General features: G+C 41.9%; 36 protein-coding genes and 2 pseudogenes. 9 read left to right on the forward strand and 29 right to left on the reverse strand.

Annotation, left to right across the window (positions count from 1 at the left end):
- Positions 1-181: pseudogene (locus tag BM736_RS23360) on the forward strand (alpha-amylase family glycosyl hydrolase); the annotation flags it as partial.
- 496 nt (positions 182-677) lie between these two features.
- On the opposite strand, the gene BM736_RS23365 reads toward BM736_RS23360, so the two are convergent.
- Positions 678-1916, reverse strand: a complete 1239-nt coding sequence (locus tag BM736_RS23365) for a malic enzyme-like NAD(P)-binding protein (RefSeq protein WP_076416692.1) — start codon at positions 1914-1916, stop codon at positions 678-680.
- A gap of 218 nt (positions 1917-2134) precedes the next feature.
- The gene (locus BM736_RS23370) at positions 2135-2974 is read right to left on the reverse strand and encodes an outer membrane protein OmpK (protein WP_076416693.1); all 840 of its coding nucleotides are present in this window, start codon (positions 2972-2974) and stop codon (positions 2135-2137) included.
- Positions 2975-3349: 375 nt separating this feature from the next.
- On the opposite strand from BM736_RS23370, the gene BM736_RS23375 reads away from it, so the two are divergent.
- Positions 3350-4471: an alanine--glyoxylate aminotransferase family protein gene (locus BM736_RS23375; protein ID WP_076416694.1), complete on the forward strand. Its 1122-nt coding sequence runs from the start codon at positions 3350-3352 to the stop codon at positions 4469-4471.
- A 1182-nt stretch (positions 4472-5653) separates the two neighbouring features.
- On the opposite strand, the gene BM736_RS23380 is transcribed toward BM736_RS23375, so the two are convergent.
- Entirely contained in the window at positions 5654-7090 is a 1437-nt protein-coding gene (locus tag BM736_RS23380) for an NCS2 family permease (RefSeq protein WP_076416695.1), read from the reverse strand.
- Positions 7091-7776: 686 nt separating this feature from the next.
- On the opposite strand from BM736_RS23380, the gene BM736_RS23385 reads away from it, so the two are divergent.
- Positions 7777-9396 carry a SulP family inorganic anion transporter gene (locus tag BM736_RS23385; RefSeq protein WP_076416696.1) on the forward strand — a complete coding sequence of 540 codons (1620 nt, stop codon included), beginning with the start codon at positions 7777-7779 and terminating at the stop codon, positions 9394-9396.
- 226 nt (positions 9397-9622) lie between these two features.
- Here the strand turns inward: BM736_RS23385 and BM736_RS23390 are convergent, their stop codons facing one another.
- Both BM736_RS23390 and BM736_RS23395 read right to left on the reverse strand, forming a co-directional pair.
- Positions 9623-10078, reverse strand: a complete 456-nt coding sequence (locus tag BM736_RS23390) for a heme-binding protein (RefSeq protein ID WP_076416697.1) — start codon at positions 10076-10078, stop codon at positions 9623-9625.
- A gap of 129 nt (positions 10079-10207) precedes the next feature.
- Positions 10208-10990 carry an IclR family transcriptional regulator gene (locus BM736_RS23395; protein WP_076416698.1) on the reverse strand — a complete coding sequence of 261 codons (783 nt, stop codon included), beginning with the start codon at positions 10988-10990 and terminating at the stop codon, positions 10208-10210.
- A 351-nt stretch (positions 10991-11341) separates the two neighbouring features.
- On the opposite strand from BM736_RS23395, the gene bhcB reads away from it, so the two are divergent.
- The 4 genes from bhcB to BM736_RS23415 all read left to right on the forward strand — a co-directional run bounded on the left by bhcB (position 11342) and on the right by BM736_RS23415 (position 15697).
- The gene (gene bhcB, locus BM736_RS23400) at positions 11342-12316 is read left to right on the forward strand and encodes a beta-hydroxyaspartate dehydratase BhcB (RefSeq protein ID WP_076416699.1); all 975 of its coding nucleotides are present in this window, start codon (positions 11342-11344) and stop codon (positions 12314-12316) included.
- 63 nt (positions 12317-12379) lie between these two features.
- Positions 12380-13534 carry a 3-hydroxy-D-aspartate aldolase BhcC gene (gene bhcC, locus BM736_RS23405; protein ID WP_076416700.1) on the forward strand — a complete coding sequence of 385 codons (1155 nt, stop codon included), beginning with the start codon at positions 12380-12382 and terminating at the stop codon, positions 13532-13534.
- Positions 13535-13909: 375 nt separating this feature from the next.
- A complete protein-coding gene (gene bhcD, locus BM736_RS23410; protein WP_076416701.1) occupies positions 13910-14938 on the forward strand; it encodes an iminosuccinate reductase BhcD in 1029 nt (342 codons plus the stop codon).
- Positions 14939-15247: 309 nt separating this feature from the next.
- Positions 15248-15697, forward strand: coding sequence for a YtoQ family protein (locus BM736_RS23415; RefSeq protein ID WP_076416702.1), 450 nt, complete (start codon positions 15248-15250; stop codon positions 15695-15697).
- A 103-nt stretch (positions 15698-15800) separates the two neighbouring features.
- On the opposite strand, the gene BM736_RS23420 is transcribed toward BM736_RS23415, so the two are convergent.
- Complete coding sequence (locus BM736_RS23420; protein ID WP_076416703.1) at positions 15801-16634, reverse strand: bifunctional allantoicase/(S)-ureidoglycine aminohydrolase; 834 nt, start codon at positions 16632-16634, stop codon at positions 15801-15803.
- A gap of 176 nt (positions 16635-16810) precedes the next feature.
- On the opposite strand from BM736_RS23420, the gene BM736_RS23425 reads away from it, so the two are divergent.
- On the forward strand, positions 16811-17677 hold the full coding sequence (locus tag BM736_RS23425; protein WP_076416704.1) for a LysR substrate-binding domain-containing protein: 867 nt from the start codon (positions 16811-16813) through the stop codon (positions 17675-17677).
- Between the two features lie 275 nt (positions 17678-17952).
- Here the strand turns inward: BM736_RS23425 and BM736_RS23430 are convergent, their stop codons facing one another.
- From BM736_RS23430 to BM736_RS23535, 23 genes are all read right to left on the reverse strand, one after another.
- Positions 17953-18825: an MYG1 family protein gene (locus BM736_RS23430; RefSeq protein ID WP_076416705.1), complete on the reverse strand. Its 873-nt coding sequence runs from the start codon at positions 18823-18825 to the stop codon at positions 17953-17955.
- Positions 18826-19160: 335 nt separating this feature from the next.
- Positions 19161-19787, reverse strand: a complete 627-nt coding sequence (locus BM736_RS23435) for a TetR/AcrR family transcriptional regulator (RefSeq protein ID WP_076416706.1) — start codon at positions 19785-19787, stop codon at positions 19161-19163.
- 197 nt (positions 19788-19984) lie between these two features.
- Entirely contained in the window at positions 19985-22186 is a 2202-nt protein-coding gene (locus BM736_RS23440; RefSeq protein ID WP_076416707.1) for a malate synthase G, read from the reverse strand.
- Between the two features lie 282 nt (positions 22187-22468).
- The gene (locus tag BM736_RS23445; protein WP_076416708.1) at positions 22469-23665 is read right to left on the reverse strand and encodes a urate hydroxylase PuuD; all 1197 of its coding nucleotides are present in this window, start codon (positions 23663-23665) and stop codon (positions 22469-22471) included.
- Positions 23666-23717: 52 nt separating this feature from the next.
- Positions 23718-25004 carry a guanine deaminase gene (gene guaD, locus BM736_RS23450; protein ID WP_083700521.1) on the reverse strand — a complete coding sequence of 429 codons (1287 nt, stop codon included), beginning with the start codon at positions 25002-25004 and terminating at the stop codon, positions 23718-23720.
- Between the two features lie 184 nt (positions 25005-25188).
- Positions 25189-25698 (reverse strand): ureidoglycolate lyase, encoded by a 510-nt coding sequence (locus BM736_RS23455; RefSeq protein WP_076416710.1) that lies wholly within the window; start codon positions 25696-25698, stop codon positions 25189-25191.
- A 21-nt stretch (positions 25699-25719) separates the two neighbouring features.
- Positions 25720-26061: a hydroxyisourate hydrolase gene (uraH, locus tag BM736_RS23460; RefSeq protein WP_076416711.1), complete on the reverse strand. Its 342-nt coding sequence runs from the start codon at positions 26059-26061 to the stop codon at positions 25720-25722.
- A 102-nt stretch (positions 26062-26163) separates the two neighbouring features.
- Positions 26164-26664: a 2-oxo-4-hydroxy-4-carboxy-5-ureidoimidazoline decarboxylase gene (gene uraD, locus BM736_RS23465; RefSeq protein ID WP_076416712.1), complete on the reverse strand. Its 501-nt coding sequence runs from the start codon at positions 26662-26664 to the stop codon at positions 26164-26166.
- 57 nt (positions 26665-26721) lie between these two features.
- Positions 26722-28101 carry an allantoinase AllB gene (gene allB / locus BM736_RS23470; protein ID WP_076416713.1) on the reverse strand — a complete coding sequence of 460 codons (1380 nt, stop codon included), beginning with the start codon at positions 28099-28101 and terminating at the stop codon, positions 26722-26724.
- 36 nt (positions 28102-28137) lie between these two features.
- Entirely contained in the window at positions 28138-29007 is an 870-nt protein-coding gene (xdhC, locus tag BM736_RS23475) for a xanthine dehydrogenase accessory protein XdhC (RefSeq protein WP_083700524.1), read from the reverse strand.
- 62 nt (positions 29008-29069) lie between these two features.
- A complete protein-coding gene (gene xdhB / locus BM736_RS23480) occupies positions 29070-31436 on the reverse strand; it encodes a xanthine dehydrogenase molybdopterin binding subunit (RefSeq protein ID WP_076416715.1) in 2367 nt (788 codons plus the stop codon).
- The gene (xdhA, locus tag BM736_RS23485; protein WP_076416716.1) at positions 31429-32886 is read right to left on the reverse strand and encodes a xanthine dehydrogenase small subunit; all 1458 of its coding nucleotides are present in this window, start codon (positions 32884-32886) and stop codon (positions 31429-31431) included. Before xdhA ends, xdhB begins: the two co-directional genes overlap by 8 nt.
- 594 nt (positions 32887-33480) lie before the next feature.
- Positions 33481-34290 carry a RecX family transcriptional regulator gene (locus tag BM736_RS23490; RefSeq protein ID WP_076416717.1) on the reverse strand — a complete coding sequence of 270 codons (810 nt, stop codon included), beginning with the start codon at positions 34288-34290 and terminating at the stop codon, positions 33481-33483.
- A 490-nt stretch (positions 34291-34780) separates the two neighbouring features.
- Positions 34781-35758, reverse strand: coding sequence for a transposase (locus tag BM736_RS23495; RefSeq protein WP_076416718.1), 978 nt, complete (start codon positions 35756-35758; stop codon positions 34781-34783).
- Between the two features lie 190 nt (positions 35759-35948).
- Entirely contained in the window at positions 35949-36566 is a 618-nt protein-coding gene (locus BM736_RS23500; protein WP_076416719.1) for a hypothetical protein, read from the reverse strand.
- Positions 36567-37820, reverse strand: a complete 1254-nt coding sequence (locus BM736_RS23505) for a molybdopterin-dependent oxidoreductase (protein WP_076416720.1) — start codon at positions 37818-37820, stop codon at positions 36567-36569.
- Positions 37821-37875: 55 nt separating this feature from the next.
- Positions 37876-39342: a cytochrome-c oxidase, cbb3-type subunit III gene (ccoP, locus tag BM736_RS23510; RefSeq protein WP_076416721.1), complete on the reverse strand. Its 1467-nt coding sequence runs from the start codon at positions 39340-39342 to the stop codon at positions 37876-37878.
- Complete coding sequence (locus tag BM736_RS23515) at positions 39342-39959, reverse strand: cbb3-type cytochrome c oxidase subunit II (protein ID WP_076416722.1); 618 nt, start codon at positions 39957-39959, stop codon at positions 39342-39344. Before BM736_RS23515 ends, ccoP begins: the two co-directional genes overlap by 1 nt.
- A complete protein-coding gene (locus tag BM736_RS23520) occupies positions 39959-41356 on the reverse strand; it encodes a cbb3-type cytochrome c oxidase subunit I (RefSeq protein WP_076416723.1) in 1398 nt (465 codons plus the stop codon). The genes BM736_RS23515 and BM736_RS23520 overlap by 1 nt, the downstream gene beginning before the upstream one ends.
- A 704-nt stretch (positions 41357-42060) precedes the next feature.
- Positions 42061-43974 (reverse strand): HD domain-containing phosphohydrolase, encoded by a 1914-nt coding sequence (locus BM736_RS23525; RefSeq protein ID WP_076416724.1) that lies wholly within the window; start codon positions 43972-43974, stop codon positions 42061-42063.
- Positions 43975-44397: 423 nt separating this feature from the next.
- Entirely contained in the window at positions 44398-45369 is a 972-nt protein-coding gene (locus BM736_RS23530; protein WP_076416725.1) for a serine hydrolase, read from the reverse strand.
- 6 nt (positions 45370-45375) lie between these two features.
- Entirely contained in the window at positions 45376-45510 is a 135-nt protein-coding gene (locus tag BM736_RS25495) for a hypothetical protein (RefSeq protein WP_256718001.1), read from the reverse strand.
- Between the two features lie 141 nt (positions 45511-45651).
- Positions 45652-46071, reverse strand: a complete 420-nt coding sequence (locus BM736_RS23535) for a DMP19 family protein (RefSeq protein ID WP_076416726.1) — start codon at positions 46069-46071, stop codon at positions 45652-45654.
- A gap of 125 nt (positions 46072-46196) precedes the next feature.
- On the opposite strand from BM736_RS23535, the pseudogene BM736_RS23540 reads away from it, so the two are divergent.
- Positions 46197-46384: pseudogene (locus BM736_RS23540) on the forward strand (IS110 family transposase); the annotation flags it as partial.

Consider the following 46384-nt stretch of genomic DNA (forward strand, 5'->3'; position numbering starts at 1 on the left):
ATTACTTGATGAACTTGGAATCTCATCCAATGCTTGGGTAACCTCAGCAAAAGAGTTTCGCCGCCAATACAGTGGTATTAGTGGTCGTTGGGATGCTATGTGTGATTTTAAAAAACAGCATCATTGTGGTCAATGGTGCAAAGGTAAGGCCAGTAGCGATGCACTTCACCCCTCGCCTTAGTCGTATATAAACTATCTACAATGGTTTGAGATAATTAGTGGCTTCGAATAAACCAAGATACTTTTTCTAATCAATGTCAGTTTGAGTTGACTCGATGCTCTAGCAAGCTTCTGTCCAAAAACATGTTAGGCGCTACATTGAACTTGCTGGCAGAGCATCTGCTGTGGGACGTGCAAGCTTCTAAATCAAGGCCAGAAATGTTCCCGACATTTCTTGGCATTTCCACCAATCCTTGGCAGTCAGAGATTTAGTAGAGCCATCAGGGATGATTTTACGGCGACTTGCAAAGGAACATAACAGATGAGCAGCATTTTATTGAAGTTGGATTATTTACTTTTAGCTGTATGAGCTACCCAAAGCGGCTTATGTCCAAAAAGAGAGTTACTTACAGTAAACTAACCAAGTATCAAACCAGCAAATATCTACTTGAAACTTGCTAGCAAGCAAGTTTCAAATAGCTGGTGGAATATTGAGATTTAATACTTAGATCTTGCACTTAGCCATAGTGCTCTGGCATCGGCAGTGCCGCAACACCTGAATCGACTGCCGCTTGTGCTACTGCTTTAGCGACTCTGTTGCACAATCTTGGATCCATTGGACGTGGGATTATATAGTCGCGGCTAAAGCTTAATGCACTTTCGCCACTGGCTTGTAATACCGATTCTGGTACCGGCTCTTTCGCTAATGAGCGTATCGCATGCACAGCCGCTATTTTCATCTCATTGTTTATCTTACGCGCTCTAACATCGAGTGCGCCTCTAAAAATAAAGGGGAAGCACAATACGTTATTAACCTGATTAGGATAATCTGAGCGACCTGTCGCCATAATAAGATCGTTTCGTACTGAATGAGCAAGCTCTGGTTTGATTTCAGGGTCTGGGTTTGAGCAAGCAAACACAATAGGCCTTGGTGCCATTTTAGATAACTGCTCAGCAGAAAGTAGATTAGGGCCTGAAACACCAATGAACACATCTGCTTCTTCGATAGCATCATCGAGGGTACGTTTATCAGTATTATTCGCAAAAAGGGTTTTGTATTCATTCAAATCTGTACGGCGAGTATGCACAATTCCTTTGGTGTCTAACATGTAGATCTTTTCACGCTTAGCGCCACATTGAATCAGTAACTCCATACAAGCAATTGCCGCAGCCCCTGCCCCTAAACAAACAATATCAGCATGACTAATATCTTTATCTTGTATATCAAGTGCATTAAGAATAGCCGCCGCCGTTACAATCGCGGTGCCATGCTGGTCGTCGTGAAATATTGGAATATTACAGCGCTCCTGTAAGGTCTTCTCAATGACAAAACAGTCTGGGGCTTTGATATCTTCAAGGTTAATCCCACCGAAGGTGTCAGCAATGCTAGCCACTGTGTTAATAAATTCATCAGCGGTATTATGAGTCACTTCTATATCAAAGGAGTCAATGTTGGCAAACCGTTTAAACAACAGGGCTTTCCCCTCCATAACAGGCTTAGAGGCCATAGGCCCTAAATTCCCTAAACCCAGTACAGCACTCCCATTGGATATCACTGCAACCGTATTACCTTTCCCTGTGTACTTGTAAACGTTCTCTATATTGTCGGCGATCGCTCGACATGGCTCAGCGACACCAGGACTGTATGCCAATGATAAGTCTTCACTTGTTTCTGCTTTGGTGGTTATTTCAACTGCTATTTTTCCTGGCGTTGGATTAGCATGATAATCGAGTGCGCGTTGTTTTAAACTGCTCATAAGTGACCCTTGGTTAATTTTATTGTTAATGACTGAAGTGCAGATAGCATTGCACCAAAACCGCTAAGGTCGCTTGGGCAAAAAACTGTTAAATATTAAGTGGGATTAATTCTGCATCCCTATTGGCGTTCATTATTGGCGTTCATTATTGGCATTGATGAAAGCGCTAGCACAAACCTGCATACTGACTAGCGCTACCTTTACCGCTGTTTAGTAAATTAGAAGCGCCATACCGCCAATAGCTGAGCGGTATTATCATCGGTGCCCTTCTCACCTAACTTGTTTTTCCAGTATTGGTACTCGATACCGACAAACAGTTGGTTAGCCTTAGTACCGAGTACTTCGCCCAGATCTAATCGAATTTGAGGCTGGAACAGGATCCAATACTCAAGATCTGTCGTACCGAAATTGTTGGTTTGCTCACGGCCATCGATATATTCTAAATGCCCCTCAATGCTCCAGCTCGTTGAACCTAGCTTGAAAGGATACGCCCATGCAAAGTCGACCATATAGCTCGACGCTTCATCGACAACTGTGAACACAGGTGACGTTGCACTGCCCCCACCTTGGTGCATATACCCAGTCACATCAATCTGAGCGAATGCAAACCCAGGAAGATCGAGTGAGAATCGCACGCCTGGTAAAATCCAGCCGCTATCCACTTCTGGCGCGAAGTTAAAACCCGCGACGACACCGATATCTTTCACTGGCCCAAAGGAAAGATCGCTACCTGTGATGGCACCTAAGCTAAAGTTTGAATACCACTCACCGTAAAATTCACTGCTATCTTCAACAGGAAAGTTAGCATCATCATTAACACTGTAGCGACTGTAATCAACGAAGAAGAAGTTATCACCGTAATCCCAACCACCGGCATGCTGGAAAGTTAGAATAGTTGTATCAGCCGTTCCACCTGTTCCTACTCGCTCTAATTCACCCAGTGCTTGAAGCTGTACTTCTGTATTGCTCCAGTTTTCTGCGGTAGCACTTGTCGTTATGAGTGCCGACGAAGCAATTAATGTTGTAGCAATAGCACTAGCAATTTTACAGAACTTCATATTCATCCCTTTTTAAATTATTTATTATATTTTAAATTCTTACCAATACTGCCATCTAACAATATTGTGTAATGACATTTATAAAACACATAAAATTAATATCACTATTAATTCCAGCTTCTACTGTTCTCATAAATAATATTTACTTAATGAATCATTCATATGTCAATAAAAGCTGTTAACGACAAATTATGTTTTAGAGAAATCTTAATTAAAATTGCAAATCCTGACATCAGTGTCAACTCAATTTTTTTACGCAATGTAGAATGGTTATTAGCATTAAATTTATCTACAGGGCATAAACTTGACACTTGTGACAGGTTTTGATATCAAATGTTAATTCAACAACACTCCCTCAAATAAAGGCATATAAAAATGAACTTTCAATCTTTTAATCCTCCTCGCAGGATATTAATGGGCCCAGGTCCTTCAGATATTAGCCCTGAAGTTCTAGCTTCACTTTCAAGACCGGTTATCGGTCATCTCGATCCGCTGTTCGTAGGCATGATGGACGAAGTGAAATCGCTACTTCAGTATGCTTTTCAAACTAAAAATGAATTTACTATTGCGCTTTCAGCCCCCGGCTCTGCTGGGATGGAAGCGTGTTTCGTCAACTTAGTAGAAGCCGGTGACAAGGTTATAGTCTGCCGTAATGGCGTTTTTGGCGATCGCATGATCCAAAATGTCACCAGAATTGGCGCTGAGGCTATTGTTGTTGATTCTGCATGGGGCCGAGCTGTTGAAGTAGACAAAGTAGAACAAGCACTTATTGCTAATCCAGATGCTAAATTTGTCGCTTTTGTTCACGCAGAAACCTCTACTGGTGCGGTTTCAGATGCTAAAACCTTGTGTGCCCTAGCCCAGCAGCACGACTGCTTAACGATTGTTGATGCGGTCACCTCTCTAGGCGGTATAGAAGTTAAGGTCGATGATTGGGGAATCGATGCTATCTATTCCGGATCGCAGAAATGCTTATCTTGCGTACCAGGCTTATCACCCATTTCGTTTAGCCAAAAAGCGGTCAATGTGATTAAAGAGCGCAAGACGGTTATCCAAAGTTGGTTTTTAGATCAGTCACTTGTAATGAGCTACTGGTCTGGAGATGGTAAGCGTAGTTACCATCATACTGCACCAGTGAACTCACTATATGGCTTACACGAATCACTCGTACAACTGCAAAACGAAGGCCTTGAAAACCGTATTGCACGTCATAAAGCGCAGCATGAAGCGCTTGCCAAAGGGCTAGCTAAACTAGGCATTAAGTTCATCGTCCCTGAAAATGAGCGCCTACCTCAGTTAAACGCTATCTACATTCCAGAAGGTGCTGACGATGCCAAAGTACGTAACTACCTACTCAATAAGTACAACTTAGAGATAGGGGCAGGCCTTGGCGACCTCGCAGGTAAAGCATGGAGAATTGGCCTAATGGGCTATGCAGCAAGAAGTGAAAACGTCACTTTATGTCTTGCCGCCCTAGAAGATGCCTTGAATCAGTAAGCACTAGTTAGTATTAATGAGTGACAAAGTAGCCGCTTGCGTTTCCACAATGCGAAAACAAAAGCGGCAATTTACGACGATAAAACCATAATGCGAGACACAAGTTGGGCCATATCTTGAACGTTTAGTGAAACCGTTTTTAATATTAGTGAAGCTTTTCTGTTATTAATCGCGCTGCATTTTGCGCTAGTTTAATAGAAAAACAAACCAGGTAGTCACTAACTAATCATTTAAAAAGTCATCTGAAAAACCATCTTAGTTACTATTCCCAAACAGTTCAAAACCAAGAGAAAACAGTTAAACATTAATCGACAGATATTGACTTAATAATGTCAACCATTACTTTGCCATAATATATCACCTCACCATTATTATTACCACTTAATACAAATCAGATTTCACACCTAAAAAGTTATTATTCATACCTATCTCACAACCTAGTAGAGATAATTAATGCAAACCCTATAATCAACGTTATTCATTCCGTAGTTAATACTTTAACAACACACAAATACCAATACACAAAAACCAATATTCTAGGCTTATTTAATGGTTAATAAACTGATAGTCATGCAGAAGATTTAAAATTAGGGGGGAACAGGTATAAATGTGGCTCTTAACTAATTATCATTTTTCACTGGTTTATCGCGCAGATATAATTATGCAAACTTTTATTGAATTAGTCCTCATTTAGCTGGTCCTCATTTGCCTAGTTCTCACTTGACGAGTGCAATCGTGCTATTCCTATTCATGAAGCTTTTATTCGCACAATATCTACTTTTGCTAACCTACTCTTGCTAAACCTATTGGTGCTAAAGCAAAGTGACTAAACGAAATGACTAAGCTAATTGTGATAAACACAAGTTACAAAGCATTCGCCTATGCATTCACCACTGAATACTCATGCGAAAGTTCGTCAGTAACTGGCCCAGCTGTGAGTTCACATATGCCTTACCATACATAAAAGTACCACTCACTTGTCTGCGCTTTGATTAGTATTGAAGCCTTGATTGAAGCCTTGATTGAAGCACTTGATTTAAAAACTTAATTAAAACATTTGATTAAGGAACTTTCAAAGCAGTAGCGGGGAGATGGCTTAATCGAAAGATACTCGTTTTGAATAGGCATAAAAAAACCCTTCATAGGAAGGGTTTAAAAACAATATTCGACTATAACGATCTTTTAGTTAATAAAGATAAACTTAGCAACAAACAGTGCTGTTAGTGCCCAAACACCCTTTGATATTTCGCTAGACTTACCTGCACCTACCTTCAATACGGTATAAGTGATAAAACCAAACGCTATACCATTAGCAATTGAGAAGGTAAATGCCATCATAATCGTGGTACATACCGCAGGGGCATACTCGGTCAGGTCGTTCCAATCAAGCCCTCTTAATGAACTCATCATCAGCATAGCAACGTAGATAAGCGCGCCATCAACTGCAAAGCCAGGTAGCATCTGTGCTAACGGCAGGAAGAACATACCAACAGCGAACAGAAGACCGATAACAACGGCAGTAAGACCTGTACGGCCACCAACTTCAACACCTGCAGCAGATTCAACATAAGAGGTAACTGGCGGACAACCAAAGCCTGTACCAATAACAGATGCAAGTGAATCTGCTTTTAATGATTTACTTAACCCTTCAATCTTACCATTTTCATCTTGTAGGTTAGCGCGCTCAGCTACTCCCATCAGGGTACCGGCGGTATCGAAGATATTTACAAATAGGAAAGTCACAATGACCGGAATGAGTGCCACTTGGAATGCACCGGCGATATCAGCTTTCCATAGGATAGGCTCAAGCGCGGCAAACTCAGGTACCGCCATAATACCGTTATAACTCACAAAACCAGATGCTGGAGCAAACGACTTAGCAGCTTCTGATACGACAAAGAAATCAGTCGGGAGTAACCAAGTCATGGCAAAAGCAATCAATGTTGTTGTAGCGATACCGATTAAGATCCCCCCAAACACTTTTCGGTAACTCAATACTGAGATAAGTAGGAAGCTTAAAAATCCAAGCGCAGGTGCTTCAGGGCCAAATTGGCCAAAGCCAAAATGAGTTAGATCGGCGAGTGCTAACGCATTATCAGGATCTGAAACTATGATCCCGGTAAAGCGCAGGCCAAGAAAGCCAAGAAACAGACCGACACCAGCCGTCATCGCTAAACGTAGACTTAAAGGAATGCTGTCTAGCATCCACTCTCTGAGTCGGGTCACACTCATAAAGACAAACAGCACACCAGAGAGGAATACCGCACCGAGCGCTATCTCCCAACTGTAACCCATGCCACCAACCACTGAAAAGGTGAAGAAAGCATTAAGCCCCATCCCTGGTGCAAGGCCAACAGGCCAGTTTGCATAAAGGCCCATCATAATCGTAGCAATGGCGGCACCTAAACAGGTAGCAAGGAATAATCCATCAAATGGCATGCCTGTTTTCGACATAATGATGGGATTTAAAAACATAATGTATGACATGGTCACGAAGGTGGTTAAACCTGCCATTAGTTCTGTTTTTACTGTTGTTCTATGCGCAGAAAGTTTGAAGAGTCGCTCTAATAAGCCACCTGGTTTTTCTGTTTTATCGTATGTTTCACTAACCTGTTCCATAACTACAGTACTCTTGTTGATTGAAAAATAAGGCCATTTTTTTGTATTTTTAAAATGTGACCTGTTAGATGCTGACCCATTTAACAAAAGGTAATACCAGCTGCGGCTATTTATAGAAAGAGGCTGTGTTGGACCCAATTTCTGTGTAGCTCATTCAATAGAGCATAATTAAAAGCTAATGTTAACTATAAAAATTCATTTTAATTTCACAATGTGAAAACATTTAAATGAGCTTGTTTCACAATCAAAAAGAGGCAGGTTTAAACTGGTCAATAAGTATTCAGCCATTCAAGTAAAGGATGAAACGAGACTGTGCATACGAGTTTAACTTGTGATCTATGTTGAGTGATAATTAACCACAAAAGCAATAACTAGCAGGGTTTGAAGGTGTGGAGAGTCTTTATTTATTTTGGCTTATTTCAACTTATCTAGCAGAAAACACTGGTTGGCAATGACTTTATCTGGGGCTAATTAGCTGGTTGCATATACAAGAGCCTATCGCTATTTGGGATTTGCAACTCGTTCTTGGGTAGATTAGATTTCACATTGTAAAAACTGCCAATATATGATTTTTTGGTGAATCATCCCTGCCCTGTTATTATTGATCTATATCAAGTTTCTAAACTATCAAATGAGTATTCGAAAGAACTCATGCCAGATAGACAAGAGTATTAAATTAGGTCGCTATGCTTTCTTTGTCTCACTTCAATCGACGTACCATTAAAGGCGATGTGTTTGGCGCACTCACCTCCACCATTGTGGCTCTACCTTTTGCACTTGCATTTGGTGTCACATCAGGGGCTGGTGCAAGTGCTGGAATATATTGCGCGATCATCACAGGTTTATTTGCGTCACTATTTGGCGGCACTAACCAGCAGATCTCAGGCCCAAATACCGGCTTGACCGTGGCAATGGTGGCCATATTAACCAGTTTTGTGGCTCAATCTCCTGAAAATGGTATTGCCGCAGCGTTCACAGTGGTCAGTTTAGCTGGACTATTCCAGATGCTGTTTGGCTTTTTCAAGCTAGGTAAGTATTTCATCTTGGTCTCATACCCTGTGATTTCAGGCTTCACGTCAGGGATCGGTATTTTAATTATATTATCGCAAATAGAACCATTGTTTGGCGCCTCTATCACTGAGCTGCCTATTTCACTGACAATGTTCAGTAGTACTAATACATTAGTGGGTTTAGCCTGCTTAGCGGTACTCTTTATTTGGCCCCAAAAGTTCAGTCATGTCATACCTGCCAGCATCATTGCTGTTATTGGCGCTACCGCTTTTTATCTCTTTAGTGGTGAATCGATACCCGTAGTCGGTGCCATCTCCAGTGAGCTACCATCGCTTAACCTGCCAGTCTGGGATAGTACATTAGCAGGTGAAATGATTAAGTCAGCCATGCTTATCGCGACATTAAGCACATTGGATTCATTAATGACCTCACTGACAGTTGATACCATCAGTAATGACTTTCACGACTCAGATCAGGAATTGGTAGGCCAAGGAGTTGGTAACTTTGTCGCTGGACTTTTTGGTGCACTGCCCGGTGGTGGCGCCACAATGCGTACAGTGACGAACTTAAGAGCAGGCGGTACCACACCATTATCAGGCATACTGCACGCGCTATTTATCTTAGCCATCGTGCTATGGGCGGGTGAATACACGGCTTATATACCCGTTGCAGTGTTAGCAGCAATATTGACTCATGTTGGGATCAGTATTATTGATTGGAGCTTTCTAAAGCGTATTCACCAGATCTCCCCTTTCAGCGTTGTTTTGATGATTTCGGTGATGGTCATGTCCGTCATCTTTGACCTAGTGACAGCCGTGCTCGTTGGGGTATTTATTGATAACTTAGTCACGATTCGGCGCTTATCAGAAATTCAGCTCGACAACATCAAGTTGTGTACGGCTAAAGATGCTGTGCATATGTCAAATGAAGAGAGACAGTTATTTGAAACTATGGATGATAGCGTGCTGCTACTAAACATTTCGGGCCCCATCGGGTTTGGTGTGGCGCGCGGACTGAAACAATGCGTATCGACAGCCGATCAAAATAAAACCTTATTGATAGATCTCTCTGACGCTAGATTTGTTGGGATCACCAGTACCATAGCGATTGAAGAGATAATTGTCGGTTATCAAGATGAAGGGCAAGAGATCATTTTGTCGAATGTGTGCGACCGAGTTCGTAAGGATTTTAATAAAATAAAACTCCTCGATAAAATATCAAGCGATCATGTCTTTACTACCAGGATAGATGCGCTGAACTATTTACAACAAAAATTACAGCAAGCACCGCAGTAATAGCTTGAGAAATAGTTACAGTAAAAATAGTGTTAAGGCATGCTAAATCGTACTTAATTCCACAAAACCCTAGTACTGCATCGAGAGCTTAAAATAGCACGCTTGAATCAGTGTACCATCTCAAGTTGGTACACTTTTATTACCAGCTGATGTTTCTGAGCTAGTGTTTCCAATCTACTATTTAAAAAATAACTATTAGAAAACTAGTGACATCAAGCACTGGTACTTACAGCATATTTTGATTGTAACTTGATGATGAGATGCGATTAAAAGTATCAACGCCTGCTTGAGCACAGTCTAAATCTTGCCTTGGCGAGCCAGAGCTCACGCCAATACCGCCTATTACCACACCATCATAGGTAATAGGTAGGCCACCACCAACAATACACATACGACCGCCCAACGCGGTATGTATGCCAAACAAACTATTATCGTCACCAGGTACACACGCTTTGTTAACTTCGTGGGTTGCTTTTCTTGCCGATGCCGCGGTAAAGGCTTTATCTTGTGAGAGAGTGATACTGTGTATTTTACCGCCATCCATGCGTTCAAAGGCGATCAAACTCCCTGACTCATCGACAACTGAAATACACATAGGTACCCCAAGTTTGGCCGCTTTTTGCATTGCCCCATCTATGATTAATTTAGCTTCTTTTCGGTTTAATCGGTTTATGGTTAACATCTCTCCCCCTATCTTAATTATTATTCTATGAATGCCTTGTTAGATAAGCCTTGCTCGGCTTATCTATCGTTGATTAGTTTTCTGTTTTTAAGTGGCTATCTATATTTAAATGGTGATTGAGAGCTCAACTTATGCTTGATTGCCAAGGTAACCAAGCTCAGCGGATAGCGCCTTACCAGCGGCCATTAGGTCGTTTAGCCACTCATCTCTTCGTCTATCGATTGGTGCAGAAACAGATAATCCTGCAACAACTTCTCCGTATCTATCGTAAAGCAGCACACCGATGCAACCCACTCCGATCTCGGCTTCCTCATTATCAAAAGCAAAACCTTGCTCAGCACACCCCATACACTCTTTCACCAGATCGTTCAGCGATGAAAACGTATTGCGTGTATAAGTTGGTAAATTGGTACGTTGGGCATAGCCTTTAATGCCCTCCTCGCCCTCCATACCTAGCATCATCTTACCGACACCAGTTACGTGCAAAGGCGCTCGGCTGCCTATCATCTGTTGAACATGCATCATCCGATTGGGTATGGCTTTTTCAACATAGATAACCACATCACCTTCTCTGGTTGTTAGATTGATGGTTTCGCCAAATTTATCACGCAACTTTTCCATGTAAGGCACGGCCACTTTACGAAAATCGACACTATTGTTTGGATAATTACTCAACCTTAATAGCCTGCCACTTAGCAGGTACTTGCCCTTGTCATCTCTTTCTACGAACCGGTTATCAATCAGTGAATGCAAAATACGAAAGGCGGTAGAAGGCGCTAAATTGGTATCGGCGCTCAGCGCTTTTAACGTGACTGGCATAGAGTAGCGTGAAATAGCATCGAGCAAGGTTGCCGCTCGATCTATTACCTGAATTCGAGGCTGAGCTTTAGTGTTAGCTTTGGTTGTATTCATTATTATTTTGACTCCGATAACAGCGCTAATGTCGAATATAAATCTAAATCTACAATAAAACCAAACCCCAGCTGATGCAAATCAATTTCACATCATGAAATCACATAGGTGCATTTTGGAATTGTTTGGCTGAAGACAGCTAAATCACTGCTTAGTGGTACTTTACGCTATAAAGAAAACCAATTAATTCCACATTACGAAATTCAAAGCCGTTGCAGGCCATTCATGGTTTCCATAGAGTGAAATTTATCAGCAATGATTAAAGCATTCATTTAAGTGGGTAAGTATGCACCTTTAGCTTTAGTCAATTGAAATAACTAACACCGGTATTATTAGTCTTGAGAGGAAACTATGAGCAATGAAACCCCATCGGCAATGACCATTCCAACCTATGATGATGTGCTGATTGCCCATGAACGAATCAAACCATACATTCATGAAACACCGGTTCTTACCTCTCGCTTCTTAAATGAGTTAACTGGAGCGGAACTGTTTTTTAAATGCGAAAACTTACAAAAAGCAGCAGCCTTTAAAGTACGTGGTGCCTGTAATGCCGTATTTGGTTTGACCGATGAAAAGGCCCAAATCGGTGTGGCAACTCACTCGTCAGGCAACCATGCGCTTTCGCTATCCTATGCAGCCGGTCAACGTGGCATTGAGGCGACGGTGGTAATGCCACGTACCGCACCTCAAGCTAAAAAGGATGCCGTTATTGGTTACGGCGGCACTATTGTGGAATGTGAGCCGTCAACGAGCTCACGAGAAGCCGTTTTTAATGAAGTTGTAGCCGCCTCTGGCGCTGATTTTGTGCACCCTTACAACGATCCACGGGTTATAGCGGGACAAGCTACGTGCTCAAAAGAGTTAATTAGCCAAGTTGATAACCTAGATACTGTAATAGCACCAATTGGTGGGGGTGGCATGATATCGGGTACCTGCTTAACACTATCAACTATCGCGCCTGAAATTAAGATCTACGCAGCAGAGCCTGTCAATGCAGACGATGCCGCTAGATCATTTAAAGCTGGATATATCATCGCCGATGATGCGCCTAATACGGTAGCTGATGGCCTAAAAGTGCCCTTGAAAGATTTGACTTGGCACTTCGTTAAAAACCATGTCACCGATATTTTAACCGCAACAGAAGATGAAATTGTGGCTGCAATGAAGCTTGTTTGGCTGCGTATGAAACTTATCATCGAACCGAGCAGTGCAGTGTCATTGGCAACCATTATCAAAAACCCTGAGATCTTTAAAGGTAAACGCATCGGCATAATTATTACCGGAGGTAACGTCGATTTAGACAAACTGCCTTGGATAAACTAATCGATTATTGCGCAATTGGAAACACAACACATATTGAAATAACGAAAATAGATGGAGAGAAGGATGACAACGTTAACAACAAATGATTTAGAAGTGGGTTACGACGTACCAGCACTACCTGGTATGGCAGAAGCTGATATTCAAACTCCCTGCTTGGTCGTCGACCTTGACGCATTAGAGCGTAATATCAAAACCATGGGTCAGTTTGCCAAAGAGATGGGGGTTCGCCATCGCGTTCACGGCAAGATGCACAAATCTGTTGATATTGCCCTACTTCAAGAAAAATTAGGTGATAGCTGTGGTGTGTGTTGTCAAAAAGTATCAGAAGCTGAAGTTTTCGCCCGTGGCGGTATTAAGGATGTATTAGTTTCAAACCAGGTTCGTGATCCTGCCAAAATTGATCGCCTAGCACGTTTACCAAAATTGGGTGCGCGTACGCTTTGTTGTGTTGATGATATTGATAATGTCGCCGAGCTTGCCGCTGCGGTTAAAAAGCACAATACAGAAATTGAATGTTTAGTCGAAATTGACTGTGGTGCGGGTCGCTGTGGTGTCAGTGAAGGTCAACCAGTTGTTGATATCGCTAAAGCTATCGCTGCAACGCCAGGCCTTAAGTTTGCTGGTATTCAGGCCTACCAAGGTGCAATGCAGCACATGGAAAACTTCCTTGAGCGTAAAGAGAAAATTGATATCGCCAGCAACATGGTTGCACGTACGGTCGATATGCTGAAGGCAGAAGAATTGGAATGTGACATCATCGGTGGCGGTGGTACAGGTTCTTACTACTTCGAAGGTAACTCTGGCGTGTTTAATGAGCTTCAGTGTGGTTCATACGCGTTTATGGATGCCGATTACCAGCGTATTCACGATAAAGATGGCAATAAAATTTCAGAATTTGAAAACTCACTATTCATTTTCACCTCAGTAATGAGTCATACCAAATCTGATAAAGCAATTTGTGATGCAGGACTTAAAGCACAATCTGTAGACAGTGGCCTGCCCTATATTTTTGGTCGTGATGATGTTGAGTACATCAAGTGTTCAGATGAACATGGTGTCATTTCAGATCCAACTGGCGCGCTAAAAGTGAATCAAAAACTCAAGCTAGTTCCAGGTCACTGCGATCCAACCTGTAATGTTCATGACTACTACGTTGGTGTTCGTAACGGTAAAGTTGAGACGCTCTGGCCAGTATCTGCACGTGGTAAAGCTTACTAGGCTTTATCGCATTATCACTACTATTAATTAAAACCGTTTTACAGAAATATTAGTTTAGAAACATGAGTTAAACAGTTTCACGTTTCTCTCACTGTGCGAGTGTAAAAGGCTTCAATAACTTCATATACCAATTGGTATTAGTTCCCAGCTACGCATTGCGTCTGTGTCAACAGGGCAATATTGAAGTTTGACCACCTTTTAGACTCGCCAGTGGGAGCTTTTTATTCCAGCTAGATAGAGACTCAAAACAATAAAGCCGTAACCCATACCGACTGGTACCGTGATTTATGCTTATTAGTGTTAGTCGTCATCTATCAAAGCTACTTTCTCCCCTTATGTTTCAATATGGACTTCCTCAAATATAGGAATAGCGAAATGAACAATTCAACAGTGAGTTCGACTACTAATTCAGTCACTAGCTCAAACCAAAGTAAAGCCATCACAGTCGTATCAGAAGCGGTTTGCCAACAGATCATGGGCCGTCAAGATGCGTTCAGTGCCGTAGAAAATGTATTCTCAGCGATGGCTAAAAACTCCGCCTATAACTTCCCAGTGATCCGTGAAGCGATTGGCCATGCTGATGCACTTTATGGCTTCAAATCAGGCTTTGACCGTGACGGTATGGTGCTAGGGTTAAAGTCTGGCGGTTATTGGCCTGGCAATATCCAAAAAGACTTAACTAACCATCAATCTACAGTGATCTTATTTGATCCAGATACAGGAAAATTAAAAGCACTCGTTGGTGGAAATTACCTGACTGCAATACGTACCGCAGCCTCATCAGCGGTTTCTATCGCTCACTTAGCGCGTAAGGATGCGAAAGTGTTAGGCATGATTGGTGCAGGTCACCAGTCAACATTCCAGCTAAGAGCGGCGATTGACCAACGCAAATTTGAAAAAGTGATCGCATGGAATAAAGAGCCTGAGAGCTTAACTCGACTTGCGGTTATCTGTGATGAATTATCAATCCCATTTGAATCTGTAAGTCGTCAGGATCTGTGTGCCGAATCTGATGTAATTATTACCATCACTTCCGCTTTCGAAGCATTAATTGAATCTGACTGGATTAAACCTGGAACACATATCGCCTGCATGGGTACTGACACTGTAGGTAAGCAGGAAGTCGATGCCAATATTTTTGCTGCAGCCAAGGTGTTCACCGACGAGCTAGCCCAATCAATTACGTTAGGCGAAGCGCAGCACGCAATTAAAGCAGGCTTAATCAACCAAGCTGACATAGTGCCTATTGGTGAGGTTATCAATGGCACTAAACCTGGGCGCAGGAGTGACACTGAGATCACCCTATTCGACGGCACAGGTGTAGGGCTTCAAGACTTAGCCGTGGCTTCTGTTGCAGCTCAACTTGCCGATGAAAACGGCCAGGCGAGTTACTTTAATCTTTAACCTTTAACTGCGAGTATTTACAGCGCGTAGCGCTTAATTCACGCTCGAAGATTTAATAGCAATCGGTGATCGACCACTAGAGAACTACCTGCTTTGCAGGTACTCTCTTTTTTGGGTTTAACAGATCCGTATCGGATCGCCAATTTCAAACCTAAAATCTAAAACTAGAGATAGCAATTAGCCGTTTATTACCGCCCCCAAGTTGCGGGTCAAAGTTACAACTTAAAGTTACAAGCTAAAAAGAGTTACGAGCGAAAAATAGTTACAGGTTAAAAACAGTAAAAATAATAACAAAGCATAGGAGTCAAGATGCAATTTAATGTTTATCTATCAGGTGAGATCCATACTGATTGGCGTGCGCAGATCATTCAAGCCTGTGAGAAGTTAGAGCTCAATATCGTTTTCTCAACTGCAGTGACCGATCATGACCAGAGTGACAGCGCTGGCGATCAACTCAAGCAAGCCAATACTGATGAAGGCCAAGGATTTTGGCGCGATCATCGTTCAGCCAAAGTGAACGCTATTAGAACTAAAACCATGATTGAAGCTTGTGATATAGCCATCATTCGTTTCGGGGATAAATACAAACAGTGGAATGCTGCATTTGATGCTGGCTACTGCGCAGCTCTCAATAAGCCCTATATCACATTGCACAGCGAAGATATCATACACCCTCTTAAAGAGGTTGACGCTGCAGCACATGGCTGGGCAACCAATGTTGATCAGGTCGTAGAGACGTTAACCTATCTATTAAAGTAGCACCTTTCTCCCTTTCAATGTGTCATTTACAGATAGCGTAAAGCCGATGTTTATCATGTAAACATCGGCTTTATTTTTGGTATTTATTATTGAATTAAAAAGTTTAATTCCTTGGGCGAATAAAAGGCATATGGCGGTTCACATCTTTATAAAGCAGGTAACGAAATGGACCTGGACCACCGGCATAACATGCTTGTGGACAAAAGGCGCGTAGCCACATAAAGTCGCCCGCTTCAACTTCAACCCAATTTTGATTTAGGTGATAAACCGCTTTCCCCTCAAGTACATAAAGACCGTGCTCCATGACATGCGTTTCATCGAATGGGATCACTGCACCTGGCTGTAGTGTGACGATATTCACATGCATATCATGGCGCATGTCGGTATGATCAACAAAGCGCGTCGTTGCCCAAACCTCTGTATCTTTCATTGTGGTCACAGGAATATCATTTTCATTAGTCACAAATGCTTCTGGTAGACCTAATCCTTCAACCTCTTGATAGGCTTTACGTACCCAGTGGAAACGCACATTTTCATCGTAGTTATTATGAACCGTCCAGTTACTGCCTGGCGGAATGAAAGCATAACCGCCTTCTGTCATATGATGAGCTTCACCTTCAATGGTAATATCCATCTCACCAGCAACGACAAACAACACACCTTCTGCATTAGGGTCAAGCTCTGGCCTGTCAGAGCCACCTTGCGGAGTTATCTCAACAATATATTGTGAAAATGTTTCTGAGAATCCACTTAGTGGGCGAGCAATAACCCACATGCGCATATTTTTCCAAAATGGTAGCGAGCTCGTCACGATGTCAGTCATTACCCCTTTAGGGATCACTGCATAAGCGTCTGTTAGAACGGCACGATCTGAAAGTAACTGTGTTTGCGGTGGCAGGCCACCTGTAGGAGAGTAATACTTGTTCTTTTCTGTCATATCTTGTGTTCCTTCCGACAAGAGGATCGCCTTAGCGTACAGGCATACTTATATCACCTTGGGCGCATAAGCTTGAATTGTTATGAGTAATAATTATGCCCCAACCATTTATAATTGATAAATTAAATAATTGAATTATTATAAGTGGATAATCAACTAGTTCAGGTGTTCATCTTGTGCAGCAGGTATTAGACCCCATTTTGTTACGAAGCCTAGTAGCAGTCGTAGATACAGGCAGTTTCACCCGTGCTGCAGAAAGTACTCATTTAACACAATCAACCATCAGTCAGCAGATCCGTAAATTAGAAGCACAATTGGGATGCGATCTGTTAATCCGCAAAAAACGCTACACCACAGCCACGCTTGAGGGTGAACGTATCGTCACCTACGCCAGGCGTATTTTGGCCATGATGGAAGATGCAATAACACAAACAGCCAGCAGTTCAGAGCAAAGACCGGTCCGTCTCGGTGTACCCGAGGACTTTGCAACCCATGAGTTAATGCCAACGTTAACGCGTTTCGCTAGAACATTTCCTGATGTACGTCTCGAAGTTAAAAGTGGTTTGTGCAGTGATATATGGTCACAGTTTCAAAACAGTGATTTAGACCTTGCACTCATCAAGCACAGGTTAGGACAAGCACAGGGCATCGCGAGCTGGCCCGAGCCTTTGTGTTGGATTGACGGTAAAACCAGTAATAATTTACATCAAGCCACAGTGCCATTAGTCGGCTTGCCTAGTACAGGGTTATATCGCAGTGAGATGGCACATACATTTGATATGCTTGGTGTAAAATGGAGAATGGCATACATTACAACTAGCCTATCTGGTGTCGGTTGCGCCGTAGAAGCAGGCTTAGGCATATCACTGCTGCCAAAAAGGCTTGTGAGCCCACAACACAAAGTTTTAGGCATAGATGACGGCTTACCCGATGTTCCGCCGCTGGAGCTACTGCTTCACGTTGCCCCCCAACAATCGAAACAAACCACGTTTTTAGCACAATATTTAACAGAAGCGTGTGATGAGATTTTTGACCGGGTTTAGCAAATCTTTCAACTTGTTCAACACTCTTGTTCAACCCACTTGTTCAACCCATTTGTTCAACACAGGGGCTTAGCTCGCGGCTGTACACGAGTTACCTTATTTGTTTTATATCGAGCCACCCATGCTAAATCATTAAGACCTTCAGAGCCTTGTTCAAGGTCGAAGAGCAAAATGAGTAATGGATGGCTCTATGTATGAATGCTATGTATTACAAGTTTTCCTGTGCAGCAAGCTGTCAGGCTGATTTATTTGTTAGGGCTAACTGGTCAGACTATTTACTCGCCAGAGAGTGCCATGCTTGCCATCTTCATGGTACTTGCAAACGATTCTGAACCTGCGATAAACAAGCCGTTATGGCAAAACATTGCATCATCTAAGCCTGTGACAGCTTGAAGCTCTGTACCGCTTAACCCAGCCCACTGTTTAGGCAGTGATTTTCGGTCTTCAAATGAACCAAGTTCTGCAGGTACAGTCTGAATTCTCCACTGCCCTGACTGAGATGGATAAACAACATATAAAGCCACTTCAGATAATGAATGGACGGTTCTCTTCCAAGGTGTATATTTTTCTAACACTATCACTCTAGGATCTTCTGCATCATCAATCGCTTTAGCCACAATTGCTTTCGCGCTTAGACCGCCGTTAGCCGATGCGATAAAACGTGCTAACACCTTTGATGCAAAGTCTACCGCTTCGTTAAAGCTAGCATCAAAGTCTCCCTCTTCTTGCCAAGTTGGGTTAAACATTGAAATGGTGTGGCTCAGACTAATCCCAGTGGCAACTCCGGTTACATGGCCACAATCAATAGCATCAATGGTTGATACTAAACCTGCATCAACAGCTGTCGCTAACTCTTGATCGCCTTCGCAAATCTCTAAACCGTATTTTTTCCAAATCAAGCCAAATGATGAATATGGAATACCATCTTCACGTTCACCAGCTCCACCACGTTGATGATGATCAAAGCGGCCTGCATTAGGATCATATTCCCCACCAACATCAAGCACAACATCTGCTTTAGCGATAATGTCAGCGTTACGAGTGCGTATCAGATTAAATGTGGGAAAAATACACTTAAGCGCAGCAATACTGAAAACATCATCGGCGTGAAAATTACCATCGTGGGTGACTATCGTTAATTCATTCATCTGTTTTTTCATTTTAGGAAGAGATAAGAAGGTGTCGCGTGTTGACGGGACTGCGAGGAATCATTCAAACAAAAAGTAGCGGGGATTCTATACGAAGCGAATGGACAACAACAGCAGAATTTAGATGACTGTCACCGATTGCATTGCTAGACAAGCTGTAAATTGAATCATCTATGCTAAATCAACAACACTTAGTCACATCACGTTCAACCTAAAAAGATATGTTTCCCGGCTCATAAATAATTACCGATTACCAGGTAAGACAAATGAAACCGGCAACAAAAGTGTGCCAAGTTTTATTTCAATGCTTATATGGGGAGCTTATACGAGATAGCCTACTCTATCCCGCAGCCCTTGAGAATAATCTGTGTGAGCGAGGCAACGACCTCTTCAAAGTCCTCATCAGTCATCGCCTCTTTGTTTAATGCGGCAACCACTTGCACATTAAAGTCTGCGTAATGCTGGGTCGAACTCCAGATAAGAAATAGCAGATGATGCGGGTTCACCTTGTCAATCAAGCCTTGTTCAACCCAAGCTTCAATGACACTTACCTGCCCCTCTAACCACTCTCTAAAATCACTATTTAAGTAGTCATTTAAAACCGGTGCACCGTGGATCAACTCACTGGCGAAGATCCTTGAAGAGTCAGGATCATCTTTAGCGTGCATGACTTTAGCGCGAATATAGGCACTAAGCGCTTGTTTAGGCGCTTTATCAACCGTTAAGGTGTCGTAATCTTTGTTCCAGACATCGATAATATTACTGAGTAACTGCTGGTATAGATCGGTCTTATCTTGAAAGTAGTAGTGGATGTTTGCTCTAGCGATATTGGCTCGCTCAGCAATTCGCTTAATCGATGCACCTTTGAATCCATAGGTGACAAACTCTTTTTTTGCAGCATTGAAAATAACAGCCTTATTCTTCTGCCGAATATTGCCTTCTGAAGCTTTAGCTTTTGCCACAATAACTCCCTGTACGAGATTGAGTATACCCAAATCACAGCTAAAGGCTTTATGCAGCTTTCAGTTACTATTTTGAGTATAAGTGCAGAAAAAATAAAATCAGCTACATGGAGCATGCTGCTGATTTTATTTAATTAGATAATAAAATTTACCTCTTTTCAACCATGAAAAATGCTAACTATCTCCAATTTCTTAAATTAATTGAGTGCTTTCATTTCAAGCCTACGCTGGTGTAGTAGCGGTTCGGTGTAGCCATTAGGTTGAGATTTTCCTTTAAAAATCAGATCCATTGCAGCTAAGAATGCGATGTTAGTATCGAAGTTATCAGCCATTGGTTCATACTTTTTATCAGTAATGTTCTGCATATCAACGACTTTAGCCATTTTTTGTAAAGACGCGATTACCTGCTCATTGGTTAATAAACCATGGTGTAGCCAGTTGCAAATATGCTGGCTTGATATACGAAGTGTCGCCCTATCCTCCATCCGACCAACATCATTAATATCAGGAACCTTAGAGCAGCCTGTGCCTTGATCTATCCAACGGACCACATAACCAAGTAGGCCTTGGATATTGTTATCTAGTTCATTTTGAATCTCTTGCTCTGTTAACTCATCTGGGTTTTTAAGTAATGGAATGGTCAACAAATCATTCAATTGGTTTGTATTGGTATCCTTGCTGAACAGCTTAAGCATATTATCTTGAGTATCACTGACATTGACTTGGTGATAGTGCAGTACATGAAGTGTTGCCGCCGTTGGCGAGGGTACCCAAGCACAATTAGCGCCTGAAAGAGGATGGCCTATTTTGGTTTTAACCATAGCGGACATCTCATCAGGAATAGCCCACATGCCCTTACCTATCTGCGCTTTGCCTTTAAAACCTGCCTGTAGGCCAATGCGGACGTTACGGTCTTCATAGGCACTGATCCATTTTTCATTCTTCATTAGCTCTTTGCGCGCCATCGGACCCGCTTGCATACTCGTATGTATCTCATCACCCGTTCTATCTAAAAAGCCCGTATTAATAAAAGCGACACGCTCTTTACTGGCGCGGATACACTCTTTTAAATTGACGGATGTGCGGCGCTCTTCATCCATAATCCCCACCTTAATGGTATTACTCGCTAAACCTAAACGCTCCTCTATTCGACTAAACAGTGAATTACTAAACGCCACTTCATCCGGCCCATGCATTTTAGGTTTAACGATATATACACTGCCTTTTCGGGAGTTTTTAAATGCAGATTTTCCTTTGAGATCGTGCAGTGAAATGAGTGTAGTAATTAAGCCATCTAAGATACCTTCTGGTACCTCTTGGTTATCTGAGGTCAGTACGGCATCATTGGTCATCAAATGCCCCACATTACGGACAAACAATAAGCTTCGACCAGGTAGTGTAAGCTCTTGATTATCTACGGTCTTATAACTTCTATCTGCATTGAGTTTTCTGGTAATCGTCACGCCATTTTTTTCGAGCGTCTCAGTCAGGTCCCCTTTCATCAGTCCTAACCAATTTCGATAAACCGCGGTCTTGTCTTCGGCATCAACCGCTGAAATGGAGTCTTCGCAATCTTGAATAGCGCTCAGTGCTGACTCTAAAATAATATCGGCAACAGAGGCTGGATCTGTTTTGGCGACAGGCATACTCGGGTCTATTTTAACTTCGATATGCAAGCCATTATTTTTAAATAAAATCGCACTTGGGTTCTGCTCATCGCCATTGAATCCCACAAACTTGCTAGGCTCGAGTAGGTTAACTCGTTGACCTGATTGCAGGTTAACGACAAGTTTAGATTGAGCAATCTGATAACTGATAACATCGGCATGGCTACCTGTTTTTAACGGGATAACCTCATCTAAAAACTGACGGGCATAAGCTTGCACTTTAGCGCCGCGAACAGGGTTATAGCTCTTCGTTATTCCAGCGCCATCAGCATCACTGATCACATCTGTGCCGTAGAGCGCATCGTATAAGCTACCCCAGCGTGCATTCGCCGCATTTAACGCAAAACGTGCATTCATTAATGGCACTACGAGTTGCGGCCCAGCCACTTTGCCAACTTCATCATCAACATAAGAGGTCGTGATTGAAAAGTCCTCTTTCTCCTCAACGATATAGCCAATGTCAGTTAAGAACTGCTGGTACTTATGCTGATCAAAGCTATTAACAGTTCCTTGAACGCTATTTTCTAAATGCCAAGCGTCTATCTGCGCTTGAAACTCACGCCTAGTGGCTAATAACTGCTGGTTTTTAGGTGTAAATTCGTTAAATAGATCGGCCATTGCAAGCCAGAAGTCTTCGGCGTCGATACCAGTACCTGGTAGTACTTCATGCTCAACAAAATTATATAAGCGCTCGGCGACTTTATATCCATGTTTCATTACTCGTTTATTCATAAAAAATTACTACCTTCATTGATAATTGAGCAAAATTGGTTCAAATTTCTTCACGTATTTTTGCTGTTATTTTTGATTATATTTATTGATTTTTTTGGATTTTTACTTAAATTTGTCTTTCGGTAACTGATGTGATTACTCTTATGATCTTCAACCATCATTCTGACGCTATTAGCGCGAATGGATTATCGCAACATAATAAAATGAGCAGAAAAGCCTCACTGAGTGAGGCTGTCTATTACGGTAAAGCCTTCTACTGCGTTAATTACACAGTCCAAGCTGCTACTGCCTGCTGGTATTCGATAACCAGATAGCTAAGGTGGTACGCTCCTCATCAGTCATCTGAGTCTTATTCATAAATGGCATGTCTTTAGCGTCAATCACTCGCGCTTTGATACGCGGTGCCCATTGCTCAATACTGGCAGTATCTGAAAATACGATACCAGCTGGTGCTATAGTGAACACATCATCAGTCGGTGTCGCTGAATGACAGCTGCCACATCGTGCATCAATAATCTGCTTTACCTGCATATCATTTACTGTTTGCTGCTTCTGCTCGGCGCTAAGCTCGGTAGATGCAGGAGCAATGGCTATAGCAAGCACTATGGTTGCTAATGCAGAACCTACAAGTACTAGCGGCTTTTGCTTACCGAAGTGACGCAATACAAAGTACTGACGTACTGCCGCTGTGATTAAGATAATCGCGATGAGCACTAACCAGTTTGCACTATGGTTATAGGTCATTGGGTAGTGGTTTGAGATCATGATGAAGATGATCGGTAACGTTGTGTAGGTATTATGGGTTGAACGCAATTTGGCGTTTAAGCCGTACTTTGGATCTGGCGTTTTTCCCTCTTCTACCGCTTTTACAAGCGCACGCTGTGAAGGAATAATGCCAAAAAACACGTTACCGGCCATGATGGTGCCGATAATTGCGCCCATATGCATATAGGCACCGCGAGCACTAAACACTTGTGTTAACCCATAAGAGAGTGCTGTACCGACTGCAATTAAGATCAAGCCAAGTATTAAGCCATGATCTTTAAGCTTAGTTCTGACTAAAAACTCATAGCTACCCACACCTGCTACAATCGCACCAATTCCAAGTCCAATCGCTTGAAACTGTGTTAAGTCGGCAACGCGCTTATCAATAAGGTATGACTCTGCCCCAACATAGAACATCAGTGACAGCAGCAAAAAGCCAGTTAACCAAGTGGTATATGCTTCCCACTTAAACCAATGTAAATTGCCAGGCATCTGCGGCGGTGCCAGTTTGTATTTAGCGACTTCATAAAATCCACCGCCGTGAATTGCCCAAAGATCGCCGCCTACGCCTTTATCAGCTTTCCACTGCGGAGGCTTCTCTAGATGGTTATCTAACCAAACAAAGTAAAATGATGCACCGATCCAGGCGACACCTGTGATCACGTGCGCAAAGCGAATAATTAGGTTTAACCATTCATTAATATAGGGATCCATAATCTTCCTTAATTTTTATAATTAGTTGTATTTGTTGCTAAAGCAATACTACCTAGACTCGCTCACCCATAATGTGAGTGGCTTTTACATGACGCTCATCACCCAACATACTTAAGATGAACAGCTTTTCTGATAAGTCAGTACAGTGCTGCATTCGTCTATCCATCAAGGGAGTGGCGTGATAATCAAGTACAATAAAGTCAGCTTCTGCGCCTTTAGTGAAGTTACCTATGGTGCCTTCAAGATCCAGTGCTACCGCTCCACCTAAAGTGGCTAAATAGAAGGACTGGTAGGGGCTGAGCTTCTCAGTTCTAAGCTGCTGGGTTTTATAGCCTTCATTAAGGGTACTGAGCATTGAGAATGTGGTGCCTGCGCCAATATCAGTGCCGTAACCCACATTTACATCAAACTTTTGCGCTTGCTTAAGGTTAAATAGTCCACTGCCTAAAAACAGGTTAGAACTTGGACAAAATGCAATCGCAGATCCTGTTTCGCCTAATCGCTGACACTCGCAATCATGTAGGTGAACGCCATGGGCAAACACACTACGGCGACCTAACAGGTTGTTTTGATCGTAAACATCGAGATAGCCTTTACTGTCAGGGAATAACTCGCTGACCCAAGCAATCTCATCTTTGTTTTCACTAATATGGGTATGTAGGTATACGCTAGGGTTTTCGGCTAACAGCTGACCGGCTTTGTTCAGCTGCTCTGGAGAACATGTCGGTGCGAATCTTGGGGTGATGGCGTACTGCAAACGATCGGTTTTATGCCACTTCTCAATCAGCGCTTTACTGTCGTCGTAGCCTGTTTGGGCAGTATCTGATAAGTAATCTGGACAGTTTTGATCCATTAACACCTTGCCACAGATCATTCGTAGTTTTTTCTGCTGAGCAACGGTAAAGAAGGCATCGACAGATTGCTTATGTACTGTACCAAACACCAATGCCGTTGTAGTACCAGCATCTAGCAACTGAGTTAAGAAAAACTCCGCCACTTTTTTACCATGCTCAAGGTCTTCAAATTGACGCTCAAAGGGAAACGTGTAATTTTCTAGCCATTCGAGCAACTGCTCACCATACGAGGCGATCATCTCTGTTTGAGGGTAATGCACATGGGTGTCGATAAACCCAGGCATGATTAAGCCGTTCTCATAATGTATCACCTCGATACATTGATCTAATGTCGGTAACAGTTCTGAGGCCTCGCCTACCTGTTCAACCAAACCATCCTTAATGATCAATAGTCCATCTTCGAAGTGTTGGTAGCTCTCTTCTTGAGCAACTTTGGCAGGGTCAGCCAAAAAGTGCAGTAATTCGCCCCGGTATACTTTCAACATAATGCTTTACCTTCTTTTATCGTATTATTTAATTGTTATGTTTTACGATATTTAATTTGTTGTTCATTTCGCTTGAAACATGGCGCCAAGTTTTTATAGGTCTAGCTTACTGCTGCTAGTTCACTGGCTGAATCTATGGCGCTAAAACGTCTTTCTTACCATGTTATATTGCTATTACAATCGGTTAAATTCGGCCAATTTGCAGTGTGCCATCGAGCACCAGTGCATCACAGTTATCCCCCTCACCGCCTCTATCAACCACTAAGAAGTCACTCTCATCCACTGTGGCAAGACAGAAATGATGCCAGGTCCCTTTGTGGTAGTTCACCCCTTGATCTGAAGATGCAATAAAGACTTCAATTTTTTTCACATCAAACTCACCCGCAGGGGCAACTACTACTAAGTATGGATGATTTCCCATAGGAATGAAGGCCTGACTTCCATGTGGATGACGCTCCATCATCTTGATGGCAACGGGCTCCGCTAGAGGTTTTGAACGGAAAATACTGATCAAGGCATGGCCACCATTATCATTCACATCAACCTTGGCTAAATCATGGTATCTATGAGTAAGGCCATCATTAATTGCAAAATTCTTTGCCTTTGAACTCGCCTCAATCACATCACCAAACTTGCGAAATGCCTCTTGTGTTAATGGCTTTGGAGTCAGTACTCGTAACGTATCAGTGATCATACTTTCCACCTTATCTCCCCCTTAGCTACCGCGGTAAGTCGAATAACCATATGCAGTTAATAACAGTGGGATATGGTAATGGCTGTTATCTCCATCTAGCTCAAACACAATATCGACATAAGGGTAAAACCCTTTTTCATTATTGGCGTTAAAGTAGCAACGGGTTTCAAAGTGCATACGGTACACCCCCGCATCAAGCACCTTGTCATCTGCAAGTAATCCTGCAATGCGCCCATCTGAATTTGTCACTCCAGAGGCCAGTGCTTGCCACTCAGCATCTACCTGAGCGAACAAGGTAATAGGTAACTCAGCTGCGGGCTGACCGCGTGTTGTATCAAGAACGTGCGTTGTTATTTGGCTCATATTTTTTTACTCATAGTTTTTACTCATATCTAATACAATAATCTGTCTAAAATTGTGGCATGGCCTTTTCAGACCAAGCCATTTACCAATTAGCTAATTGAATTATATTAGCTTTAGCAAGCGCAGCTGGAAGATCTTACGTTGCTCCTCAGCGGCATTGACCAATTCAGTGATCTTATCGTTAGGTAAGCGTTCAAGTAACAAAGTAAGCATCTGCTCGGCACTTTTACCCGTAGCGCAAACAATAAAAATGAAACCGAATTTTTCAAGATAGTCGGCATTTCCTTTCGCTAAATCATGCAACACCAGTTCTGACGCCTGACTGACTGAGCTTTGCTCACCGCTTGCTAACTCTTTAGTGTTTGCGTATTTCTTTCTTAGGGTATCCACATTACCAATCTGAGGATGACCTTCAAACGCCTCCAGTAGATCGGCTTCAACAAGACCTCTCCAGGCAGTGTCTGCCTGAGAAGCTAATGCTCGGCCATCAGAAAAAGGTCTTGCTGCAACCATAGATTTAACCCATGTTGACGCGGTGCAGCACTGCATAAACGCATGGGTGGCCTTATCAGCTGATACACTGTTTAACTCTTCTAAATTCATTTCAACACCACTATCCTTTGTGTTTTCTAATAATCAAATTACTGCTTTATCTTAATTTTAAAGCTTGCCCTTGAGCAGTGGTCTGCCAACAGGCTCGTCGATAAACTGATCATGCTGATAAACATGATTACCACGTACAAAGGTATGCTGTACCTCTCCGGTCACAGTTCGGCCTGCGTAGGGGGTAATATTATGGCGGTGCTTAATCATTTCGTTGGTTATGGTGTAACGCTTAAAGGGGTCAAACACTAAGAAGTCGGCATGTAAGCCTACTGCTATCTGACCTTTTACACTGTCTAGTCCAGCGAACTTAGCCGTTTCATTACTCATCAAGCGAGCGATATCAACCAAGTCAAAGCCTCGCTCTTTCGCTTCCGTCCAAATCAGCGGTAAACCAAACTGCAGTGCTGAAATTCCGCCCCAAGCTTTTTCAATATCACCGGTATCAATATGCTTCAGCTCTGGCGTGCATGGTGAGTGATCTGAAACAATGAAATCTAACCGACCATCGGTTATCGCTTGCCATAGCTGCTCGCGGTTACTGTTTTCACGAATAGGCGGACAGCACTTAAACAAGGTTTTGCCATCTGGAATATTTTCAGATGCAATGGTTAGATAATGCGGACATGTTTCAGCGGTAAATCGCAAACCTTCGTTTTTAGCGCTGGCAATCGTCTCTAGCGCTTCATCAGAGGAGAGATGCACGATATGCACTTTACAATTATCCCCCTTCTCCTTGGACTCACGAGCCAACTCGACCATAAGAGAGATCGCATTGTTCTCCCAGCTCTTAGGACGAGAGGCTAAAAAGCTACTGTATTTCTCGTTGATCACAGGGTCATTAAACCCGCCACAATCTAATTCCGCATGGATAAGATAAGGCACATCATGCTTAGCTAAAATAGGCATCGCGAGGCGAATATCCTGAGCTTCAACATTCGGAAACTCTTCGATACCTGAGTCAATCAAAAACGACTTAACCCCTAATACACCAGCATTGAGCAAGTCATCTAACTCGGCAATGTTTTGTGGGATAACGCCGCCCCAAAAACCACAGTCGACCCAAAGTTTGTCATCAACGGCATTAAGCTTCTCTTCAAAAGCTGCCTTTGTGGTTGTAACCGGAATACAGTTAAGCGGCATATCAACCAGCGCCGTGATCCCGCCAGCAGCTGCAGCTTGTGTTGCGGTATTAAACCCCTCCCACTCTGTACGGCCTGGCTCGTTAATATGCACATGAGAGTCGACTAAGCCCGGCATAATCACCTGCTCACCGAAATCAGTCACATCACAGCTTAATTGCGTGCCGTAAGGGTGAATGGCATGAATAAGCTCACCTTTTATCTCCACACAAGCAGCAATCATATGGCTTGCGCCACTGCTATCTTGACTCTTGCTTAAAATCACGTTTTGGCTTTGTATAGCAAAATGAGGCACTTGAGACTCCTATTTAGACTCTTTTATCTATTTTTGTTATGCGTCTACGCTAAGTAACTGCTTTAATTCTTTCCAATTCACACCCTGCTGCGAACCTGGGCGGGTTTTGGTGACTGCCACTTGCTGGCTTTGTTCTGTTTGGTACATATTGATTATCTGTGCTGACACAGAGACAGCGACCTCCATAGGCAGTTTTCCGCCTACCTGCTCAAGACCGATTGGGCAGCTCATTCGCTCAACCAAGCTTGGGTCAACCTCTCTGTGTTTGTAGCGTTGCACAAAACGGCGTCGCTTGGTGTCTGATGCGATAAGACCTAGGTATTTAAAGTCTTCACGTTTAAGAATCGCATGAGAGATCTCAAAATCCATCTGATGGTTATGGGTCATCACTACAAAGTAGCTGTTTGCAGGCATAGTGCTAACCTCGAACTCAGGCTCTTCGCTCACCACCTTAGTCACATTGTGATAGCTATCAATATTACTAGGAAACTGCTCTTCACGGCTATCGACCCAAGTTACGTGACATGGAAGATCAGCTAAGATAGGCACTAGCGCCTTACCCACATGACCTGCGCCAAACAGCATGATATTAACCCCCACTGCGGCGAAGCACTCAAAGAGCACACTGGCATTGCCACCACAGCACTGACCTAAGTTAGTGGCAAGCTGAAAGTGCTCTAAGTGTTGGCCACTTTCGCCTTTGAGCAACATGGCGCGCGCGTGTTTAATTGTTTTATGCTCTAGATGACCACCGCCTATCGTGTCAAAAATATCGCCATGGCTTATCACCATTTTAGTGCCGCTATTTCTTGGCGTTGAACCGGAGACACCTACCAATGTCACTAAGACATAGGCCCTACCTTGCTGACTTAATTGATTAGCAGCGCTACTCCAGTTCATCGTCATACTACTTTCCTCTATTGACTTGATAGTTAGCCTTAATGGCTGATTGTCTAGATATAAATTAATTAACTCGCACTTTTTGCATTTTCCTTCATCGCTTCTACAGCCCAGAGCACACGTTCAGGTGTTGCGGGCGTATCAAGCTCAGGGCTAAATGTTCCCTCACAGACACTTGAAATTGCATCCCTCAGTGCTGACCAAACTGACATCCCCAACATAAATGGTGGCTCACCGACCGCTTTTGAGTTGTAGATGGTTTGTTCACGGTTTGGATCGTCTGGGACTAGATGCACACGAAAATCTGTTGGCGCATCACTGATTGCCGGGATTTTATAAGTCGCTGGGTTATTGGAGAGCAGTCTGCCCTGATCATTCCAAACAAGCTCTTCGGTGGTTAACCAGCCCATACCTTGAATAAAGGCACCTTCAATTTGACCGATATCGATAGCAGGGTTAAGTGAATGACCAACATCATGCAAGATATCTGCACGCAGTAATCGGTATTCGCCAGTTAACGTATCGATGAGCACCTCTGAAACCGCGGCGCCAGTTGAATAGTAGAAGAAAGGTCGACCTTTACCTGATTGGCGATCGAAATGGATTTTAGGTGTTTTATAAAAGCCGGTAGCAGAGAGTGACACCCGGCCCATATAAGCTTGCTGCACAAATTCAGCAAAGCTAAATGACTCGCTGCCTACTTGTACTTGGCTATCACTGAAAATCACTTCATCGGCTTTAACACTGTACTGTTCACAAGCGAAATCGATTAAACGTTGCTTGATAATTTTGGCGGCAGCTTGCGCGGCCTTACCATTTAGATCGGTACCCGATGATGCAGCAGTGGGCGAAGTGTTTGGCACCTTGTCCGTTCTGGTCGCAGAAACCCCTACGGTATCAACATCTACCTGAAACTCTTCAGCGACAATTTGTGCAACCTTAGTAAATAACCCTTGGCCCATCTCTGTGCCACCATGGTTAAGATGTATGGTGCCATCGGTATAAACATGAACTAACGCACCAGCTTGATTCAAATGCTGAACGGTAAAGGAGATCCCAAACTTAACCGGAGTTAAGGCTATGCCCTTTTTCAGCACAGTATTTTCGCGGTTAAACATCTCTATGCTTTCACGGCGTACTCGGTAATCAGCACTTTGCTCTAGTGAAGCAATTAGCTCAGGTAACTTATTATGTTCAACTTTTTGGTGGTAGTGGGTCTCGTTACGCTCATCTTTGCCGTACAGATTCACTTTACGGATCTCAAGTGGATCTTTCCCCAAGTGGCGAGCAATATCATCCATCACCATCTCAATGGTCATCATGCCCTGTGGGCCACCAAATCCGCGATATGCAGTGTGAGAAACCGTATTTAATTTGCAACGATTACCCGTCACCGTCGCTTGATCTAAGAAGTAAGCGTTGTCTGAATGGAACATGGCTCTATCGACAATGGCATCTGACAGATCTGGCGAGTAGCCACAGTTACCATTTACATTAATATTGATACCTTTGATCTGGCCTGAGCTGTCAAAACCGACGGTATAATCATTCTCGAAAGGATGACGCTTACCTGTCATGCACATGTCATCACTGCGATTGAGTTTAAGTTTGACTGGTCGCTTAGCTTTATGGGCAAGCAAGGCTGCAATACACGCCCACGGCGCAGCTTGTGTCTCTTTACCACCAAAACCACCACCCATTCGGCGCGTATCAACAATGACTTTATTCAGTGGAATGTCTAACACTTCAGCCACAAGCTTTTGCACTTCACTTGGGTGCTGTGATGATGAGAACACCACCATGCCCCCCTCTTCAGTAGGCTCTACAGAAGATATTTGACCTTCTAGATAAAAATGTTCCTGACCGCCAACACTGATCTCACCAGAAAGCTGATGCTCTGCACTCGCAATGGCACTTTCAGAATCTCCACGCTGCATGGTATATGGAGGACGAACAAAACTCTGCTTAGCTAACGCATCTTTAACGCTCAATACAGCTTCAAGTTCTTCATACTCAATTTTGGCCAATTTCGTGGCGCGATTCGCCAAGTCATGACTTGTTGCTGCAACCGCAAAAATGGGTTGCCCTATATACTCAACCTTACCTATTGCCAGTACAGGATCGCCTGGAAATACAGGTCCGATATCGGTATGTCCTGGTACGTTATCGACAGTAATAACCGCGATAACACCTTCAGCAGCTTTTACGGCTGACAGATCAATACTTTTAATATTGGCATGGGCCACAGTGCTTTGGCCGACAGCCGCATGCAACTGGCCTCTTAGCTCTGGCTTATCATCAATATATACAGCGTCACCACTGACATGTTTTTCTGCACTTTCATGTTTTTTACTACGGCCTACGCCGCCTAGACCCACGCTGCTTAGACTGGTATCGCCTAAATTGGCTTTATTGATTTCGATAAGACTACGCATAGTTAACCACCCGTGTTTCAATAGTTCGGTTTTGCAATTCTAGATAACATTTCTGCATTAAATTCTGCGTAACTTTCATTCGATATTTGTCTGAGGCGCGAACATCTGACATGGGCTGAAAATCTAGTGTTAATGCTTGCTGAGCTGCAGTTATATTTGTTTGAATAAAAGGTTTATTCAGTAAAGCGGCTTCGCAATGCTTAGCACGCATTGGGATCCCCGCCATTCCCCCAAAGGCAATGCGTAAATCAGTCACAACATTGTCTTTAAGCTCAATAAAGAAAGCGCCGAGTACTGCCGATATATCATCGTCTAAGCGTTTTGAGATCTTGTATAATTTTAGGAATTGACCAGGCTTGGCCTTTGGTATGGTGAAATTTCTAATAAATTCAGACTCTTTTAGTACGGTTTTCTTGTACGCGACAAAAAAGTCTTCTACCGCAATCTTGCGCTTCACATCACCGCGTTGCAGTGTCATCTGTGCGCCAAGTGCAATAAGTGCTGGTGGCATATCACCAATAGGTGAAGCATTACCTACGTTACCACCTAAAGTCCCGTTGTTTCGAACCTGTCTTGAGCCAATGCGCTCAATCATCTCCCCTAGCTCATGATATTCATCATGTAACATGGGCGTAAATTCGTTATAAGGCACAGCTGAGCCAATCACAAACTGCTTGCTGTTGTTTTCAATGACCCTGAGCTCATCAACATCACCTAAATAGACTAAATCATCTATGGTGTTTAAATGCTGTGTGACTGATAGCGCTAAATCTGTGCCACCAGCCACTAATGTTGCGCTAGGTTTATCAAGTAATTTAGCCGCGAGTTCAGACACATTCTTAGGTGCAAAATAACTATGCTTATCATCAGCTAGCGTGGCTGCTGGTAATGATTTAAATTCATTAAGTTGTAAAACGGTTTGTTGGTAATGCTGCGCAAATGAATCAGGCTCTGCATGCTCGCTGGACTCCATAGCGGCATCGATGATTGAACGGTAGCCAGTACAACGACATAGATTACCTGCAAGTGCCTCAACCACTTCAGCTCTACTTGGTTGGCGATTTGCTTTATGTAGCGCAAACGATGACATCACAAAACCTGGTGTACAGAAACCGCATTGTGAAGCGTGGTTATCAACAATTGATTGTTGGACATGATGCAATTTAGCACCATCTTTTAGATCTTCTACAGTGATAAGTTGCTTACCATGTAAGCTACCAACAAAACTGATGCAGGAGTTTATTGATTTATAATCAAGTTCTTGATTATTTGAGGCTAATTCAGCAACAACCACAGTACAAGCACCGCAGTCACCAGAACAACACCCCTCCTTGGTGCCAGTATTAAATTGCTTTTCGCGTAGGTACTGTAAGACCGTCAAATTCGGATCTATCTTTTCTAATGTCACTACATCGTTATTTAATAGGAAACGAACTGTACTCATAGTCATAATTTGTTCCGTGTTTAATCTTGTAAATTGGTATGTGCTGAAATTCACTAAATTAGGTATAGCAGAACGAAAAACCTGACACAAGTGTCAATTTTACATGAGCGCTACATTTAAATTCCGAAATCCGGAAAATCATACGGAGACGTCAAACCTAACAAGGGTAAAACCCTATGAAGGAGAACATGTGATTTTTATTTACATCAATGAGATAGCATCGAAAATACAAAGATGCATTTAAAATAAAGGAAGGATACAAAGTTATTCAATTAGGATTCAATTAATTTCACCTATCGCGACCAAAGCGCAAAGTCAACAGCGAATTTGGTGAGGCTGATCGAGTTTTTAAAGTCTAAACCAGCAAATATGATGAACTTGAAAGAAGCAAAAAATAGTTTGAGGAAAACGAAATTGACATTTACTTAGCGATGTAAAAACAACGTAAACGTTATAGACGCTTGTGTAGTGATGATAGGTGAGTGTTTTTACATCTAGTGAACTGTTTTTGGTAAAAGTTTTGGCTAAAATTCTTGATAAGCAAATTGGCTAAAGTTATTAGCTAGAGTCATTAGCTAAAGTAATACCCGTGAAAACAAATTACTCATCTTCTAACTTTAACGCCTCTTTTATCTCATCACTACCGAAGCCTTTACGGGAAAGATACGCGAACGCTTTCGACTTATCTTTATAATCAGATAGGTCATATCGCTTTTTAGCCAGTTCGTTTTTACAACTTTGATAAAAATCGAGTTCGCCAGTTAGCGACAATTGATACACAGTGTCTTCAAATTCAGAGACATCTATCAGCCTCTTTTTAAGCTCCTGAAGAATGAGGGTTTCCCCTTTACCTTTATTGAAAAGTTTTATAATTTCGGTGGTTAAATCGACTTTGTCAGCTTTTACCGCTAATTTACTGCGCAGTGTTTCTCGCTCTGGATGTTGAGCTAATGCATGATCAATTTCTTGACGTGAAAAGCCCTTTGAGGTCATCTGCGCATAAACCTTTTCTCTATTAGTGGCATAGAAGTTATCAAACCGGCTCAATAGTCTTGAGGTTGCCAAAGCATAAAGATCAACGTTTTGCTCATCCTTCACTTGCTCTATTGCCGTATCGATATCGGTGACCGATACCCCACGTTGCTGTAATTTACGCTTGATAGCGCCCGTACCTATCTCATGACTAAAGGCCAATTCGCAATATCTGACAGCAAAATCATAGTCACACTTTAAATAACCGTCCTCAATGAGTTTGGCCAGTACGGTCTCAATCCACTCTTGGTTTTCCGTTTTGCGCTCAAGCTTGCCGCGAATTTCACTAATGGTGAAATCCTGTTGGCTAAGGTGCCAAAAGGCACTATTAAAAACATTGTCGATGGTTTTGGCTTGGCGTAGCGGTGGGCGCTGCATAACAAATTGATCTTAATTCATAAAAATGACCAAAACAGTTTAGCAGAACAACGCCTTATTGAGTACACAGGGCTTAAAGCTCTAAGGATTGATGTCCAAGCTTTAAATATTTGACTCTTGATTAGCAGCAGTGACTAATAAGCGTTACCTCATAAGACCTGTATCATATAAAGATGGTGCTAGATATCTTATGAATACTCCATTAGCTCATGCACAATGCCAGATGGGTCTTTAAAGGCGGCATAACGACCCCAGCGGTTGTTCTTATGCCACCCATTGTTAATCAATAACATACCGAGTCACCATGTTCAATCTAACGGGCCAATATTTAACCTTCTATCTAAAACGAGTCTGGGATAGATTTAAGCATGAATTAGCTTCAAAATGAGGTAGTTCATAAAAATACTATGAAATTTAGACATGACTTGAAGGCTTTGTGTATCAAGCCTTTATATGAGGAGCTGTATCTTAGATAAACTTATTAGGCAAATTAACCTGACTGAAAATTTTGGCAGCTTTGTGAAAAATGCCGTCGACGCTTTTCTAAATGTTCACAGTAGCCGGTTATCTCTTGTAAAGTTCCCACAGGGCCACAAAATAACTTGCCAAACTGACTGGTTATTTTTATCCAACTTTCTACAGAAATGTTAAGTCTGTTTAGTGTATTTTCGGCGTTCTCTAAAATAACGCCACGTTTATCCCCCCTGATAACTCGGCCAGTTTGCTCAACCAACTCAAGGTAATCATGTATTGTAAAGTTTATTCCTTTAACTTGATTGAGACTCTCCCCCCCGATGAAAGGTAGTAGAGAGCTAGGTTGCTCGCCTTTTAGCGCTGCTTTTACTCGTAGCTTTAAACTTGTGTGATCTGAATGCTCAGGGGTATCGGCTATCTTAGCGCGAATAGGGTTTAGCTCCACGTAAGCCATGCAAGCCAACACTGCTGCATCATCCAAAAGTGCTTGGCTTTTAAACCTCCCTTCCCAAAAGTGACCAGTACAGTTATCTTCATAATTAGCCTGCCTGGCAATAGGTTCATTTAGGCAACGCATAAACCAGCTGATATCACTTAATCTAGAACGATATGTCGCTATCAAATGCTTTAACTGAGCGACTAAATAATCCTCTATCACCTCGCCTTTTATAAACCTCTGTGTGATTTCACTACCCTTAAAGCATTTATGCCATTGCTCAGCGACTTCTCGTTCTGTCCAGTTATTAGCTTTCTCAATATCTATATACAACACAACATGAAGATGATTGCTCATCACTGCATAAGCAGCCACATCAATCGCAAAAACCTCGGTTAATTTAAGTATTTGAGTCTCAACCCAACCGCGCCGGTGATCGTAGTTTTTGCCTGTATATTTATCATCACCACAAAGAAAGGCTCGACGAACCACCCTGCTACAGCAGTGGTAATACGGAGTGTCTTCAATACTAATTTGAGTTCTACGGGAGCGAGGCATAACAACCTCCTACAGGTGCTAATTCTTAAAGCTTAGTCGTCGAAAGAGTGGCATGCCATTAACTATGGGTGTCTTAGGTTTATTTTTCTTAGGTTTATTTTAACCCTCATATAAAAGCACAGAGCATTAGATGCTCTGTGCCTTTTTATGGAATAAATGATAGCTAACTTACATGACTTCAGGAACGGTTCTATTTCCCTCCCTCTTCAAGAATAAATTTTGCAAGCGCATCTGATTCACGGCGATTTATCGGTGGTTTAGGCATGCCATTACCACCTAACTTAATCGCGGATCCTAGCTCATAAACAGCATTATCGATTCCTTCATACTTTGCTCGCATCTCTTTGATAGAAAGAGTGTTGTGAGAAGGTGCTTCAGAAGCTTTATGACAAGTTAAGCAATTATTATCAGATAATAGCGATTGCACATCTAAGTTATCCGGGTGATAGATTATTTTAGCGTTAGCGAGTTTCGTTAAAGTTATTATCTCTTCGTCAGTTTCTTTTGCAGAACCATAAGCAACAGACAAATAGGCGGCAATAAACTTAGCTTCATCATCACTGATTGGTGCACCATATTCGTTACGCATTTTATACATCTCACCAGTCCACTCTTTTAGATTCATTTCTGGTGGTTGATACATGACATAATCAACTGAATGACAAAGGTGGCATTTAGATTGCGCAAGCCCATACCCAGGTAATGCCAATGGCTTTAGTTTTGTATTATCCATAGGCAGTGAAATGGATACGACTTCAGCTGTAGCAGTCAATGAAAATAGCGCTAATATAATAAGTAAAAAACGCATCTACACCACCTTAATACTGGTTCGTTCAATCGCATTTCGGTTGTAACCACCGTGATTCCAAGAAGCATTTACAGGTTGAGTTTCACCACTATTTCCTGTTGCTCTTACCATCAAAAGTGTGCTTCCTTTTTCACTGAAGTTATGGCTTAACGTCCAACCTCTAAAGGAAAATCGCCCAAGATCTTCTCCAAGCGTCGCTTGCATCCACTTTTTGCCACCATCGGCTGATATTTCGACTTTTTTAATGCCGCTACCACTATCAAAAGCAATGCCCTTAATTTCAATACTGGTTGAAGCGTTAACTTCATCTCCATTTTCAAAACTCGTGACAAAACTTCTTATTGGGAAACGATTAACAGGCAAGGTCGTTTTCGCCCTATTTTCGGGTAATTCACACTTCGAATCGTTATCTGGTAGACGGTATGCTGTCGTCATAAAGAAGGAATCAAAATTATCAAACTTGTCCTCAATGACTTTAAGATGTGATACATGCTTAACCCAGTAGGTTGCATACCAGCCAGGTACGATTAATTTAACTGGAAATCCATTTAAAAAGGGTAAGGGCTCACCATTCATCTCCCAGACCAACATAGGCTCGCCGGTCATAATATGGTCAATAGGTAATGACTTTTTGAAATCAGGTGTCGTGTCTCTTACCGGCTTATCTAAACCATCTATGATGACACTTTTCGCAGCACTTGAAATACCAGCTTTGGCTAACACATTTTTAAGTGGCACCCCTTTAAACTTGGCATTACCCATGGCGCCATTACTTAATTGTGCACCAAAAACACGTGGTGATGAGTAACCTCGACTATTACCAGTGCATTGTTGTACCGCTACGATCTCTTGCTGGCCTTCAATCGACTTTAACTCAGCCAAACTTAGCGTAACTTCCTTATCAACAGAACCTGAGATAGTGATGGTATATTTATCAGTGTCTATGGCAACAGGTAAGTCTGCTAAGTGATAACGAACAAAAAAGCGATTATTGGGTGTTATTAACCCTTCATTAAATACATTAAAAGGGGTCTCAAGATGAGGGGGTCTAGTATGGACTATTACAAGATCATCTTTTTGAGGAAATGTACTGAGCACAGGCTTAGGGCCAGCAGCATAGCTCACCCCTTCCCCATCCGAATACATTTTCCCATCTTTCATAAACTCTTTGGAAAAAGCGCTCAATGGCGAAGCTGCTAGCGCGACATAGCCCCCTGCTTTGATAATATCCCTTCTTAACTTATTCATTTTCATAATTACAGTATCCTAATAACCGTTAAACCTAATAACCTTTAAACCCGCTCACAGATTAGTTAATTTCTGATAAATATTTCGATAACGATTTAATTTCATCATCTGTAAGCTTTATCACGACGTTTTGCATCATTTGACCTTGATCGCCCGATCTAGCACCTGTTCTCCAGTCGACTAATTGCTTCTCTAAATAGTCAGAAGATTGACCTGCCAATCTCGGAAATGATGGGCTCCCCTCTGTTATTTGCCCATGACAAGTCGCACAAGCTGGGAGCGCACGTTGCATATCACCTTGGAATATGAGGCGTTCAGTAGGATCGATAATCAGCCCATCTTCAGATTTATCTGGGCTTATCTCACTTATTTCTGGTGAATCTAATGAGCTAAAATAGCTGGCAGCAAGCTGCATATCTTCAACCTTCAAGTTAGCAACCATATTTTGCATTGAAGTATTTTGTCTTGTGCCTGATAGAAACAAGTTCAATTGATTATAGATATAAGCCTCTTTCAAACCGGCTAATTTAGGTGCCCCTGGCACACCGCCAAGGCCATCGACTCCATGACAGCCCACACAAGTGGTTAACGCTGCAGGCAGTGGTTTTTCATTTCTAGAGAAAATATATGTCTTCGGTTTCATAAACCCGATGTTTTCTTGTGGTTCATTTTGCAGAGAGACGATATATGAGGTTAAAGACAATATTTGATTTCGAGTCAGTCGCTCAGCAAAAGCTGGCATTGTGTTGCTCATACCATTCTCAATGACTCGCTGAATATCACCTTTGGTTGAACCATGAAGCCAGATATTATTTGTTAAGTTAGGTGCACCTATGCCCTGTGTCCCTTGGGCATCTTTTCCGTGACATGATGAGCAATTGGCATCAAAAAGATCATTACTTTTAAATGCTCCTTGATTTAGCTGAGAAACATACTGCGTGAGCTCATCTATCTCATCACCGCTTAATACCTCTTTCCAAGCAGGCATTTTGCCGTGACGGCCATTATATATAGTCGTATAAATATCTTGAGGTGAACCACCGTATAACCAGTCTTTATCCACTAAGTTTGGATAGTTATACTGCCCTGTTGCATCAAGGCCATGGCAAGCTGAACAATTATCACCAAATATGGCTTTACCTTCCTGTATAACAAGAGGCTGTTTTTGTAAGAGCGTGAACGTTTCCTCATCAGTATGAGCGTTGATTGCACCATTAATATCATTGTTAATATCAACAGCTTTCGCTACATAAGCGTCATCGTCCTGTGTCCAGCCAACAAAACCTTTCCAGGAAGCTAAACTTGGATATAAAAGGACATAAACAATGGCGCCTATAAATGCAATAAGATAGGCCGCAAAGAAAACTTTAGGAATAGGTGCATCTTTTTCATCTATCCCATCAAAGTGCTCAATTGTTTTATTACTATCTGCAGTTTTATTTTTTTTAAACTGCGAATAAATAACGGCGACCATGATAAAAAAGAAGATAATCGATAGTACGCTAGATAATATTTTTGTGGATTCCATTATTTTAAATCTCCAGCTTTTTCCTGTGTATCCACACCAAGGCTCATTAAATATGCAACAAGTGCATCACCCTTCGTTTTTCCCTCAACTTTCTTTACTGAGTTTTCAATTTGAGTATCTGTATATGGAACGCCTAGTTTTTTCATCGCTTTCATTGAAGCAATAACTTGACTACCGTTAATCTCTTTTTCAAAAAGCCACGGATATTGAGGCATAATTGAAGCTGGAACAACTGCTTGAGGGTTTATTAAATGCTGCTTGTGCCAGCCTTCAGTGTACTTCAACCCAATATTAGTTAGATCTGGCCCCGTTCTTTGTGAACTCCACAAAAAGTTAAACTCATAAACATCATCTTCCATTTTATTAGGACGGCCATACCTTTTTCTTTCCGGCTCCAAGTTTCTTACCATCTGGGTATGACACGCCACACAGCCTTCAGCCATATAAACATCTCGGCCTGCTAACTCTAAGGCGTTATATGGTTTAGCCGTTGTGATCTCCTTAAGATCATTGGTAAAGAAAAAACCTGGAAAAACCCATACAAAGAATGAAAACAAAACAACAACTGTTGTAATAGTAATGAATGCTTTTACAGATTTAGATATTGAATTTTCCATTAACAACCTCCTTTAACCATTTCTTTTTGCGGATTATTGATAGTCATGATTAGGTTGTAAATCATCACCAACATACCTGAGATAAACAGCGCACCACCAATTGCACGCCCAAGCATATAAGGTTCAATAAATTGTAAAATATCGACAAATGTATAAGTGAGAGACCCTGAATCAGTGAGACTTAACGATTTAATGCCTTGACCTATACCACCAATCCAAAGTGCAACGACATAAAAAGTGATACCTAAATGAGCTAGCACAAAATGCACCTTAACTAGACCATATGAGTAGAGTTCTTTTTTATATAACTGAGGAATGAAATAGTAGAAAGTCGCGATACACGTCATAGCAACCCAACCGAGTGCCCCTGAGTGAACGTGTCCTATAACCCAACTTGTATTGTGCGCTATCGTATTGAACGCTCTGATAGCCATCAGAGGGCCTTCAAATGTTGCTAATGCATAATAGGCAATTGACGATAAGAAAAACCATACAACGGGATTTTTTTTCATCTCCTCTTTATTGGATGTACAAGTCATCCAAGCGTTAAATGCGCCAGCCCATGAAGGGATCCACAACAGAAGAGACATCACTATGCCAATATTTTGAATCCAAGTTGGCACGGATGTACCAATTAAATGGTGTGTACCAGCCCAAGTATAAAAACCAATTAATCCCCAAAAGGTAATTAATGAAAGTCGATATGAATAAATGGGTCTATTCACTAACTTTGGAATAAAGTAATAGTTGGTACCTACAAAGCCAGCAGTTAATAAAAAGCCGACTGCATTATGTCCCCACCACCATTGTACAAGCGCATCACTCGCACCAGAAAATATTGAGTAACCTTTGAATCCATAAACTGGAATGGATAAATTATTCACCAAATAGATGAGTGCTATGACAATAATAACCCCACCACTAAACCAGTTTGAAACAAATATGTGCTTTGTTTTTCTTTTAGCTAACGTCCCAAAAAATATATAGCCAAACGTTACCCAGAGAACAACAATAGCGATATCAATAGGCCATTCAAATTCGGCATACTCTTTTGTTGATGTATAACCTAAGGCAATTGACATGAGGCCTATTATTAATGTTATCTGCCACCCCCAGAACAAAAACCAAGATAAACCTTTGGATATTAGATTTACCAATGATGTTTTTGCCACAATATACAGCGACATACCTATAATAAAATTACATACCAATCCATAAATGACCCCATTTGTATGCAGCGGTCTTATTTTTCCGAAGTTAATATACTCATTGGCAAAATTTAATTGCGGCAAGTATAGCTGTATAGCCGCCATTAACCCTATACACATAGCTACTACCCCCCAAGCGATGGAGGCAATAACAAATGCTTTAACTATTCTTTCTTCATTTTCATACATGAGTATGTTCTCTATTTACAACGTTTAATAAGATGTGATTAGTGTTCAAGTAAAACTTGTGCCCCAAGATAGGTATTTAAAATCAACTGCAGCTTCAACCATTGTCCTTCTTCACTCGTGGTTTAATATCCGTCAGCATTAAATCTCTCCGCATTTCATACCCAAAATGAATATAGGTTCATTACAGAAGGTGACCTAAAAAAAGAAACTGACATTAACCAAGAGTGATATGTTTAGCGGCGTAAGCCACTGCAAGCCAATAGAGGCAAATAATAGACAACAGAGAGGTTTTTAATTAATAAAAACCCACTAATTCAAATAAATAGAATCTATAACCACCTCTTTTCAGTGAGAAGAGTATATACTCCCCTGCAGGTTAAAAAAATTAAAATCAAGTTAACCTAACACTCAATAAAATTGAACTTGGATAGAATAAAAAAATCACCAAAATGGGGCTAAGCCGAGTCTCACATGGCTTTTTCTTAGGCGGGGTATAAAAGCTTCTCACTTAATCTCTTTAGTCGAGAGTAGAATTGGTATCAGCAAGAGTGACTTATGGTGGGTGGTGTACTTTTATTTTGAACAAGGGCTATTATTTTGAACAAGGGTATAGGAGTCACTACCATTTATTGAGGGTGGCACTGTTAAATAGCAATCGAGTTCATTGCAGGGCTCAGAGTTAACGAAAGCTCAGTGTTATATTTTCAAAGATGTTGGGAGTTAAGCTCATGTTGAATCGCATCGGCAATATGACGCCAATTGAGTTCCCCAATCGGTAACTGCTCGCTGTCTACAACTATGATGCGGCTCTCACCAGAGTGCTCTAATAAAGACTTCGCCTCACATACAGATGCGTTGTGCGGCAGACACAAAAACTGATGTGCCATTATCTGATGGACTCTTTTGTTCATTAAGCTTCTATCTGATTGACGCTCAGCAGCGGTATCGAGCAGAGGACTGATCCAATGCTCAATCAAGATTTGCGTCACGATGCCGACTACTTTTTTATGCTCTTCATTGAGTACCACCGCACAACCTATAGGTTCGTGATGATTGTCGACCAGCTCAACGAGCTCACTTAATGTATGAAACTCTTCTATGATCAACACAGGATCAAGGGTTAGCATAGAGATATGATCAACCCGCTTTTTATCCTTAGCTAAGATATCAAGACATAAATCAACAATTTCAGGGTCAAACTCCACCCCCTTACCTCTGAGGAGCACCTCGGTTAACTTTCTCATTCCCAGAGAAGGACGATAAGGACGATGAGATAAAATAGAATCTGATACATCCGCCACGGCAATAATTTTAGCCTCCAAGCAGATTTTGTCAGCGGTTAACCCATAGGGGTAACCAGATCCATCTAGGCGTTCATGGTGTTGAATAATCATCTCTCGTATCGGCCATGGAAAGGTCATCCCGTCGAACACTTCTGCACCACGTATTGTATGTTGCTTGATAAGAGAGAACTCTTCATGAGTCAATGTTGAAGGCTTATTGAGGATCTGCGTGGGGATCGAGAGTTTACCGAGATCATGTACCAATGCGCCCATCTTTAACCCTTCTAATTGGAATGCAGATAAGCCTAATTGCTCACCGATCAAGTAACTGAGCTGCGACACTGATTTTTGATGCCCTGCGGTGTAGGCATCCTTTAACTCCACCGCCTCAGAGATAGCATTCAGCATATTCGCCATCCCTTGGTTGATCTGCTCTCTTTGATGTTTAATGATCTTTTGCTGGCGTGCGACGGCCCGCATGGTCTTAGGAAACTCAATCGAATGCCACAAAATTGTCGCAAAAATAAGTAACGCCTTGGCATCGGCTTCATTGTAAGGCAATGCACGGTTTGCAACGCCTACCACTCCGACAATATGTCCCCGATAGATCACTGGGACACAGATAGAGTTGGTTAAGATTACCGATGGCGTGAGCACGGTAGCGCAGGGGTGATCGTTCACCACATCAATATCTTTGGTTGCAATACAACGTGTCCACAACGACGATATTGATGAAGATATAGGGAGCCATTTGTGCTCTAGCTTGAGGGCCTTTGCTTCATGGGTGACACAGGCTTCTAAGCGGATCTTCTCCGCTTTATCATTAAGCAGATAACAAAACCCTACCCCACTGTTCGATAACTCTTTAGCCTTCAACGCAGCAACATGATAGATATCCGCTTCTTTAGTCGTCATGATCTCTTGAATATCAGATAGCCACTCATGACTGGATTGCACGGCATTTAAGTAATTGGGATTATTGTCAGGTAAATTAAACTTCGACAGATCGTTTATCGATGCGTTAACCACCCAGCACTCAACTCGTTTAGTAAACCTTAAGCTGACGAGGAGTTTTACACCCTCAATGACTTGTGATCCGTTCACTTCAAATTGGGTCTGGTCGCGGTACTGCTCAGCGTTGTCCTGGTCAAAAAAGTTGAAAAAATCACTTAAGTTCGCATTGATGATCTCTGAATAAGGGCTAGCCAGTAATGTATAGAGGTTGGCACTGAGTTTTAATAGGGTAAAGGATTCAGAAGTCAGCGCCCAATAGGGGGACAACTCCTCAGGCAGCTGAGCGTTGGAAAGAAATTGGTGGTTTGCTTGAGTATTCATCCTTGAACCTATTGTATCTAACTAGCCATTAAATTCGATTATAGACCATGGTGAAAAATATCGACGAGAATAACTCAAAGTTACTTGATTAAAATCAATCACTTTTAAAATAATTTAGAATTTAACTACTACTCAAAAAAATAGTGCCAGCTATTACTAATTAATGATGTTTATTGTGTGTGGTGCTGTTATTTAGAAGGGATAGTGTGTTCAGCTTGGTTCAAATTGACGCGGGGAATCATACCAACGGCGCCTTAAGCGGTGAGTAGTTACTGGCTTAAATGTGTAGTGAAGCGAAACCGAGAAAACTGTTTGCAGTCCTGCTTTAAATGCAGGTTATATATTTAACGCTACACAATATCGAAGTTTCAGTTCGTCGCTCACAGCAGTCTACCTTTAGCCTGTTTAGATTATTCGTTTGTATTATTCAAACGACGATCGACTTCTTTGCATGCTATCGACACCCAGTGCTATCTCTTTTAGTTCAAAGGTTAAAGTACGTATTGGGAACCTCCGTACGTTTGCCAGAATAATCACAGTAAGTTGGTCGTCAGTATATCGATGCAAATTTGATGAAAAACCATCCATTGAGCCGCCGTGACGGGTCAATGTTCCAAATTCATTATGCTCGCCACTTCGTTGATATTCTCGGATTCTAAAACCATAACCATAATAACCAAGCGCTTTGCTTTCTCCATTAAACATCAGGTCAATACTTTGTTGCGACAAGAAGCTTGGTGTATAGAGAGCTTGATCCCACTTGAGTAAGTCATCCACAGTTGAGTAAATATCGCCTGAGCCGAGCGCATAGGAAACAATATTTTCATCTCTATTGATGCCAAATACACTTTTTCGATAACCATTAGCACGATTTTTTGGTGGATTAGCAATACGCTCAACACCAGATTGCTGCATATCAAGTGGCGCAAAAACTAATGTGTGCATTGCCTCTGCGTAGCTTTTACCCGTGACATTTTCAATGATGAGTGCAAGAAGGTGATAATTAAGGTTCCCGTATTCGTACTGTGTTCCTGGTTTAAATGATTGTTCAGACGTATTGATAATACTGAGAATTTCACTTGAGGTAACATCTTTCTCTTCAAAGCTTGCAAGGTGCTCTAAGTGGCGTGTTAACCCAGATTGATGCTTAAGTAAGTGGTGCAAGGTAACCCCGCTTGCCAGTTTACTATCAAGCTTTGGAATATATGTGGTAATAGGAGCATGTAAAGTAAGTTTGTTTTGTTCCACCAATCGCATTACAGCAACCGCGGTTAACGATTTAGTCATTGAGCCAATAAGAAACTGATGATGCGTTGTATTAGGCATTTCATTTTCAATATCTGCATAGCCATAAGCTTTCTTAAATAAAACCTTACCTTGTTTAGCAAGCAGCACTGCACCTTAAAAGTTTTCTTCTTCAACATAATCCTGAATATGCTGGTTTAGTTTATCACCGACCGTTGTGAGTGGCTTTCCGTAGGCTAAGGGGTGTAAAAAGAGCATTAGCGCAATACTTGTAACCAACGATTTAATCATAACATTTCCTTTTTTGAGCTGGTTATTTCTATCCCTGTGAAGCAATGATACAGACAAAATATAACGCCCGTATAATGGGCAAAATATAGTTGGCTAAAATAAGCGACGCAGAAGCAAAAGCCAACTGTGTTTTGTCTTGCTTTAACGACTTGTTATATGAATTTGCCACATTTTTAAATGGCGGTTTTCTTCTAACTCGTAAAATTTGTTATCTAGCTCTTCCCATGTAGAAGCAGCTTGAAATTCAATTTTTCTTAATTGTTCCCAGCGCTTCTCTTGGTCTATCTCAGGCTTTGAGTTGGGGAAGAATGAAATTGCTTTTTGGACAATTTTAGCAGTATCTATTGCACCCAATTTAATCAGATATTCAACAGCATGCATTGAAAAATCACCAGATGAATTATAAAAAAACTGATCGAAGCCACCGTTATATACTTCTCGTTCGATATCATTAACTACACAAAAGATTCGCTCAATTTCTGTTAATGATTCCCATCCTGTCGTATGAGCTTTTGAAGTTGCGTCAATTCCCGCTTCTAATGCCCAATCATCGTAATCCACTGAACGTTCCTAATTATATAGACATAATGACTCCCCACTAAAGATGCTGATCTCCAATCAATCGTGGGTTAGCTGAAAGCCAGAGCCATAATAGTTTTGTTAAAGAAACTAAATCGGAGATCAGCATGAATAAACATAACATACTTTTTATTGGCCTTGATACACATAAAGAATTTGTAGAAGTTGCTTATATTGAAGATCAAAGAGGAGCGCAAGCGGTTCATTTTGGACGAATTTCAAGTGCGAAAGCCTCTATCACTAAACTGGCTAGACAGTTTCAATCTAAGTACCCAGAAGCAACCTTACACTTTGT

Source organism: Shewanella sp. UCD-KL12, assembly GCF_001957125.1.
Lineage (GTDB): Bacteria > Pseudomonadota > Gammaproteobacteria > Enterobacterales > Shewanellaceae > Shewanella.

Bases quoted from the DNA above. Each gene is read 5' to 3' on its own strand.
- BM736_RS23440 (WP_076416707.1), bottom strand. From the start codon at position 22,186: ATGAATAAACGAGTAATGAAACATGGATATAAAGTCGCCGAGCGCTTA.
- BM736_RS23500 (WP_076416719.1), bottom strand. From the start codon at position 36,566: ATGCGTTTTTTACTTATTATATTAGCGCTATTTTCATTGACTGCTACA.
- xdhB (WP_076416715.1), bottom strand. From the start codon at position 31,436: ATGCGTAGTCTTATCGAAATCAATAAAGCCAATTTAGGCGATACCAGT.
- ccoP (WP_076416721.1), bottom strand. From the start codon at position 39,342: ATGGAATCCACAAAAATATTATCTAGCGTACTATCGATTATCTTCTTT.
- BM736_RS23430 (WP_076416705.1), bottom strand. From the start codon at position 18,825: ATGAATGAATTAACGATAGTCACCCACGATGGTAATTTTCACGCCGAT.
- xdhA (WP_076416716.1), bottom strand. From the start codon at position 32,886: ATGACTATGAGTACAGTTCGTTTCCTATTAAATAACGATGTAGTGACA.
- BM736_RS23380 (WP_076416695.1), bottom strand. From the start codon at position 7,090: ATGGAACAGGTTAGTGAAACATACGATAAAACAGAAAAACCAGGTGGC.
- BM736_RS23385 (WP_076416696.1), top strand. From the start codon at position 7,777: ATGCTTTCTTTGTCTCACTTCAATCGACGTACCATTAAAGGCGATGTG.
- BM736_RS23490 (WP_076416717.1), bottom strand. From the start codon at position 34,290: ATGCAGCGCCCACCGCTACGCCAAGCCAAAACCATCGACAATGTTTTT.
- BM736_RS23495 (WP_076416718.1), bottom strand. From the start codon at position 35,758: ATGCCTCGCTCCCGTAGAACTCAAATTAGTATTGAAGACACTCCGTAT.
- bhcC (WP_076416700.1), top strand. From the start codon at position 12,380: ATGACAACGTTAACAACAAATGATTTAGAAGTGGGTTACGACGTACCA.
- BM736_RS23520 (WP_076416723.1), bottom strand. From the start codon at position 41,356: ATGTATGAAAATGAAGAAAGAATAGTTAAAGCATTTGTTATTGCCTCC.
- BM736_RS25495 (WP_256718001.1), bottom strand. From the start codon at position 45,510: ATGATTAAATCGTTGGTTACAAGTATTGCGCTAATGCTCTTTTTACAC.
- BM736_RS23515 (WP_076416722.1), bottom strand. From the start codon at position 39,959: ATGGAAAATTCAATATCTAAATCTGTAAAAGCATTCATTACTATTACA.
- uraH (WP_076416711.1), bottom strand. From the start codon at position 26,061: ATGAGCCAAATAACAACGCACGTTCTTGATACAACACGCGGTCAGCCC.
- BM736_RS23505 (WP_076416720.1), bottom strand. From the start codon at position 37,820: ATGAAAATGAATAAGTTAAGAAGGGATATTATCAAAGCAGGGGGCTAT.
- uraD (WP_076416712.1), bottom strand. From the start codon at position 26,664: ATGAATTTAGAAGAGTTAAACAGTGTATCAGCTGATAAGGCCACCCAT.
- bhcD (WP_076416701.1), top strand. From the start codon at position 13,910: ATGAACAATTCAACAGTGAGTTCGACTACTAATTCAGTCACTAGCTCA.
- BM736_RS23370 (WP_076416693.1), bottom strand. From the start codon at position 2,974: ATGAAGTTCTGTAAAATTGCTAGTGCTATTGCTACAACATTAATTGCT.
- bhcB (WP_076416699.1), top strand. From the start codon at position 11,342: ATGAGCAATGAAACCCCATCGGCAATGACCATTCCAACCTATGATGAT.
- xdhC (WP_083700524.1), bottom strand. From the start codon at position 29,007: ATGACGATGAACTGGAGTAGCGCTGCTAATCAATTAAGTCAGCAAGGT.
- BM736_RS23375 (WP_076416694.1), top strand. From the start codon at position 3,350: ATGAACTTTCAATCTTTTAATCCTCCTCGCAGGATATTAATGGGCCCA.
- BM736_RS23365 (WP_076416692.1), bottom strand. From the start codon at position 1,916: ATGAGCAGTTTAAAACAACGCGCACTCGATTATCATGCTAATCCAACG.
- BM736_RS23415 (WP_076416702.1), top strand. From the start codon at position 15,248: ATGCAATTTAATGTTTATCTATCAGGTGAGATCCATACTGATTGGCGT.
- BM736_RS23445 (WP_076416708.1), bottom strand. From the start codon at position 23,665: ATGGATCCCTATATTAATGAATGGTTAAACCTAATTATTCGCTTTGCG.
- guaD (WP_083700521.1), bottom strand. From the start codon at position 25,004: ATGTTGAAAGTATACCGGGGCGAATTACTGCACTTTTTGGCTGACCCT.
- BM736_RS23395 (WP_076416698.1), bottom strand. From the start codon at position 10,990: ATGAATACAACCAAAGCTAACACTAAAGCTCAGCCTCGAATTCAGGTA.
- BM736_RS23525 (WP_076416724.1), bottom strand. From the start codon at position 43,974: ATGAATACTCAAGCAAACCACCAATTTCTTTCCAACGCTCAGCTGCCT.
- BM736_RS23390 (WP_076416697.1), bottom strand. From the start codon at position 10,078: ATGTTAACCATAAACCGATTAAACCGAAAAGAAGCTAAATTAATCATA.
- BM736_RS23420 (WP_076416703.1), bottom strand. From the start codon at position 16,634: ATGACAGAAAAGAACAAGTATTACTCTCCTACAGGTGGCCTGCCACCG.
- BM736_RS23455 (WP_076416710.1), bottom strand. From the start codon at position 25,698: ATGATCACTGATACGTTACGAGTACTGACTCCAAAGCCATTAACACAA.